We start from the raw sequence: 50187 nt of genomic DNA, 5'->3' as shown, positions 1-50187 counted from the left end.
CCATTGGACACGTTAATCCAACCGATTGGACACACTTGTCCAATTAATTGGACTAACGTGTCCAACCGACCGGACAAGTGTGTCCAATAAGTTGGACAAACGTGTCCAGTGTAGGCTATTCGGTTATTTGATAGCGGGCGGTCAAGTATATCGATGATAGACGTTCAACGTATAGCCTGCTACACGTTGAACATACAGAAAGATAGAAGAATATTTCTATTGCGAAAGAAGGCTTGTTTATAATAAAACAAACCTTATCGGGTGAGGCTGAGTTTCAGGCTGATACCGAAATCGTGGGTTGTTGTAGGGTAGCTGCTCGAAGAAAGTAACGGCGTATTGATTTGAATGTCGTAATAAATGCTTGCCGTGATAAGGCGACTCAACGTATAATCGCCAACGAAAGAAGCCTTGAAAGCAGTGTTCCCACTCGATGCAGCCGATGTTACGGTTGCAATATCGCGCGTGATAGAGGCTTGTTTGCGATAGCTTAAATCGAGACGAAGGTTCAGGTCGCGGTTGATGCCGCCACTGTTTTTATTGCTTGTGCTCTGCGTATTGCTATTCTGCTGGTCTTGCCGGTTGTCTTTCTTCTTGGTATTCTTTACCAATCGTGAGTTGCGACCGCCAAACAAATTCACGTTATTGATGCGATAGCCAAAACCGATAACCCAGTCTTTCGACATTGCTTCGTTTATCTGAACACTCGTCATGGAGAGCGACAGAACACGCGTCTGGCGATATTCCAAACGAGCCGTAAGGTTGTTTTGCAAGGTAACATCGATTCCGAGCAATGGCGAGAATGCCTCGTTTATGCTCACTTGCGAAATGTTATACATCGAACTTGGTACGGGTGCACCCGATGTAGCGTCTTTCACAAATCCCAAACCATTCATATATTCCTGCCACGTGCTGAAACTTTGGTAAGAGCCAATGGCAAAGATGCTCTTGTAAGAGTGGTTGATGTTCACGCTCTTGAAGATATTCTGGAAGAACGGCAAGCGCGACAGTCCGCTGTAACGAATGGTCCAGTTGGGCAACAAGCTCTTCAGCTTGGGGAATATATTCAGTCCGTTGCCGCTCATACTTGTATAAGCGTTCAGGAAAGCGGGTATCATTACATCGGAACTGTACTTATTTACCGTTCCCACACGTGGGTCGAACTTACCTCCACCCATCGACATCGGATAGTTGGCACCGATGTAGCGAGCCTCGACACGGTTACGATAACCATCGAGCGACTTGGCAAACTTCTCGAAAGTCGCACTGCGATAACCGTTGTTGGCATTGCCCTGACTCTCGAAAGCCGTACCTATTGAGATTGTAGTCATCGTCAGCGTACCGCTTTGCGTAGTAGGATTGCCTGCATACATATATTGCACGCTCTTTGAAACCGTTTCCATGCGGCTTGCATTGAGGTCTATCTTCAGGTCGCGGACAGGCTCAAGCGTTGCCCGAAGCTGCAAATCTTCCGTCTTGTTTGTCGATGCGGGCGTAGCAATACTGTCAGAAACAAGTAGCCAACCTTTTTCTCTTGCCCGTTCGATATAGCTGTCGTCGATGGCACCGAAAGCAAAATTCAGACCCGGCGACATCACTCCGCTTTGGCGAGTCTGCCCAAACGCATCGCCAATCATCGGCATAAAGCCCGGCAACGACATAGAATACTGGTTGCGGTAAGATATGCTGGCAGTGCGCACCATCATTAAAGCACGTGCCACACATTGCGCTGTTTTGTACCAACCCTTGTCGTCGAGCGGTTCCTTCGGTGTAACGGTGAGTTTCAAGCGCATAACAGAATCAGCCTTGTTGTACAACTTCAGTCTGTTTTCGTCCATCTTCTTCCACTTCAATTTCACCGAATGTCCGTCAGCATCTTTCAGCGAAACAACAATACGCTTGGTCTTCTTCGAGTGCGAAACAACAATCGCCGTATCGGCAGGTATCGTTACTTCCTGCTCAAAACTCTTTGCATTCTTAGGCAAAGCCTTCTTCTTGTCTTTGTCGTTATCTTTCTTTGTCTTGGCGTCTCCTCCCAATTCCTTGCTCAGTTGGTCGGCTAAATTACCAGTATCAATGCGCCCTCGGCCTTCAAGCGAACCACCTCTGCTAATGCTCGGACGCGACTTGTTAAACCTTTCATTGGTCTTTTTCAAGAAAGGAATATGGTTGTAGAGTCGCTCTAAATTGAACGTACCGTTTATATTCAATGTGCGGTTGGTCGTAATCGTGTTGCCCAACGATGTACCGTTCTCCAGTTTTGCACCACGTACCCAAGTATAAGCGGAATTGTAATTCGCATCGGCGTTCACCCAATCGAATATAGGCAGCATGTTAAGCGGCAACTGATAAGAAAGCGTGAAGTTCTGTTGGTAGTCCAACGGCGTACCAAAATTCTTCAAACTCGTCCATACAGAATCTTTCCACGCCTGATAACGGTCGGGATAAAGGTCTTTGTTGATTGGCGTGTAAGGCTCTTCTATCTCCGCATGCGTAGCACTTTGGAAGTTTAAGTGCAGGTTGCGTGTCAAATCCCAACGCACGGCAAAGTCGCGGTTCCACAAGAACTGTTCGCTAAACGTCAGCGGCAACATATTCTTCTCTGCCGAATCCATATCTCGTTGTTGCAGTTCGTAGTAGTTACGCGTAATTTCCGTGTTGAAAGCAACATTCTGTGGCAACCAATTCATCTCGAAACGCTTCATTATATCAAACCATTTCGACTTGCTCTTGATAAGTTTCTTGAAAGGACTCAACGGCTTGTAGACAGGTGTCCAATTGTAATTTATCGCACCGCGCCAGTTGTCTTCATTCTCGTACACGGTTGTTTCGCCCGTCGTATGTGCATGCGAATGACTGTAAGAGAACGAGAAGTTGGCTGGGTCGTAAGGCATTGGGTGGCGTTTGTTCTGTATTCCCACACGTGCATTCGACAGCGAGAAGTTGGTGGTTGTACGCTTTGTAACGGCGATAGACTCTATCGAGTCGCGCTCGTGTTCGTTGGCAGCACCGTCGAGCGCAGCATCTAACTGCATATCCGTATCGAGCGGATTGTACTTCGGACGGCTTTCGTTTTTCGTTACACTATAATATAAAGGTGCGGTAACCTTTGCCTTGTCGGGGAAGAACTTACCCAACTCCAGACTTGTAGTAACCGTAACATCGGTATTGGTTTCCTTCTTACGTGCGTTTACACCTTGTTCAAGACCACCAAAGCCGTCGGTGCTGTGGCTGGCATTGATGTCCACCGTACCGAAATCCGACAGTTGAATGTTGAGTTGCCCGCGTGCAGCCCAGCCACCTTCGTTATTGAATTCGAGCAAACGCATTTCGTTCACCCACACTTCACCGCTCTTCTCGCTGTTCGAGAGGTTGCGCACACCGATTATCATTGTCTTTATTTCGCCCAATGTCGGGTTACCCATCACACTGACACGGTTGGCAGGGCGTTTATCGTCGTACACAGAGAACTCCTTATTATAGCTTGCCGTGCCGTTTCCGCGCCCTTCGTTGCGTTTCTTCTTCACATCTGTGAATACCGAAATAGGCACATCGAGCATATTTTCTGCCGGCCAAACCGCCTCACAATCCTGTCGCGAATACTTGTCGTACTGCCTTCGGGCGTCAGTTTCAATGGTATTTCGTATTCATAGTAGTTGTTCTTGTAGTCAGAACCCAAACGAACAAACACTGCCAACTGATTGTCGGTAAGGTTGGTAACGTCCGGTTTAAGTGCATTGGCGTGCACGAACATCTGCAAACGCTTGTATTGGCGAATGTCGAGCGTGGTGTTTTTGTAAACCGCTTTCGACTCTTTGTTGCCCAAATTGTGTACCGTCATAGCCAACGCCTGCTCGTTGCTCTGCACAAGTTGTGGTTGTGAGGGGTCTTGCTCACGCGAAATGCCCGGAGGAAGTACATAGTTTACAGGTGTTTTATCGTTGTTTTCCTCTATGCTCACCGCACCGACAGACATTGTTCCTGATGTTGAAGCAGAGTTGGTAAGGTTTTGCTGATACTGACGCCACTCTCCACGCACGAGGTCGAGCGTTGCAAAGCGCATCACGATAGGCTTTTCAAAGTTTGTAAGGAACATGCGCATAAAGCGAATGCTCGTGAAATCGTTGATGCCGCCTACACGTTTCTGATATTCTCGCACAGGAATGCGGAACTGATACCACGTAACAGGTGCGCTTCCGCCTTTGCGCAACGGTGCAACGGTTTCTCTTTTATCAACGATATAGTTTTGTCCCACCACCAAGTCTTCCGGTCGAATGCTTATCTTATACTGATAGTACTTTTCGTATTCGTTGAGCGTATAGTCTTGATTTATATCTTCAACGTCAGGTCCTGCCTTGTACGACGTGTCGTAACGTTCGTTGCGGCTTTCGCTATCGGGCGAGTTTCCTTGCGGATTGTTAATATACTTGTAGCGTTGAAGTATGGGTGCTTGTATTCTATCCCAGTCCGAACCACGGAAATAATGATAGTTGTCGTTGGCAGGGTCAGCCCAAATAGAGTCGAACACAGCCTGATTGGTATGGCTGCGAGCGTATGTCAGGAACGCTTGATAAGAAGGGAAGTTGCGTTCTTCTTCGTCATTGAGTCCGTTGAAACCGACATCTTGCAAAGCACGGCTGCCGCTTGTGGTGGCAAAAGCGTATGTTACAGTGGTCTGTGTCGGTATCTTACCCCATTGAGTGGTTGTCCACGCCTGACTGCCATCTACCGGCATACCGCTTTCGTAGAATTTCTTGCCGTCGCGCAATATATCTTCCGACACCTCGCCAAGGTTTATATAGAAGTCGCCACCGTAGAGATTGCCATCAGGTTCTTTGCTTGAATAGATGAATGGGTCGAGCAACCAGAACTCAATGTATTCGATATTCGCCATCTCAAAGTCGTTCGTATCGAGCTTGCGCATCATACCTCCCCACTTTTGGCGTGGGTTGGGCAAGCGTCCGTTGATGTCGAGTGTCGGACTGAAGTTGTAAGGACCACGCTCAGTTGGATAGTAAGCAAGGTTAAGAACCGACAAAGTAGACGTTGAACCGTTGTAATTGCTTTGTTCACGGTTAGGAAACAGCTCGCGCGTATAAACCTCTCGAACGTAGAAGTTCGACAATTGTTCAAGGTCGCTCTTGATATGGGCAGGCGTCAGCGAACTGCTGATACGTGTAAACAGCGGGTCGATGTTGTACCACGCCAGCAAACTGCGGTTGAAACCGCTGCCAAGTGTTGTCTTATCGGTAGATTCGGGGAAGTCGGAGGGCACACTCGATATAACCCAAGTAGTAGGTTGGCTTACATCAATTGTATTCTTTGTATTCTCGAAGTCGTCCAGATACGATGCCCTATCTTGTGTTCCGCTGCTCTGACCTGCTATCAACTGTGCAAATTCGGCGGAGAACGAGATATGAGAAGGCTGCGTAAGATGCAGGAAAGGAATCTTGTCGAGCATGTTCGTGAGCCACTGGCTTTCCTTCTTCCAACTCATATTGAGTCCCCAAATGGTGTTGTTGAGCGGTTCGGCACCCATGTTCACCTTTGTTGTAAGTGCCTGTTCGGACAGGTGCATAAACGTACCGCCAATCATAAAGTTCTTTGAGAAGTCGTATTCCCAGTTCAATCCGAACATCGTTTTGCGCTGTTGCCCATAATCGCTTTGGCTTTCCAACGAAACGTTTACCGAGGTACCGGCATCTATAATGCTCTGATTTAATATCGTAACCTCGCCCGCATTGTAATCGACGCTATAATCCGAGCCTTCCGTCAGTCGTACGCCGCCTGCCGTTACTACAACCGAACCTTGCGGAACGTTGTATGCGCCCAACGAAATAACGTTGGCACTTGTTCCTCTATATTGTCCCACAAGCTGGTATTTGTCTTTCTCTGCAATTTGTTTTGCTATGGTTTTGGTCGAATCGTACAGTTCCATGAAAGCATACTTGCTTGCCGTTGCAGCTGCAACACCTTTTGAAACCAAGTAGTTATACATATATTCGCCAAAAGGTTCGGCTGCAGGAAAGAACACACGACCGTTAGAAATCGTGTAGCCTTCTACATAGTCGAAGTATCCGTTCGGGTGTGGATTGTTATTGTTGTCTAAGCGGTCTGCCCCTAATATTCTTATTATCGGTTGGCTTTTCACCTGTGGTTCGGGTATATAAGGAAGGTAGACACCTGCCGTATCGCTCTGAAACTTGACGTCCAAGCGGAACTTATCGCGCTCAACTGTTGAGGCAAGATAATAAACATTCTTCATCATCAAGTCCCAGTTGGCTTGCTTTGGGTTGTTGCTTGTGTTCTTCAGCGACTTTACAATCAACGCTTCCGAAACTTCGGTGCGGTCGCTTGAGAACTCTCCCACTTGGTAAGTTACACCTCCGGAGGTGTATTCGTAGGCGATGGCAAGCACTTGGTCGGTTTGCAATCCTGTGCGCAAAGACACATAACCCAACGCCTGATTGACGGTGTACTCCGAACTATTGAGCAAACGGGCACTCGATAGCTTCTCGTAGTCAGTGCCGCCCACAAGTCCTAAACCGTCGAGCACGGTAGACGTTTGGTCTATGTTGCGAGCCTGTGGGTGCCCCTGTGCAATGGTGCTATATTCGCTGTTGGCATTGTTCGATGGTACATTGCCTGCTCCGCTGCCCCACAAATCGGTACGGCTCACCTTTGCATTCTCTCCCAAATCGCTCAGTGCTATAATGTTTCGGGTATTGCTGGTTACGCCCGTCTTGTTGGTTACCCATATTTCCACACGGTTTATCGTAATGCCTGTGGTTAGGTTGGGCAAGGTTTTCATCGCATCGTCGTAGCGCGAACGGAACGTATGAGACAGGAAGAAGTGTCGGTTTTCTTCGTAGTCGGCAGCTGAAATCTCGAACGGTGTAAGCTGTTTGCCGCCTTTTGAGCTTACGCTCTTGTTGGAAGACTTCTTCTGCGACAACACCGTTTGCAGCTTCAGCTTGCCAAACTGCATATCGGTTCTGATACCAAAGAGCGACGATGCGCCCTGTACCAACGAGTTGTTCGACGGAAACGAAACATTACCGCCTTCCACAAGTTTTATTATTTCGTCTTCCTTGCCTTCGTAGCGCAGCTTGAAGTTTTGTGTATCAAAGTCGAATGTAGCGTCGGTGTTGTAGTTAAGGTTCATATTCACCTTGTCGCCGACCTTTCCGTTCACATTCAGATTTATCTTTTCGTCGAAGTTCATCGTTGTCATCTTACGGTTTCTGATGGGCAACGATGGGTTGTCGATGTTTTTCAGCGTAGCACCAAAGCGCAGTTCGGCTGTTCCCTGTGTCCTTACACGCACACCACCCGGACCGAATATCTTCTCTGCCGGACCGAGTGCGAAGTGCATATCCGTGAAGTCGAACTTCTCTTTTCCTTTCTTTTCTAATATCTCCTTGTTCTTTTGGCGGTAGTAATCGGCAAAGCTACGCTTCTCGCTCCATGCCCTGTACTCTTCGGGCGTCATCATAATAGGTGTGGTAATGTAGGTGTCGCCTATCTTGTTACCTATTATATACATGTTGAGCGTGTCGTTGTATTCCACGCTTTGCTTCAGATTTTCGGGGCGAGCGAGGTCGTAAGAGCCTTGCTGCAAGTCGTCGTGGGTTACGGGTGTGGTGCGTTGCACCTTCCAACGTGGGTGCAGCAGCGAGTCGGGAATGTCTTCGTTCTCCAATTCAACGTCCAATACATTCACTTTCTTCGTTGTGTCGGGTGGCGCAATCAACGTCTGCAATGTGCTTACAAATGGCAACACATTCACAAACGAGCGTCCCAAAGCCAACAAGCTGACGCCTGCAAGCAGCAGAAGAGCGGATAATATGTATTTTCTTTGTTTCATTGATGAAAACTCTGTCCGACGCTTTCCCTTTCCGAAATTCTTTCAACGATGAAAAAACGAACGCACAACGGTTTGTCTATTTTATTTGTTTCAAGGCCAATTTCACTACCTGTTCCACAGGCAAATCGGGCTGTTCGGTCAAGATGGCTACCACAACCTTTGCCGATGGTGCGGGCGAGAAGCCCAACATAGTAAGTGCTCCCACAGCTTCGTCCTTTACGGCGTTGTTCACGTTCGTTGTCGTTGGTTGGCTGCTGACGTGCAATTCGTCGGCTATACCGCTTTGTACTATCTTGTCTTTCAAGTCCACGATGATGCGTTGTGCTGTTTTCAGTCCTATTCCCTTTACGGTTTTCAGCATCTTATCGTCGCCGTTGGCAATCACGTTGCACAGTTCTGCGGGCGTGAGCGACGACAGTATCATGCGTGCGGTGTTTGCCCCCACCCCCGACACGGTGATGAGCAGACGGTAGAGCGAACGTTCCTGCTTTGTGGCAAAGCCGTACAGCGTGTAGTTATCGTCGCGCCCACCCGTCATAATGGCTTCGTGCACAAACAGTTTTGTGCTCTGTTTGCCTTGAACGGCACTGTAAGTATTGAGCGAAATATTCAGTCCGTAGCCCACGCCGTGCGCTTCTACAACTGCCAATGCCGGCGAAAGCTCGATAAGTTCACCTTTTATATATTCTATCATAAAAAACTTTTCTTTGTCTTTGCCCGCTCAAGCAGGGCTTTGTATATACATCTTTATAAACGATGCGCCCTGCCTTTTATTGCATTCGAGCCGTAAAAAGCTGTGCTCCGCTGCAACACGCTTACTTCTTTCCTCTTGTATAGAGCTTTCTGTATCGCGTGCCCACACTGCTGAGCTTGCCATTTGCTTCCAAGCGGGCAGTCAGTTGGTAGGCATACGATTGGGAAAGGCTGAGGCTTTGGCGCAGGTCGGCAACGGTGATGATAGGTTTTTCGGTAAACAACTCGTCGAGTGCGGCATCGACAGCTTCGGTTGTGGGAACCGACGATGTGCCAAGACGGTAGGTCATATTCTCGAATTGGGTGTCGTCGAGCGACTCAAGGAACTCGGTATCGGGGCGGAACTTCACCGTTCTCACTTTCGGATTGCGCAACCGGCGGTGGTGTGTGTGCGGGTCTTCGTAGATGTCGCCTTTCACAGCGAGCGAAAAGTAGCCTAATCCCGGCAGATGAACGTTGTTGCCCATCTTCAATTCCGCTGCCATTTCGTTTTTCAATGCACTCACGGCTGCAACAACGTCGCTTGGCGTAAGCGATGTAGCTTCCTGTATGCGTTGCGCAAGGTGTTTCACTCCTACGGTTTCGTTCTCTACTGCAACAACTCTGTACTCTGTATTCTTGGGCAAAGCACCGTGTGTCTTTATCAACTTATAAAATACTGCCATAGTTTTTCTCCTGATTTTAAGGGGTTTATACTTATATTTTTTATTGTCTGCCAAATTATTTACACGTAGAGAAATATTTACTTACACGTAAAGAAATATTTATTTACGTGTAGAAAAATTATTATTTACGTGTAGAAAAATCATAGTTGTAGTGCAAAGATAATAAATTCTCTTAGCAAATGCAAGAGAAAACAGAAAGAAAAACGCCCTGATACCTGTTGGAATAAGGTTTGGGGGCGTTTGTTGCAATTGCTGTTTCTATAAGGAATAAGCGTTTGTGTAGTTTTTGGGGAAACACGAACAACGGCTATCGGAAGATGGAAAAGTTTACGCTGCCATAGCTGCGGTGTTCTTTAAAGTGCGTGTGAGCCGAGAAATCGTTGTGCTTACCGTGCTCAAAGACGAACACGCCATCGGCTGTGAGCAGGTCGTACTCGAAGATGAGGTCGGGTAGGGTGTCGAGTTCGGGCAATGCGTATGGCGGGTCGGCGAAGATAAAGCCGAACTTTTGGCGACAAGACTTGAGAAATCGGAACACGTCGCCACGTATCAGAATGTTGTTTTCAACATTTATCTTCTTCATGCACTCGACTATGAAGTGTGCGTGGTCGCGGTCTTTCTCTATGCTCACCACTTCTTTGCAACCTCGGGAAATCAATTCCAAGCTGATGCTTCCCGTACCGGCAAAGAGGTCGAGCGCGGTAATACCGTCGAAATCGATATATCCGTTAAGCACATTGAATATGTTTTCCTTTGCGAAATCGGTTGTCGGGCGTGCCTTGAAGGTACGCGGAATATCGAAACGTCTGCCTTTGAACTGTCCTGTTATTATGCGCATAGAGTATTGTTTGTGGTTTCTTTTAATCCAAATACAACGCTTTCAAATCGTATGGAATATCGTTTCGCTTTGCCATTTCAGCATTGTTGAAGTCGGTTTCCGTATTTATAATGTAGTTCCGGCTGATGAATTGCTGCAGCTCGCCACGCAGTTCGTCGCGATTGGGAACATCGCCCACCATATAAAGTTCGTTGTCGCCATGGTCCATTCCCATCAGTTTCCACACGTAAAGCAGAAAATAGAGAATGTCGCTTGTGCCTGTTGCTTCGTACGAATTGCTGAAATCGAACCTGTTACGCTGAAATCTCATCACCTCCATACGCTTGTCGTGGAAGTAGGCAAAGAGCTTTTGGCGGGTGCCTGTAAAGGCACGGCGGTACAGATGCGTCCATACCGCCTGCATCAGGGGCTGCACGCGTATGTCGGCGAAGTGGTCGTCTGCCACCATCTTGAGGTCTTTGTTCACCGCAAATACCGCTACGGCGTTCAGTTCGGGCAGTATGCTCGTTACAATGTCTTCGCTGCGCTGCCATTTATAGGTATGCTTGTAGAGCGTTTCCACGTCTTGCTCCCGATATTCGTCTAACGGAACAAGCATTGCAGGCGTATCTACGACCACCAACGCACGCTTATAGCCGCTCTGCAAAAGCTCCGACTTCTTGAAAGCCTCGCGCAGATTGGCGGCTATGGATATGCTGTTGTTCAGCTCATAAGGCTCAAACACGATGCTGCCGTCGGCTTGCGGGTCGCCAACGGCGAACATCATACTGCCTTCTCCAATACGTATGGTGAGGCGTATGCGTTTATCGGATATGTTGTTGTCTATCTGAACCATTGTTTATAAGTGCTGCAAACTTACGCATTTTTTTTCCGATTATGCTGCCTTTCGCATTATAAATATTGTATATAAAGAGTGGTTCGGGAGTAATTTCCTGCATAAATGGCAAGCTGACGAATAAAAAATGGCTAACTTTGCACGGCGAGAAAGAAACACATTAAGGCATGATACAAGACGAATTGGTTTACCAAATACTGCACGACTTCGGCTTTGAACCCACGCAAGACCAACGGAACGCCTTGCAAACCTTTGCTCGGTTTATGACCGACAGAAGCGAAAACGCAGTGATGATACTGCGCGGAAGTGCCGGCACGGGCAAGACTTCGCTTGCCGGCGCAATTGTAAGAGCCGTGAACCGATTGCGCATTAAGGTGTCGTTGCTTGCACCTACGGGCAGGGCGGCAAAGGTTTTCTCGCTCAATGCCGGCTTGGCAGCTTCGACAATTCACCGCAAAATCTATCGGGAGAAGGCTTTCAACGGTGCCGACGGTCAGTTTCAGCTGAACAACAACATGTTCCGCGACATGCTGTTTATGGTGGACGAGGCATCGATGATTAGTCTTTCGCAAAGCAATACCGTTTTTGGCAGCGGCAGATTGCTCGACGATTTGGTGCAATATGTTTACAGCAGCGGGGCAAATTGCCGTCTGTTGCTCATCGGCGACAAGGCACAGCTGCCCCCGGTGGGCGAACAGGAAAGTCCGGCGTTGCGTGCCGACGTGCTGAAAGCATACGGCTTGCAAGTCTACGAATGCGATTTAAACGAAGTATTGCGCCAAAGTCAGCATTCGGGAATACTGTGGAATGCCACCGCCATTCGCGAGATGATAACCCACAACACGGCAACACAGCTACCACGAATACATTTGAAAGGGTTTGCCGACATATCCATTGTGCAGGGAAACGAACTCATAGAAAGCCTTGCATCGAGCTATTCGGCAGTGGGAATAGACGAAACAATGGTGATAACACGGTCGAACAAGCGGGCAAACATCTTCAATCAAGGCATTCGCAACACCATTCTCGGACGCGAAGAAGAACTTACAACGGGCGATTTGGTAATGGTAGTGAAGAACAAATACTTGGAAAAAGACCGCAGCACCGATATTTCGTTTATTGCCAACGGCGACCATGCCGTGGTGCGGCGTGTGCGCAATGTGCGCGAACTGTATGGTTTCCGCTTTGCCGACGTCGCTTTGGAGTTTCCCGATTACGACAATACCGAGTTAGACACGGTTGTTGTGCTCGACACGCTTGCAACGGAAGCCCCCGCACTGACACGGGAACAGAACGACAAACTTTTTCAGAACGTAATGGACGACTATGCCGACGTACCCCGGAAAGCCGACCGCATGAAGCAGTTGCGCGAAGACCGGTATTTCAATGCCATGCAAATAAAGTTCGGCTATGCCGTTACTTGCCACAAAGCACAGGGCGGACAGTGGGCGCACATCTATCTCGACCAAGGTTATATGACCGACGAAATGCTTACACCCGACTATATTCACTGGCTCTACACAGCCTTTACACGTGCCACCGAACACCTTTATTTGGTGAACTGGAGCCGGAAACAAACCGCAGAATAATGGAAATTACAGTAGCGTCTCTTCAAGAAACCTTCAGAAAATACAACGAAGAGATCTTCGGGAACGCCCTTCCCATGCCTAATTTGAGGGTATCTAATGCCAAACGGAGGTTGGGTTCGATGCACCATCGCATACAAAAAATATGGGGAAAGACACACCGCAGTTTCACCATTGTGGTGTCGAACTACTACGATGTGCCGCTTTCGCTTATCGAAGACACCCTTATTCACGAAATGATACACTACGAAATAGCATACAAAAACCTGAAAGACACATCGGCACACGGCACGTTGTTTCGCCAAAGAATGGAGGAAATAAACCGAAACTACCACCGCGACATTACCGTAAGCAAGCGAATGACGGACTATGCGCCACGCAAGAGCAACCAAACGGAAACCTATTTGGTGCTGGCAATAGAAATGAACGACGGCTCACACCTGCTTAGTTCCGTAGCCCGCACAATGTTGGCAGATTTGGAAAGACAAATAAAAAGAGTGGAGAAGATAAGAAATTTCTGTTGGTATATTACGCAAGACGCCTATTTCCGCAACTTCCCGAAAGTGCGAACCCTCCGTGCCCGCTCGGTTTCTGCAGAGTTTTTTACCAACCTTACTGCAAAAATGACGCTTGTAAAAGATAAAAACGGGTGGGTTAGAACATTATAAATAAAGGGTGTTTCAGCTATTCCGAAACAGTCGATATTTAGCAATAAAATAGGCTGATTACATTATTGATATGGTGTTGCAGCTATTCCGAAACAGTCGATATTTAGCAATAAAATAGGCTGATTACATTATTGATATGGTGTTGCAGCTATTCCGAGTTAGCTTTCTTATATGGCTTTCTTAACATAGCAACGGTACAAAAAGACCAAATGCCCGGAAAATGACATTCAATTACAGTTTGCAAAGCAGAGATAACTACAGACACAATCTTGGTTTTAACCTATTTGAAAACCCATATCTAAGAACCGGGAAAAACTAACAATGTGTTTCTCTTGTCAGAAAAAGCCTTTTTGCAAACAAATACAGCATTCAAAGTAGTAGTTATAAACTTCTCTGAACACTGTATTTGTTTGTTAAGGAACGGTTGTTATCTGTCTTTATCCAGCCATAACCTATTGGCGGAGTGATGGAAGAAAATACTCTTCGTTGGTTTTGATGTCAAGCCAGCCACTTACACCATTCTTTACAATATGGTAAAAGTAGCAAGTGTTCTGTTCTAACTCGTCGTACACAGGTGCCTTGTCGCGCGGATAGAGTCCCACTTTGCCATCCTTGTATAAATAAATAGACCCATCGTTGCGTACAATAATAGAATCGTAGATCATCGGAAGAATAGTTTTACCTTTTAGAATCTGCACAGGATAAGTCTCTAATGGTCTTTTCCAACCACCATAATCCTTCGTACCTTTCTTAGGCTTCACATTGTTTGGCTGTTTATAATCGTAGGCGAGAATGCCGAATTTGCCATTTCTTCCTACTCTTATCCATTCCGGACACACACTGGTATCGCCAAGAATCCAACTGTTTCCATTGCAACTATACTCCTTTTTACCATTAAGAAAGGTAACAGAGTCAGAAGATTGGCAGTCTGAAAGCACGTAACGTTTGTCTTCTTCGCACGTTACACCGGGTCCACCAGTGTAGTATTTCAGCTGGTGTTGCTCACGTTTCTTTAGCAAACTATATGTCCAAACAGGTACAGTACCGCAAACTCCAAGTCGTATTTTCCAAGGATTCTTCATCTTTATCCCCATTTCGTTGTAGTAGAAAGCACCATTTCTGTTCAGCACATTTACGCACCCAATTATACAATTAGGTATTTCATACGCAGCCATAATAGTCCCTAAGTTGAGCTTCTTAAGATAAAGGTTGTACACATCAACCGAATTGCCTGCCTTTGCAATAATAAAACGATCTACATAGACAATATTATCGTAATCTTGTTTCAATACATTTTCGCCGAAAGCGTTTACCAATTGGCATCTGCCTGCTGCTGTTTTCTTAACTCCAAAGAAGCCTTTAATATTAAATCTCCAGAAGTCGTAGGGTGCAGCAGCATCGTATTTATTTCCTGCTACTGTTAGTTCTGCAGGTTGGTGTCTGCGAAAAATTTTCACAAACTGGTCGCTTTTAATAGTTGGAAGCAACATATAATCGAATGATCTATAGGAGAAAAGTAAAACGTTTTTGCCTCCTTTAAGCTCCAAAACAAGCGGAAGCAATGGCTCAGAGTTTTTGGTTCGCCATGTTGTAACCGAGTCTGGAACAAAGATAGAAGTAGTAGAATTGTCGTAGTCATACTTTTTTGTGTCGGTGTAACGCAATTGTTGAACGAAAGCAAGGTCGGATCGTAGGAATTTCAAAACATAGTTCGAGTTTACTGCATTACGCTTCCATTTGCCGTCTTCGTTAATGTCGAACGTCTTGCCAACATAGTCTTCGAGAGATATGGCGCGCAGACTGTCGGCATGAACTAAACGTTGTCCTTCCTTTTCAATACCACTTCTACTTAGCGTATCCTCTACAGAGCTTAAGTTCCAACCTATCATTCCCATTTCAGAAGTTTTGTCTAAGCTTGCTTTTTTTACTTCTTTCCGCAGGTATCTTCGGGTATAACGGTCGTTGCCAACTTTTGTATAGACTTCAATCCAATAGCCGTCTTCGTCGTAACCGATGGCATCTGCATCGGGCAAAGATAGGCGTTGCTGGGCATAAAGACTCGCTGCAGTGCAGTAATAGAGGAATAAAAGAAAAACTATTCTTCGCATAAGTTCATGTATTTTAAAAGCAAAGATAGTAGTTTTGTAAGGAAAATGCAGCCTTTTTAGGAAACTTTAAGACTACCAAACACGATATATCAGTCTTTTAAAACGGCAACAAAATAGAATAATAGAAAAGTAACAACACTAAAAATATTACATCAAAGGTATATGAAAAGCGAACATACTTTCCCCATTATATAAGCAGAAAATAAACAACAAAACCGTAAATACTTTTAAGAGGAATATCTGCTGCTTAACTGACTTTTTATCAGCGCATTACAAAACCTATTGTTTCGTATTCCAAAAGCGGCTGTTTTGCACGGTAAAAGCGTAGGTTTTGCGTTGCAAAACAGCCGCTTTCGCAATGCCCAATCGAAATTATCATTTTGCTTCGGAATTATCTTTACAAGGCAAAAGTTTTTTAAACCCCAATCGTTCATTAGCGTCCTTGACTGCTTTTGTTCGATTGTTGAGCAGATGTGCCGGCATTTCATCGAAGGCGTAGCGGGCTACGTCGAGATGTAATGGCTGCGCAGATGCCGGCAAGCGGACGAAAGCAGTAAGGAAGCATGACGGTAATAACAAATCCAAGCAAATGCGTCCTAATGAACGATTGGGGTTTAACGGCTGCCTCCAGTGAGAAAAAGAAAAACAACTCTTTATCTTATACCTTTCAACTGAACTTTTTACGTGCGTACATTATAATATAAAAACCCTTGCTCGATGGTACGAGCAAGGGCAAATATGATAGAATTTGAAGTAAAAAAGGAAAGTATTTATATGGGCAAACGCCCTACACTCCTTTATGCGGATTGTTTTATTTGTCTTCTTGGAACAAAGGGTCGTCAGGCATTACCATGATAGGCTTTTGCTGTTCTGCCTTCAAGATGTTCTCGGGAACATACTTCTTGTCTACCACAAGGCGGAAGCTGTATTCGTTGAACCAAGGGTTTGTCATAATCAGACAGCCGTTGTGCCCGTTTGTTGGTCCCCAGCTGTTTTCCACCTTCCACTTCTTTGGCTGTCCGTTCTCGTCGAGGTCTACAGCCGAAAGTGTCATGGCGTGGGTAGAACCGCTATCGAATGTAGAGATGCGTTCTGCCTTGTTCATTGGGAAAGATGTACCAAAGAGTGTACCGTAGTCGAAGTTGTCCAAGTCCAAGTAGCCACGCTTGCGGTCTAACTGCTTGCCCACGTCGTAGCTTGAATATATCTTTGTGTCGTCTTTCAAGGAAGCGATAGCCATCTTTGCGATGTCTTCCATCGGAAGGTTGATGTACTTCCAGTTGTGTCCGTCGTAGGTATGGCGGTCGTATTCCACTTCGTAAGTCTTGTAGTACTCACGGCGTGGGTCGTTCATCGCCATGATGAAAGTGCCGTTGAGTTTGCGTCCGACCACTTCGTCGCGGAACGATTGTGGGGTATATGTCTTTGGTTTGCCAACGCTGTTGCCGTTCTTGTCCTTGAAAGCATACTCGAAGGTCTTTACCGGTTCGCCCAATGCGAGAACGAGAATGCGGTAGATGTTGCCCAACATCTCTGTCTTGCGTGCCTTAATGGCTGCTGCCGACTTCTTTTCGGCTACCATTTTGCGCAATTCCAAACCATATTCGCGGAGCTTGGAAGAAATGATTGACGCCATGCGAGAGGTGTTTTCGGCTGAATAGCTCTCCGGCATTACCTCCATCGGCACAAGTCCGTACTTGTCTACAAGGTCGGAAACACCGCAGAAAGTACCGCCATCGCTAATAGGATTCTTAAAGAAGAACTGCACGATAGGGTCGTTTATGGGTTTGTTGGCATTGTCAATAACGCCCTGAAGCATAAGGTTAGACTTTTCCAATTGGTCGTGGAAGCTCAGGTAAACATGCGAAAGTTCTACACGAAGGCTGTCCTTGTGCTTGTGTGCAAAGTTGGAACGCAACACGTTCAGTCCTGTAAAGAGCCAGCAACGTCCCGAACTCTTTTGGTCGTGAATGTTCTGTTTGGTTGTTTCAACGCTGAAATGAGTGTCGAAATCGCCTGCTTTCTTGAAGTTGCGAGCAAGATTGTCGATAGCGTTTGTTGCAATAGCATTCGCAAGCGCACGGTTGGCAGTTGAAGAATGCCCTGCGGTGATTTTCTCCATCATCTGCTTGTCAATTCCGCCGCCTTTTGTCTGTGCCTGCATTGAAAGCGAAAGAGCCATCAAACCACAGACCATTAAAGTCTTTTTGTTCATAGAATTTGTTTGTAACTTTTAGATTTTTCTGTATTAATAGTATTCTGATGGTCGCCGCTGACAGTTTCTATCTGTGCCGAAAATGCAGAGATAACTGCCCGACCGGACGATTTTGCAAAGATAGATAAAAAACTTTAATCCCACAACTTTATAAGGACAATTGTGAAAGTGTGCAATAGAAAAAGCGTGCAGACGTATCTGCACTCCGTATTTGCGCTTTTCTATTATACTGTAATCTCTGCCGAACCGAAGCAGCGATTGTGGTCTTTGTCGTAAATAACGCAGAACTGACCGGGTGCTACACCGTGTATCTTGTCTTCGGAATGTACGATGGCTTCTGCTTTCTCGCTGTCATCATTGGGAGAAAGCAACTCCAAACAGCCCTTATGGAACTCCGGAGTGTGCCTGATTTTAAAGCAAATGGAAATACGTCCGGCTGTTTCAGCATCGCTGTCGCCTGCTTCGGGGCGTGGCGTTTCGGTGAGCCAATGCAAGCCGTGCACCTTAAAGTCTTTCTTGTACGCCGTTTCGGGGTCGTAGCCGTGGCTGACAAACAACACATTGGCAGCCACATCTTTCTTTACAACAAACCAAGGACCGCCGCCAAAGCCCAAGCCCTTGCGTTGTCCGATGGTGTGAAACCACAGCCCTTTGTGCTGTCCTATCTTCTTTCCGGTCTCAAGTTCAACAACATCGCCTGCTTGTTCGCCAAGATAGCGGCGCACATACTCGTTGTAGTCGATATTGCCCAAGAAGCAAATGCCTTGCGAATCTTTACGCTTTGCATTGATAAGATGTTCGCGTTCGGCTATTTCGCGCACCTCGTTTTTTGCATAATGCCCTATTGGAAATATGGCTTTCTTGAGTTGCCAGTCGTATATCTGTGCAAGAAAGTCGGTTTGGTCTTTCACCGGGTCGGGACTTGTGCAGAGCCATTTCTTACCGTCAATCCATTTTGTTTGCGCATAATGCCCTGTAGCAATCAAGTCGTAATCGTGCCCGCACTTCTCGTCGAATGCCCCGAACTTAATGAGACGGTTGCACATAACATCGGGGTTGGGTGTGAAACCCGCACGCACCTTCTCCATCGTGTACTTCGTTACCTGACTCCAGTATTCCTTATGACAGTCTATCACATTGAATCGGCAGCCATAACGCCGCGCCACAGCCGTTGCCATCTCTACGTCTTCTTCCGAATTGCAGTCCCATTCCTCTTTTTCTTCGGGTCCGATGCGGATATAAAAGCAGTCGGGGGTAAGCCCTAACCGTGCAAATTCGTAGACAACAACAGAACTATCGACACCGCCGGAAAGCAGTACCGCAATGCGTTTATCCTTTATTTCATCATAATTCATACGGCAAAGTTACTGATTTTCATTAACTTTTGTGCTATCATCGGCTATCTTTTTGCGTTTTCCCACCTTCATTCTGTCGAACCCAATGCCATAAACACCGTTTACTGCGCTTTGCGAAACAAAGGCTTCGGGGTCTATTTCGTCGATGACACGGAATATATCGCGGGTTTCGGAACGGCGCGCAAGTATGAAAAGCATACCCAATTCCTTGCCCGTATAGAAGCCGCGGGCGTCGATAAGCGTACAGCCGCGCTCCACATCGCTGTTGATGGCATTGCCAATTTCCTTCCATTTGTCGGAAACAACAAAGAATTGAACCGAGCCGCGCATACCATTGACGACATAATCGACTACTGCCGTCATAATGAAAAGTGTGATATAGCCATATATAATATTCTCCCAATTGTGCAGAACCAAGTAGCCGGAGGTAATAATAATAAGGTCGCAACCCAATATAATCTTACCCAACGATACATCGTGGTGCTTGTTTATCATTGATGCAATTACATCTGAACCGCCCGTACTGGCGTTGTATTGCAAGGCTATGCCCGTGCTGAAACCTAAAAGTACGCCGCCAATAACGCTGGCGAGGAAAGGTTCATCGGGGAATAAGGTCTTGTCGGCCATTAAATCTTGAAATATGGTGCTGGCAATGGTAAACACTGTTACGGCAAAAATAGTGCGAATGCAAAACCGCCAGCCCAAGATTTTCAGTGCTACCAATAATAATGATATGTTCAGAACAAAATAAGTGGCTTGCACAGGAATGTCCGTGCCCCAATAAAGTACCGATGAAAGACCGGCAACACCGCCGATTGGAATTTTATGAGGCAATACGAATGCGCACCACCCAAAGCACCCTATGGATATGGCAATGGCAATAATTAATAAACTTTTAATCTCTCTGAAAACCTGCTTTTGTGTAATTTCTCCCATTATTATACTCTCGTTTATTTTTAATTCATGTTGTGTAATAAAACAATGTGTTGGTTCTTTCAAAGTAAAAAAGCACTGCTTGGTGGCAGAAACCTTTTTGTTATTCCTGTCTGTCGGTTGCTTTGCCTTATTCCTCGTATTCCGTTGGGTCTGCCAATCCTGCTTCGCCGAAGGCTTCTTTCCGTTCGATGCAAGTGCCGCACTTACCGCAATGATGTTTGCCCGCTTTATAGCAACTCCACGTTTCGGCATAGTTGATGCCGAGTTTTGTACCGATGCGTACTATATCGGCTTTGGTTATGTTGGTAAAAGCAGCTTCTATGTGCGTGTTGTTGAACGTGCCGGCTTGGGTGGCAGCAGTCATGGCGTCGATAAAATCGGGGCGACAGTCGGGATAGATAGTATGGTCGCCCCCATGATTGGCAATGTAAATGCGGCTGAGATTGTGGCTTTCGGCAATGCCTGCCGCTATGGCAAGCATGATGCCGTTGCGGAATGGAACAACCGTCGATTTCATATTCTCCTCTTCGTAATGCCCTTCGGGAATTTTGTCCGACCCTTCCAAGAGCGAACTCTTAAAGTATTGTTGCATGAACTGCAAAGGAATAACAATGTGGCGTATGCCCAAGCGTTTGCAATGCAACGCCGCAAAAGGCAATTCCTTGCCGGCATGGTTCTGCCCATAATCGAACGAAACGGCTAAGGCTATGGTTTCAGCCTTGTCGTATAAGAGCGTAATGGAGTCGAGTCCGCCGCTAACGATGATGATAGAATCTTTCATTTATGTCAGTTTGTTACTGCAAAATTACAAAAAAGATTGTATTTCGTTTTCCTAATAAGATATTTTTTCGTATTTTTGCCGTAGGAATGTATTCATTATAATAATATAAAAATCAATTCAGATGAAGATTAATGATTTCAACTTCGCCGGACAGAAAGCAATTGTTCGCGTGGATTTTAATGTGCCATTGGACGAGAATGGTAATGTAACAGACGACACACGTATCCGTGGTGCCTTACCAACTTTGAAGAAAGTGCTTGCTGACGGTGGTGCACTCATTATGATGAGCCACATGGGTAAGCCTAAAGGCAAGGTGAAGGCTGAACTATCATTGAGCCGGATAGTGAAAAACGTAAGCGACGCACTCGGCGTGCCCGTTAAATTTGCCAAGGACGCAGGCAACGCTGAAGCCGAAGTTGCAGCATTGAAAAACGGAGAAGCCCTCTTGTTGGAGAACCTTCGTTTCTACGCTGAAGAAGAAGGCAAGCCCGTTGGTGTGGAAAAAGGCACACCGGAATACGACGCTGCCAAGAAAGAAATGAAGGCACGTCAGGCTGATTTCGCAAAGAAGCTGGCTTCATACGCCGACGTATATGTGAACGATGCTTTCGGTACAGCTCACCGCAAGCACGCTTCAACAGCTGTTATAGCCGACTATTTCGATGCCGGACACAAGATGCTGGGTTTCCTTATGGAAAAAGAAGTAACCGCAATCGACAACGTTTTGAAGAACGCGCAACACCCTTTCACTGCCATTATCGGAGGTTCGAAGGTTAGTTCCAAGCTCGGCGTCATTAAAAACCTGCTCGACAAGGTAGACAACCTTATCATTGGCGGCGGCATGGGCTACACTTTCATTAAAGCACAAGGCGGAAAAATAGGTATGTCGCTCCACGAAGACGACCTGATTCCCGAAGCATTGAACGTAATGGCAGCGGCAAAAGAAAAGGGCGTAAACCTTTCGCTCTCTGCTGCAACAATCTGCGCACAACAGTTCTCTAACGATGCAGAACGCAAAGAGTTTCCTATCGACCAAATTCCTGACGGTTGGGAAGGAATGGACGCAGCCCCTGAAAGTCTTGAAGCATGGAAGAAGATTATTCTCGACTCAAAGACTATCCTTTGGAACGGTCCTGTTGGTGTGTTTGAATTCGAGAACTTCGCTCACGGTACAGGCGAAATTGCAAAGTATGTTGCCGAAGCTACACAGAAGAACGGTGCGTTCTCGCTCGTTGGTGGTGGCGACTCGGTAGCTGCCGTAAACAAGTTTGGCTTGGCAGACAAAGTTTCTTACGTTTCAACAGGTGGCGGTGCGATGCTCGAAGCCATCGAAGGTAAGGTATTGCCGGGCGTTGCAGCGATTGAGAAATAGAATTATTGTTCAAGCAGAACAGAATGTTTGAAGAATTGAAGTAATTAGAACTATTAACGAGGAATAGACGATATATATCGTCTATTCCTTTTTTTTTCTCTAATATTTTAATATATAGAATTATATAAAAAAGCCCAAAAGACGTAGAAGATAGTCAATGTGTTCCCCTATTTGCGACACACAGCCAATTTATTTACGTGTAAATAAATATTTTTCTACACGTAAATAATAATTTCCATACACGTAAAGAAATATTTATTTACGTGTAAGTAATTCTACGGAGAAAAGAAATTAAGAGCTAAATCATTATTATCCTTTTGTTTAAATAGTATTCTGTAATTATTGTGATAGTTTTTCTGCTGTACGTTTGCAAAAGAATACTTTTGCTCTTATACCGAAAGAATATTGTTTTTTTAACAGCATTTTAAAATAAATTCATTATCTTTGCATTGTGTTTCTTTGGAAATACTATGTTTTATTTGCTCAATAGCCTAACAATCACCACGCAAGAAAGAGTAAAACAATTGTTATTGCTACTTGTACCATACGGTTGCAGGTTTTTCTATATACAATTGTAGCTTTTGGTAAACCGTGAGGCGTATGACAAAAGCTTATGCCTTGTCTATTGGCAAAGGAAAATCGGAACTATTAAACTTAATTCAGATAAAGATGAAAAAACTATTTTTGTGTGCTGTAATGCTCTTATTGGCAGTCTGTGTAAATGCCCAAATTATGAGGGCGGAAGAGTTAGAAAAGTATGCTAAAAGAAGGTATGGTACAAGATGGACTGATGCAGCGAAGAATCTTGCTGGTCAGTTGCAATTAGACAAGAACAATGCGCTGACCTATACACAAGTTATCGATGCGCCAAACAAAACGAAAACGCAACTCTACGTAATCCTTAACTATTGGTACACCAATACTTTTGGAAGTGGTAAGTCTGTTATTCAGCTAAATGACAAGGACGCAGGTGTGATTATTGCTAAAGGGTATGTAGATGCCATTGCTTCTCATACAGGCGGGCTAAACTCATACATAATACATCTTACATCAATCATCAAGACCGATATAAAAGATGGTAAGGTCAGAGTTACATACACTGTACCATACTACAATGTAGACGTAATGTATGGGGACGGTATTTTGGGCGCACTGGAAAGTACAATTGCACCAATGGTACAAGAAAAGTGGCTCTTGGACAATTGCTATCCGTTTGCAAGAAGAGACAGCCATAAGAAAACCTCTGCGAAAGCCCTTATTATGGCTCATGCATATTCTAACGTTATAATAGATAAGATAGAAGAAGCCGTTAAGAATGGAGTAGTTGGCAATGAAACCGAAGATTGGTAATCATATTGTCAGTCTTGTTTTATAAGATAAGGCAAATGTAATTATAAAAGAAGCATTCAACAGTTGTATTAGGCTTGTTGGCTTTCTTGATATTCAGCATCTATCTGAAAAGATAGGTGCTTTTATTGTGTTCAACCTCTTTTGTTTAATCTTGCCAAATCTCTGCCGATGTGTGTGGAAAGTAAGAATACTTTTTGGTGAAAGTATCTGTTCTCTTATTTGTTGAGGTGATTATTTCCACCTTTTACTGAAAATAACTAAGATTCTACTTGGCAGTCATTGCCAAAATTACTACCTTCGTAACGCATTTATAAAATAGTAAAGTTTATGAAAGTTTTGAGTTTAACAAATATTTGCCTAATGAAGCAGCTTGCCGCAAGGCTGTATAAACAATAGAAATTGAATAAATCAGATATGAGTACAAGGCTTACAAAGAAAACAATGTCCTTATTCGAGAGTATAAAGCATGTTGATAAGAACAATATTGAATACTGGACTTCACGTACTTTATGGAAGGTTTTGGAATACACTGAGTATAGACATTTCCTCCCAGTCATTGATAAAGCTAAACTTGCCTGCGAAAATAGCGGTCAACGCATAGAAGACCATTTCGAGGATATCCTCGAAATGGTTGAGATTGGTTCAGGGGCAGAGCGTTCGGTCGATTCTGTTAAACTTTCCAGATATGCTTGTTATCTGATAGTTCAGAATGCAGATCCAAGCAAAACAATAGTTGCACAAGGGCAGACTTATTTTGCTATACAGACTCGTATAGCTGAGGTTCAACAAATGTCAGAATATCAAACTCTGACAGACGAAGAAGAAAAACGCTTGTTTTTGCGCACAGAGATGCTGAAGCACAATTCGCTTTTGGCAAGTGCAGCAAAAGATGCAGGTGTTATAGACAATCGTGATTATGCTATATTTCAAAATTGGGGCTACAAAGGCTTGTATGGTGGAATGACTGCAAATGATATTCACCTTTGCAAGGGATCAAAGAAAAGCCAAAAGATATTGGATCATATGGGAAGTACGGAGCTTGCAGCAAATCTTTTCCGTGCTACCCAGACAGAAGAAAAACTACGGCGTGAAAATATCAAAGGGAAACAACACGCAAATAAGACGCACTATGAAGTTGGTGCAAAAGTTCGTCAAACCATAAAGGAACTCGGTGGTACCATGCCCGAGGAATTACCGACGGTAGAAAGTATTAAAACTGTAGAAAAGAAGAAACGGAAATTGTTAGACTTCCCCAAAAGTAAAAATGATAAATGATGAAGTATTAGAAGAAAATAGGTTGTACAAATGTAGAGTTAGAGGTTATTTGCCAATTCAATAATAACCAGTGAATTACCGGAAGCACTCTTGCCTTGTATATCAGATAGGGCACTGACCCTCATCGTAACTATGAGCGGAATACAGATGTTACAGTATAAAGCGAGCATCAAGAAAATACGTCCGCAGTTCGTTATAGGAATTAATGAAAATTTGTGTACTTTGCATACAAAAACAGCGGTTATGTGCTGAAAGGCGCATAACCGCTGTACAATTTTATATATGCAAGAAGGTTGGCGAAACTTGCCAGCTTTTATTCTTGTTAGAATTTGGTGGTATGATAGCGGATTATCATATTATCTTTTTCTTGCCATTATGAATATAAATGCCCTTCTTGGGTTTGCCATTAAGCTTTATTCCTTGCAGGTTGAACCAAGCGTTGTTGTCGTTGCTGTTGCTTGCCGATGGGGTGTCGATTTCTGTTGGCTCTTCTCCCTCGAACGAAACGTTTAGCTTTGTTTCAGAATTGTTTCTGTTTAGGTGGAAGAATGCGTGGAAAGGAGTGATTTTTGCAGTTTCGCCGGCTCGCACAAAAGCACCTTTCCCCGTGTTTCCCGCAGAGCTGTAAACGTATATTGTACCTTGAAGTTGTAGGTTTTTTGCTATGTTTTTAATGAAATCAGCCTCGTAGACGCCGTATAGGTTTGTGGCTTCCGATGGTGTTGTTTCGGCTGTTTGCGGATTTATTTCCACGTTGTCACCCGAGATTACCTCTCCGTCAGATACGTAAATATAGGGCTTGTTTGCCTGCATTTGCTCTTCTTTGGAGAAGAGAATGGTTTGTTCTGCACCGTTCTCTCCTTGCATCTTATCGAACGCATAGGCTTTTCCGCTTGGCTTTGCAGTAAAGGGCAGCACGAGCGTTTCTTTCTTTTTGTTTTGGAAAGAAGAGCGATAGAAGGTGGCTTTGTCTGCCATAAACTTATGGGGAAGGTCGTACTTCATGTTTCCTTTCATTGCCAACTCGTTGAAATTGTCGTCAATGTTCATTTTGAAATGGCTTGTGCGGCGTTCTCCGTTGTCTGTTGTCAGAACCGTATTATAGGCACGATGCGCTTCGGTTTGTCCCTTTGGCGCATACACCACGGTGTTTTCGGGCAGATTGCTTAAAAGTTCGTCGCTTTCGTTCTTCGCCAATGGCTTCAGCTTCGATAAGTCGAGAGATACGAGAGCCTTGCATTGCGCAAACGCATTCTTGGCTTGTGCTGCCTCTATGTTTGCCGGCAGGGCAATGTGGTGTAGCTTTTCTATGCCCTCACCCGCAAAGAAGTCCGGCGTTATACCGTTTACACGGAATGTTGGTTTCCACTTGCCTGCGAAAGAATTGTTGAATACGTTCTCTTTCAGTTCGGCGAAAGTGTGGCTCCAAGTTGTTTCGTCGCTTTTCTTGTGAACCGAAGCGGTGAAGATGCCGGGGTATGTTCCTTCTTTCAGCACTTTGTAGGTAATGCCTTCTGCGATAAACTCCTTCTGCGGAAGCATTGCACTGACGGGCAGCAGACCCTTGCAGAAGTTGTCTGCGGTATAGATTTCAGGGTTTGTGGCATACCAATGCCCTTTCAGATTGACGCTCTTTTCGTTTACCGTTGGTGCTGTTTTTCCGTCGAACATATAGAAGTCGCAATCTTCAGAATGTAGGAAAGCATCTTCTTCAATGCTTGTCAGCGAAGGCGGCAATACCACGATTTGCAGTTTGCTGCCTTCAAACGAAGCAAGCGGAATGGTTGTTATCTTGTTGGGAATAACTATTTTGTTGTCGGCGAATTGGTTTTCTGCGAAGGTTTCCTGTCCGATTGTGGCAAGGTTTTCAGGCAGATTGGTGTGCTTAAGGTTTCTGCAGCCTCTGAAAGCACCTCTGCCTATGGTTGTCAGCGAAGCAGGATAGCCGATGGTCAGCAGGGCGTTGCAGCCGAAGAAAGTCTGTTCGCCTATCTCCGTAATTCCTTCTTCAAGTACTACTTCTGTCAGTTTGTCGCAAAGACTGAATGCAAAATCGCCGACTTTCGTAACCTTGTATTGGCGGTTTTCGGTAGCGTTGGTGAACGAAGCAGGAATGATAAGCTTTCCCGCAGCGTACTGACTGATGGCTGCATTCTTGCCGTTTCCAACTTCTGCGGTGCTTTCTCCTGTAATGTTAAACCAAATAGGAATATCTGTTCCGTTCAGTTTGGCTGTACCTTTTACGAGCGTTTCTTTTTCTAAAACAGAGGCAAAGGCAGAAAGCTGTGCGCATACTGCTATTAGAAATATTAATATATGTTGTTTTTTCATTTCTTTCAGTGTTGAAGATTATATATAATTTGATGTTTAATGCTGTTATGGATTAAATTTCTTCCATGCGTCCTCGCCGCCTGCAATGGCTTCTACGCCTTGTTGTTCGTAGCATTTGCCAAAGAGTGCGAAGTAGAAAGTACTTCCACTCTTTACATGTCCGCCTTTTTCTACGTAGGTGTATTTGATAATGTTAGGATTATCGTCGGTTCTCATTTTCTGGTAAGCACTCTCCGCATTGCTCAAAGGCACAACCTCGTCTACTTTGGAATGGAAAAGATAGATAGGGTATTTGGGTTTCCAACCTTCTGTAAGATTATTAACGGTTGAGGCTGTGTACAAGTCGTCAAACTTAGGATTTTTCTCCGTTGCCTCTCCTTTCACCTTCTTAGACATAAAGGCAAATGCTTCGGGAGTGAATATTTCGGATACCTTTATATATTCTCCCTTTGCATCTTTTTTGAAGTCGTATATTTTCTTTAGTTCCTTTTGTATTTCCTCGGTATCTTTTTCTTTCTTCTCAATCCAATCGAGTATTCCTGTATTGAGAAACTTCTCGTTGAAGTAATCTTTTATGTTGTGCCTTCCCATGTAAGGATTGTAGTCGAGCATACCTTTTATAATAAGAGGAAGAGCTACGGGCATGTATATTTTATCTTCGGTGATATAGAATTTCAACGTAGCGATAGGGTCGTACGGACCATCTCCGCATACCGAGCCACCCAACTGAAGGTCTTTATCGAGAAAGTTGGTTTCTATAAACTTATGAGAAGCCATAGCCACCGAGCCTCCTTGAGAGTAGCCTACACAGATGGTTTTCCAGTTGTCTCTTATTTTAGCACGTCCTTTCTTGCTGTTTTTGTATAGTTCGATACCGTAACGGAGAGCATCAACACTCTGTCGGGCTGTTATTTCCTGTGCCAAATAAGGATGAGCGTCGTTTTGTGTTATTCCGTATCCTTGATAGTCCGGCAATATCACCAAGCAGTTGTATGCCAGCTCTGAAGCACTTTTACTTCTTGCGTGCATAATCAGCATACCTACGTCGCTTTTCCAATCTCCGCTCTTTATGTATTCTGAAGGAGTGCTTTTATTATCGGTTATCGTAATATGGCAACCCAAAATAATGTTGCTGATAGGAACTTTATATTCGGTTGGCATTGCTGCTAAGGCTGTCAGCGTTACCGGCTCGCCTTTGGTGTTGATGCTGGGGTAGGTGTATCTGTAATATTCGTAATTTAAGCCCCAACCTGTTGTTGCATGATGGTCCGGATTGTCGTCGTCGAAGCTGTTAGCTCGCCTTGGAAGTGCTTTTTCTATCTCTTTGAAAGATTTAACTCCACTCTCAATAATCTTTGCATCTGCGACATCTACGCCGGTGCGGATAGAAGAAAAGTCTTTCTGCGCAGTAACTGAAACAGAAAGAAGAACGGCTACTGTCAGACACAGATAGCGCGTAAGGTTTTTTGATAAAATCTTATTCATCTTTTAATAGGTTTAATTATTTATATTATCTGTCGGTAAAATTAAAGCTCAAAATATTTAATGTGTAAAAACATAGTAAGCATAGCCATATAATATTTGGCTGCAAAGTTCCGAAAATTTCTCGGAATGAGCAAATTATTCGCACTAAATCAAGCAAGTTAATTTACGCTTATTTTGTAATGATAATTCCCTTAAAAAATGATAACTGCGCTTTGGCATTGCGAAAGCGGCTGTTTTGCATTGCAAAACCTACGCTTTTACCGTGCAAAACCTACGGTTTTGGAACGCAAAACAATAGGTTTTATAATGCGCTGACACATAGATAGTTAAACCGTAGCTACGCTTGCGAAAAATATTTACGTATTTATTGCCTTCTTTTCGTCCATAAACAACATGAGTTCGGTGTAGAAATTTGATGACGAAGATACTTCACCTATTTTGGCAGTCTCTTGCCACTTGGGTTAAAGACAGCCATTTTTATGCTAAAAAGAAACGACAGCAGCCGTCTCTGCCAATCTGTCAGTTCTCTCCCATTGGCATATCGTTTGTAATTAATGAAGCGAATGCAACTGAAAAAACAGAAGCATAACGGAATTGATAATAATAAAAACAAAAAAATATACATTATGGGAAAGATTATTGGAATTGACTTAGGAACAACAAACTCTTGTGTTTCAGTATTTGAAGGCAACGAGCCTGTTGTAATCGCAAATAGCGAAGGTAAGCGCACGACACCTTCTGTCGTAGGTTTCGTTGAAGGTGGCGAACGCAAGATTGGCGACCCTGCAAAGCGTCAGGCTATCACAAATCCCAAGAAAACAGTTTACTCTATTAAGCGTTTCATGGGCGAAACTTACGCACAATGTGCAAAAGAAGCTGCACGTGTGCCATTCTCGGTTGTAGACGAAGGTGGCTATCCACGCGTACAGATTGACGACCGTAAATACACTCCGCAGGAAATATCTGCCATGATACTTCAGAAGATGAAGAAGACCGCAGAAGACTATCTCGGACAGGAAGTAACAGACGCTGTTATCACGGTTCCTGCTTACTTCTCCGACTCACAGCGTCAGGCTACAAAGGAAGCCGGTCAGATTGCAGGCTTGAATGTTCAGCGTATCGTGAACGAGCCTACAGCAGCTGCATTGGCTTACGGTGTAGACAAGGCAAATAAGGATATGAAGATTGCCGTGTTCGACCTTGGTGGCGGTACATTCGATATTTCTATCCTTGAGTTTGGTGGCGGCGTGTTTGAAGTGTTGTCTACAAACGGCGATACCCACTTGGGTGGCGACGACTTCGACCAAGTTATCATAGACTGGTTGGCAAACGACTTCAAAGCTGCCGAAGGTATCGACCTTACCAAAGACCCGATGGCTATGCAGCGTTTGAAAGAAGCTGCCGAAAAGGCTAAGATAGAACTTTCGAGCACTACTTCTACCGAAATCAACCTGCCGTACATCACGGCTGAAGGCGGCGTACCGAAGCACTTGGTAAAGACTTTGACGCGTGCGCAGTTCGAACAGTTGGCACACAACCTCATTCAGGCTTGCCTCGTACCTTGTCAGAACGCAATTCGCGATGCGAAGCTCTCTACGTCAGACATCGACGAAGTAATCCTCGTAGGTGGTTCGAGCCGTATTCCTGCCGTACAGACATTGGTGAAGAACTACTTCGGCAAAGAACCTTCAAAGGGTGTGAACCCCGACGAGTGGTAGCCGTAGGTGCAGCTATTCAAGGTGCTATCCTTAACAAGGAAAGCGGCGTGGGCGACATTGTGTTGCTCGACGTTACTCCGCTGACACTCGGTATCGAAACAATGGGCGGCGTAATGACAAAGCTCATCGATGCCAACTCTACCATTCCTTGTAAGAAGAGCGAAGTATTCTCGACAGCTGCCGACAACCAAACCGAAGTAACAATCCATGTGCTTCAAGGCGAACGTCCGATGGCAGCGCAGAACAAGAGCATCGGTCAGTTCAACCTCACAGGCATAGCCCCTGCTCGTCGTGGAGAACCACAGATTGAAGTAACATTCGACATCGACGCCAACGGTATTCTGAGTGTATCGGCAAAGGATAAGGCTACGGGCAAGGAACAAAGCATACGCATCGAAGCATCGAGCGGTTTGAGCGAAGAAGAAATCAACCGAATGAAGCAGAGGCAGAGCAGAACGCAGCAGCCGACAAGGCAGAGCGCGAGAAGATAGACAAGCTCAACCAAGCCGACTCAACGATTTTCACCACCGAGAACTTCTTGAAGGACAACGGCGACAAGATACCGGCCGACCAAAAGCCCGCTATCGAGTCAGCCCTCCAACAGCTCAAGGACGCCCACAAGGCAGCCGACATTGCTGCAATCGACACGGCTATCAACAACCTCAACACCGTGATGCAGGCAGCCAGCCAACAGATGTATCAAGGTGCAGGTGCACAGCCGGGAGCAGACGCAGGTCAGCAGGCACAGCAAGAGCAACCAAAGCAGGACGACACTATTCAAGATGCAGATTTTGAGGAAGTGAAGTAAATAAGAATTAAAATTAATCGCAGCAATTTGTATGGATTGCTGCGATTATTGTGTAATATAAATCAAATACCTTTATGGAAACTAATCATTTTTTTATTATACTTTTTCTAATACTTTGCTCCACCATAATATTTGTTGTCTCTATTGTATATGACTATAAGAGCAATAAAAAATTTGAGTCTAGTAATGAACAATATTTGATAAAGAGGATGACAAAAATCCATAGGAATTATATTGTTGGATTTCTATTATTTGGAGTAATATCTCTTATAACATCATTATATGGAGGGGACTCTAAAAGTAATATATTTACTTATATCTCGTTTGCCTCTACAATAACTTCATTCGTATTATCTATCTTGGCAATTTTTGTTACTATGCAGTCTAATTCTGGATTAGAAAAGCAGTTGATGAAAATAGATAATGCAACAAATATTATAACGAAACTTTCAGAAGAACTTGATACCACATTAAGTCAAGTGAATAAGGTAACTGGAGAAATTGGTCTATCCACGGGAAGGCTTATAGAAGTTTCTCAGAATATCTTACCACAAGTTAAAGAAACATTAAATAGTAGCTTATCTCATCATGAAGATTTTATAAAACAGAGTCTAAGCAATCACGAAACTACTATGCCTCGTTTCTCGCAAGAGCATAATAATAAAGATAAATTAGATAAATTAAAAGAAGACTTTTTAGTAAGAATGTCCGCTATGGGGCTTGCTGCCATTTATGCTTGCATTCTTTCATGCGAAAAGAATAGGTCGTTCAAAAATGATGAGTTATTTCAATCAGATTCAGAATATATCTATGGTATCCTTATTGCCACTACAAGCGTAAATTTAGTGAGTATTAACATCAAAGATGGAAATGAGACATCATGCTCATCCTCTGAATTTACAAACGAACAAATTTAGAGAAAATCAAGAGACGTATAAATGAAAATAATAAACTGGGGACATCATATATATCTTGCATTAATCGAATACGTAACTATTTTGATTTAGCAGCAATGGAAATTAAAGTAGAAGACTCAGAAGCATAATAAATTTAATTTAATATAATATAATGCTCTGTTGCTACAACAAATAAAGCGTTATGACCCAAGAAGAATACAACCAATTAGACGCCGACTTTGCGCATTGCACAGGCACTCGTTGCGAGAAAGCTGACAAATGCCTGCACCATACAGCTCACACGATGCTGGCAGGGAATGGGTATGAAACCTATACCGTGGTAAACCCTGCGTGATAACAGGCGTGCAGCCCTGCCCGTTCTTCGAGCCTGACTGCAAGGAACGCTTCGCATGGGGCATCTCAACAATATGAATAGACAGAGAATAGCAAACATTATCGACCGACAATCGCATACCGACCGGATATGCACGGCTTACGACTGGTTCATGTTACTTGTCATTCTCGTAAGCCTCCTTCCCCTTATGTTCATGAAGTCGCACAAGGCGTTCTGGTACACGGAACTGGGCTCTGTGCTCGTGTTCATCATCGACTACCTGCTGAGATGGGGTACGGCTGACATAAGAAACAACAATCGCAAGACGGCATTCCTTACCTATCCGTTTTCCGTGATGGCAATCATAGACCTACTGTCCATCTTGCCTGCCGTTACCCTGCTCAACCCTGCGTTCAAGCTGTTCCGCTTCGTGCGGCTGCTGAGGCTGACAAGGGTGCTGAAGATATTTGGAATATCGAGCAAGATGCGCCTGTTCCTCTCCATACTCTACAAGGAACGGCAGGTGCTGTCTTCCGTTTTGCTGTTGGCTCTGCTGTACATTTTTGTAACGGCACTCATACTGTTCAATGTCGAGCCGCACGTAAATCCATATACCCATCAGCCGACATTCCGTTCCTTTTTCGATGCTTTGTATTGGGCAACCGTAACGCTCACCACCGTAGGCTATGGCGATATGTGCCCCGTTACCGACGTCGGCCGCTTCGTAAGCATGCTGTCGTCGCTATTGGGCATAGCCATAATCGCACTACCTTCCGGCGTGATAACCGCCCGTTATCTTGATGAGTTGCGAAGGGGGCGTGGCAGATATTGACAAGACATACAGAAAAAGGAGTTTTTTAATCTCTTATACAAGAAAAATTGCTATATTTGCAAATGACTTATTGTGTTAATCAATACTAAAGACAAGTAACGGTTTCCATTATGGCAACGCATAAAGAGCAACATAAGAAATCTATCTGTTTCTTCAACGACCGTGAAGTGAGGGCGGTGTGGGACGATTACGATAATAAATGGTGGTTCTCTGTACTTGACATCATTGCAGCGATTAACGAGCAGGATGATTATCAGAAGACAAGAAACTATTGGAAGTATCTCAAAACAAAATTGAAGAAGGAGAAGAACGAACTGGTTAGTGGCACTAACCGGTTCAAACTGCAAGCTCCTGACGGGAAGCTACGATTGACAGATATGTTGGATGGTGAGGGCGTAGTCTTATTGGCAAAGGCAATACCCAACATCAAGGCAAGAGCATTTCTCGATTGGTTTACTTACAGCGATAACACCATTGATGGACAGAGTAAGAAGAAAGCCTACCAACTCTTTGAGAGTGGACTATTGAAAACAGCAGAGCCCGGTAGCGTCAAGTGTTTGCAACAGATTCATGCCTATCTCTTTGGAGGATTATATGACTTTGCAGGACAAATCCGTACGAAGAATATATCCAAAGGTGGCTTTACATTTGCTAATTGTATGCACTTCCCTGCCACGCTGCAAACAATAGAGCGAATGCTAGAAACAACCTTTGATGAGATAATAAATACATCGAAATGAATGTTGCCCACCCTTTTATGGAGGGTAATGGTCGCAGCACTCGCATTTGGCTTGACCTCATGCTGAAGCGTTCTCTCAAATGGTGTGTGGATTGGAGCCAGATAGACAAGAACGAGTATCTGTCAGCCATGCGTGAGAGTGTATCTGATAGCAGCCACATCAAAGCTTTGGTAAAACATGCACTCACCACCAAGATTGACGACCGAGAAATGTTCATGAAAGGTATTGATTATTCGTACTATTATGAGCAAAATGATATAAATATAAAATAAAATTGTCCTTTCAAAATGTAAGTAATTGCAAGAAATGTAAAATAAAATCATTAATGTATTGTTATGAGTTACTTTAAAGATAAAGATATAGAAGAAGCAATGTTAAAATCTTGTCTGCTCTTTAATAGCAAAGAGATTAAGAATAAGCGAAATGTCATTTTTCAAAAATTTCTACTTTCACTTATTATAGGGGGTGGAGTTGCTAACCGTAAAGGAATATTGGAAAAGGTTACTACACAATACAAGGGTTATTTAATAGATGAGAATAATATAAATTTTGCAATACAAGAGCTAATTAAGAATAAATTCATCAAAGAGGAAAATGGGGAACTCGCTCTTACAGCAGAATCTCAACAGGATCTGGAGAAGGATATAAAACAGATATCGGAACAGCAAAAGCATCTTATAGATGATATCTCCAAGATGGTGCAAAGAGATTATGGGGAAAAGATTAGTAATGAAAATCAAGTAAAATCTAATATCAAAGATTGTATTGATTATTATTATGTGGTAACTGGTCTCTCTTTCTTTGAACTAGATAAAAGAAAAGAAGCGACAGAACTTCCTCAATTAGGAAAAATCGCATCGAATGGATTAAGTTCTAGAGAGAAAGAAGAATTATCAAATCAAATTATTTATACTATAGGCAGTGTTATAGAAAAACCTACAGAAGAGCAAAAGTGTATCCTTGAACTTCTTGCAAGAACTTATATAACAATGCAAATAATGGACATAGACCCATTATTAAGCGAATTTAAGAGTACTTTAATAAGGGAAAAAGTCTTTATTGTTGACACTGATGTTCTGCTGTACTTGATTACAGAGAAGGCATCAATGAGCAGACAATACAGAAAGATGATTGAATTGCTTCAAAGGTGCGGCTGTAAGATATATATACCGAATGAAATTATTACCGAAGTTTTTAACCATGCAGCAGCTGCCAAAAAAAGATACCCTTATGTTTCTTACTTAATCGACACAAAAGAAGATTTGGTAAGTCAAGACTTTAAGAATGTTTTTATTGAAGACTACTACTATACTAGGCGTTCAAATAATGCATGTTGCCCTACTTGGGAAACTTATATAAAAAATTATTTCTCTTCAAATCACGGTGTTGGTTTTATTGGTGAACAAATCAAAGAAAAACTAGGTGACAAAATTAATTATGGTATCATGCCTGAATCGGTAGAAGTAGATGATAAATCGTTGGCAAAACTCGCAGATGCATCTCTAGATGAGACATACAAAACAGAAAAAGCTCAGCATCGTGATGAAGATAAGAATGAAGCTATTGCGCAAACTGATGCTCTACTATATTTGGAAATTAAGCTTCTTAATGAGATTAACAATGAAAGAATAGGCAGAAAGCTAGCCGATAGACAAGATTTGTTAAAAAACAAATATTATATTTTAACAAATTCAACAAGGGTGCATTATTGTGCTAAGCAACTAGGAGTTAGTGCTAATATCTTATGTAAACCCGCATCATTAATGGCATATTTAGTTGAAACAGGATTAATACAAGATGATCAAATAAAGATACAAAGCTTATTTGAAAATCCATTCCTACAACATACAGCAAAAACAATATGGAAAGATGTAGAAATCCTTTTAAAATCAGGAATAGAAATTACAGGAAAGAATATTATTACAATGCGATTCGCCTTACAAGATGAAATTAATAAGCTCTTAACGAATCCGTCTGAAGAAGAATGCAATGAAATATATAAAAAAACAAAAGAAAAGGGTTACTTTTTCTCTCCCATTATAGAATCTGCAAAAAAAGAAGCGGAATCTAATGAAAAGAAGTCAAAAGAATTAGAAGAGAAAAATCGCATTCTTCAGGACGAACTTTTAAAGGCAAAACAAATTATTGAGAGAAAAGACAAAGTTATTAATCAAAAGAAATATGAGAACCGAAAGATTCTCAAAAAAAGAAAGTCAAAAAGGCAATGAGAAAGATAAATAAATGGGATGAGGGAATCATCAAGATTATATTGAATCAGGTTTCTAAAAAGGTATCTACACTTGGAGAACTTTTAAAGCAATACTTTAATGATAAAGAATTAGCTCTTCTTATCTTAGTGCCAACAAGAAAGGTATATACCCTGTATAGTACAGAACATAAAAGAGATGAGATATATTCATTGCTCGTAAGAATAATTTCATTGATAGAAACAATGGAAAAAGAAGGACTTGTGTATTGTTTAAGTAAAGAGCAGAATCAGATAATATATGCTCCTTCTGATACTAGTGTGGGAATAGGCTCTGACGGGACGATATTAACAATAACTGGGGGACAAATTAAAATTGAAGAAAATACTGCTGTTCTAAAAAATAATCAAGGTGATATTATACTCAGTGGAGAACTTGTCGAGGAGCCTATTCTGAGTAAAATTACTTACTATTTTAATAGCTTAATTTACCCTTCCGACTCATTACGGGTATTAGTTGATAACAATTTTGTGTCATTAGAAATTCTTTCATACCAAAGAGAAGTTAAAGAAGCGAAGATTAGCAGAAATCTAGCTTGGTCTGCTTGCATTATTTCATTGCTTTCGCCTTTTGGAATGACATTTTTCAATAACAGGTTTTCTAAAACAGAAATACAGCAAGAACAATATGAAACCATAATAATGAAAATGAATTATAACCTTCAGAAGATGGATTCCTTGTTAAAAAAATCCTATTTCACTATAGGAAGTAAATCTAAGAACAAATAAATATAATCATGTTCGAATGAAGAAAGCCGATGAGCGACATACTAAAAATAGATACTTAAAAGGGTAATAACATCCAAGATGTTTTCTAATCAATACTACTCAAATTGAGGGGACATTTTTGTACCGCGCAAATATAAATCACTGATAATCAATGACGGATATATTCGAGGAAGAAAACCGGAACTATAATGCAAAGCCCTGATTGCAATGATGGCTTGTCGGGGCTTGAGGGAATGTGGAGGATTTTCTCTTCAATGGTATGGGTATGCTGGCTAATGATGAAGAACGAACGGTACTATCCTATAAAAATGTGTAAGCTCATTATTTTATTATCTTTGTATTTGAAACATAATAACAAGATAAACAATGGGCTTACACATTTTTATAGGATAGTACCGAACGATTTTCTTTTCGTTGTTAAGGCGGGTGTTAAAGATGAATGGGAAGGGCTAAAAGAAAAGCGGACTCCGCAGAGTCCGCCTAAATTTAATCAGTAACAATTAGTTTTGTCTTAGCCTAAGCTAATAGCTTCGCTCGGACAAACACTTGCGCATGTGCCGCATTCTGTGCAAGCATCAGCGTCAATTTTGTAGATGTCGCCTTCAGAGATAGCTCCTACCGGACATTCGTCAATACATGTACCGCAAGCGATGCAGTCATTGCTAATTACATAAGCCATAATTATAAATCTTTTATTATATTAATAATGTTTTTGTATAGGATTGTCTTCAATACCTACTTTTGTATGGTGCAAAGGTAAACAATATTTTCCTAATACCTACAAATGATGATAAGAAAATGAAATATTTAGACAATATACAAATAAAATCTATGGTCTCGTTGGCTTTGAAAGCAAAGATGAAAGCCTTGTGTTACAATAAATAAATAGAGAAAACGTTATAAGAACAGATATGAAAAGACTTCTATACATAATATTATTGTTAGCAACATCAATGGTTGGCTTTGCGCAAGAACGTACTGTGCAGAACCGTCCCTACACAGACTTGCGTCCTTTCCATTTCGGTGTTATGGTCGGTACACACTTGCAAGACCTTGAAATTGTTAATACAGGACCGCAAATGGTAGACCTTGACGATGGTAACGGACCCGTGCAGAAGGTTATTTCGGTAGACCAAGACCGCTGGGACGCCGGTTTTACGGTGGGAGTGTTGGGCGAACTGCGTCTGAACACAACATTTCAGCTGCGTATAGCACCTACCATGTATTTTGGTACGCGCCACCTTACCTTCAGAAACCTGACGGATTTGAACACCAAAGGGCAACCTATTGAGAGGACACAGGACTTGAAAACCGTTTATATCTCGTGCGCTTTCAACCTTATTGCAGCTGCTCCGCGTTTCAACAATCATCGTCCCTACCTAATGTTAGGTATTAATCCGATGGCTAATCTGTCGGGAAAGAGCGACGATTACTTAAAGTTGAAAGGCGGCGATGCTTATTTGGAGGTGGGATTAGGTTGCGACTTCTATCTTCCTTTCTTCAAATTGCGCCCTGAATTGAAGTTTATGTATGGTTTGTCGAACAGCTTAGATGCCAATCACGCAAAGGAATTGCGCGATAAAAACATGCAGATGTATGCCAATTTTGCGAAAGAAGCCCATTCTAAGATGATAGCTCTGACATTCTATTTCGAATGATTTTATTAATGAATATAAAGCAAAAGGAGTTAAGATGTTGTACCGTCTTAACTCCTTTTGCTTTTCTATTTCTTCTTTTCCAAGTCTAAAACCATCTTTCCTACAAAGATAGCCGACTTTCCGTTTTGGTCGATACCTATTTTCTTGCCGTCCAAGTTCTTCACATAGGCGAGTTCATTTAGGAAGGTATGCGAGTGTCCGCCTAATATCAAGTCGATGCCACGCGTGCCTGCAACCAGTTCTTCGTCGCTAACGCCTTCGATGTCCAAGCCTAAATGCGATATACAGATAATAAGGTCGCATTTCTTTTCCTTTAGTTCATTGACACATTTCTGCGCACATGCTATCGGATCCATATACTTCAGCGGACCATAGTTATCCTTTACTACCAAGCCATCGAGCTGTGGCGACAAGCCGAATACGCCTATCTTCAGTCCCTTGCGCTTTAATATAATGTAGGGCTTTACTATCTTTGCCAATTCCGTACCTGCAAAATCGTAGTTCGCACATACGATGGGAAAGTTCAATCCCTTAAACATTCGTATCATATTATCAAGCCCGAAGTCGAACTCGTGGTTGCCTATTGTGCCTGCATCGTAGTGCATCAGGTTCATCAATCCTACCTCCACATCGCCCTTGAACATGGTGAAGTAGGGCGAACCTTGACAGAAATCGCCGCTATCGAACAGCAACAAGTCGGGGTCTTTGGCTCTTTCTTCCTTCAACATTGCTATGCGACGCTCGAAACCTGCCCGTCCTGCTCGCAGCGTATCGGCAAGCGTAGTGTTGAAAGGCATTATCTGGCTGTGCGTATCGTTTGTATGCAGAATGGTGAGTTGCTTTTTCTGTGCAAAGACAACTACGCTGAACATACACAAGGCTATCAGTAAAATATTCTTTTTCATTGTTTCTTATCCTTTTTTATTGTCCCACTTATCCACCTTACATCGCCATCACGGCAGGTCGGTTCTCTTCATTGCCAGAATAAGCAATGCGCCCCTCCGTCTTGCTGTTAATGGCTTTTCCCTCCGCCGTCATCGCTTTGAAGTAGTTCAGAATGATGTATCGCGAGTTGTTCGATGCGTCTTGCGGTGCATTGAAATCGGTTTTAGCCTTGAAAGCCTCTAATTTGTCGTTGCCCTCTGCCAAGTAGTCGATTGTAGCAATGCGGTATTTCGCTTTTGGGTCAATCTGTTTCCCGTGCAGACTCGCATATTGGAGCGTGTTGTGCTTCGTCAAACCCAGTAGCACTCCTTTGCTGACGCCTTCTCCACCCGTATGGGCAATCTGCCGGAACAGCTCCAGCACTTTCTCACCGCTAAGCGTAAGGAAGCATATTTTGTTTTCAAACGGTGCAATATCGTTTACGTCGCCCACTGTAACATTGCCCTTGGGCAATGCTGCACGGATACCGCCCATATTGTAAACGGCAAAATCTACTTTCTCGTTGTATCCTTTTGCTGCCCATACCAATATATCGGCAAGCAGATTAGATAGGTCGCTCTCCGGTCGATGCGCCACCATGTAGTGGTCGGACTGTGCCACAACCGGACTCATAATGCTGTCCACAACATGCTTATAAGGTGCTAAAAACTCCACAGCCTTTGGGTCTTTAGCCTTGTCGTAGCGTGCGTCAATCAGTATTCTGCTGCGCTGCACACCTGTAAGTTGGTATTTTCCCTGCTGTGCTGCACATGGCGTACAGGTCAGTACAGCTGCCATACCACCTATTAGAAACATCTTTTTATTCATAATCTGCGTTTTTACTTTCTGCAAAGGTACTGAAAACTTGTCAGCCAATGGTGTTATAGGCATCTTGTTTTTGCGCTGTATAAGTGAAATATAGTTAAAGAAAGTTTGCAAAGAAGAAAGTTTCAGCCGTTAATCGAATAATTTGTCGTAACTTTGCACCGCTTTTCGGTATAACCGCTGGTCGTGGAAGAGTCATGTGCTATGTTGTATTGGAACGACAAACAATATTTAATTAATATAAAAAATGGATTTAATTAAAATTGCTGAAGAAGCATTTGCAACCGGCAAACAGCATCCGGAGTTCAGAGCCGGAGACACTGTAACTGTCGCTTACAAAATCGTCGAGGGTAATAAGCAACGTGTTCAGCTTTACCGTGGTGTAGTTATCAAGATTAACGGTGAGGGCGAAAAGAAGCGTTTCACTGTTCGTAAGATGTCGGGCACCGTCGGTGTTGAGCGTATTTTCCCAATGGAATCACCTAATATCGAGTATATCGAGGTGAACAAGTATGGTAAGGTACGTCGTGCTAAGCTTTACTACTTGCGCAAACTTACAGGTAAGGCTGCTCGTATTAAGGAAAGAAGAGTGGTGTCTGCTAAGAAAGATAAGTAATTCTATCTTGAGAAATCCAAAGATAAAAAAAGTTCGGAACTTTATAGTTCTGAACTTTTTTTATGTTTTAACCCCAATCGGTCGTTAGCGTCCTTTACCGGTTTTGTTCGATTGTCGAGCAGATGTGCCGACATTTCATCGAAGTCGTAGCGGGCTACGTCGAGATGTAATGGCTGCGCAGATGCCGGCAAGCGGACGAAACCGGTAAGGAAGCATAAATGCGTCCTAATGGCCGATTGGGGTTTAAATCGTAGCTTTTCTTTTCAGTTCAATCCTTTTTGTCTTCCTCTTCGTAATTCAACTGTCCGTCGCCACCGCCGTGAATAGCAGTCTGTAAGTCTTTCCAGTTCTGAAAACCTGCAAACAATGCCAATCGGTCTAACGTTTTTTTCGATGGCTTTTCCTTCATCAGCACATAGCCTCTGAGTTTCTGCAACGACTTCGACTCCAAGTTTATATGATGCTGTTTCAACCTTGCCGAAACCTTTTCGTAGTCGGCTGCCGGATTGATATGCTGCGGAATTTTATGCTGAAACTCCGCAATAAAATGCTTCAATGCCTTTCCCATTTCTGTTATTTCAACATTTATTTATGTGCAAAGTTACGAAAAGACAGGAATATAAAGCGTTTTCCTCTTTATTATTTCTATTTTGTGCGTAATAATTAGAGTTTCTATACCAACGTGCTGATAATCTCCTCGCGCGTTGCGGGCAAATAATCAATCACCGGAATTTCGGGCATTGTATAGCAACCTGCTGCCAAACGCATTGTGGCACGAGCGCAGTTTACGAGTATCTGACTTGTCAGTGCAGGGTTGTTGATGCTCATATTGAACTCGAAATGCTGGTTTTGTGTCTTGCCACTCACACCTTTGCGAACGAGGTGGACACCGTGTCCCATATCGCGCACGTCGTCTACGCTTGCCACTGCAAACACGTGGGTTTCGTCGTTGGCGAAATATGGGTCAGCCTTGACAGCCTTTGTAACCTCTTCGAGCTTTGCGCCGTCTTCCAATTCCACATAAACCATACGGCGGTGAATGCCTTCGCCCAATGGGATAGTTACAGAAAGCGCATTCTTCACGCCCTCCTTACTGCGCACGCAAACGGAGTGTCCCATTGACATACCGGGTCCGAAGTTGGTGTACGACAAGCCTTTTGGTGCCAAGCTCTCCAGCAAGATGCGCACAACAGAGTCGGAACCGGGGTCCCAACCCGCTGCAATGACACTCACTTTGCCCGCTTTTTTGCAGTTCTCCATTTGCTTTGTGCGGTAGTCCGATATGCTTGTATGTATATCGAACGAGTCTACCGTGTTGATTCCCATGGCTACAATGCGTTCTGCATATTCAGGACAGCTACGTGTTGGTGCAGCAAGAATGGCTACATCAACGTTCTTCAGCTTTGCAATGTCGTCTACAACGTCGTATGGTGTAAGTTCCAATGGTTTGTCCTTGTCGCCCTGACGGCGTACAATGCCTGCTATCTCAAAGTCTTTGGCAGCTTCGAGTGCTTCAATAGCGTAGTGTCCGATGTTGCCGTAGCCCACTACCGCTGCTCTAATTTTCTTCATAATCTTTCCCTTAAAACATTATTTTTACCTATTCTTTATAGAGTGCAAAAGTACTGCAAAAATGTGATTAACGAGAAATTAGTTGTGTTTTTTTCTTGAAAATATTCTCCATTCCCATTTTACGACTTTGTCCGCACGCTGTTGTTTTTCTTCATACGGTTTTCCGCAATGCCACCCTTGCTTTTCGTTTTCTGCCGTCTCTCTTTCCATGCGCTAAAAAGATGGCTTGTTTCTGCTGTTTACGAGCGCAGTAAAATATATCTTTCAACCTTCTCATTATTAGTTGCTTATGTTGTTTTTGCAAAACTTTGTCAAATTCTTTACGTGTAAATAAATATTTTTCTACGTGTAAGTAAATATTTCTCTACACGTAAATAAATATTTCTTTACGTGTAAAGAATATATCGAACTGCATATATCGGGAGGTATTCGATAAAGGAAGAACGATTGAAATATAGCCGGAGGTAGGAACAAATCGTAACTGTTATTTGCTGCATTCTCTCATTCTATTCTTTTGATACTTATTGCAGCGAGTTGGATAGTGCAGAGCAAACGGCATAACTATTTGCTTTTGTTTTCCTGATAGGCACGAGGCGTCATACCCGTTTCGCGTTTGAAAAATTTAGAGAAAGCCGAAGCACTTGGAAAATTCATACGGTTTGCTATCTCGTAAGCCATCAGTTTGCCGGTTTTCAACAGCAACTTTGCCTCTTGAATAGTGGCACGGTTAATCCAGTACATTACACTTCGACCGCTGGCTTTCTTAATAATGGCAGAGAGATGGTGTGGTGTAATATGAAGCAAATCAGCATAGAATGGTATGGAACGCTCCTGCATGCAGTGCTGATGCACCAAGCGTTTGAATTGCAGAAACAACTCTTTTGTACGTGTCGAACCCTCGTTTTTTATGGTTTTCTCCTCTGCTTCTTTCATCTCCTGAATATCGGAAACAATGGCTTTCAGTAGGTTCTGTACGGTTTTTCTGCGATAAGGGGTAAGTTGTATCATGTCCCATACAATATAAAACATACGCAGCAGTCTGTCGTTTTCTGTGGGGGAAGCCTTAAATACAATCTCTTCGGGTATTTCCATATTGTCGCGTAGCACGATGGCAGTGAGTCGGGCATCGGAAGAAATCTTATTGATTTCAAGGATATTGTCGGCACCAATCAGCATAATCCAACCTTTTTCTACATGGTAATCTTGCAGATTGATGCAGACATCGCCACTACCTTCCATCGCAAGAACAATACGAGGCTCTGCTACTTGGTATATTTCTTCTTTATGAAATACAGGGCTTCGTTGTATGCTCCCATTGAAAATGATAACAGCATCATCGTTTACGAAGAACTTATCTTGTTGTCTGAGGACTTCTTCTAAGTCGATGTTGTCTAACGAAAAGTGATTTACCGCCTTTACTTTGTCCATGAACTTGCCTTTTTGTATGAATTAATTGCAAAATTAAGATTATTCTATCGAATGAGAAAAGAATTTTAATAGTAATCGTACAAAAGGGCAATAATATCGGTGTGTTGGTTAATGAAGTAACAGAACAAAATGTTATCTTTGTCCCATGAAGTAGAAAGAGCAATATAATTTCAACGATATGAAAAAGAAAATAATAACCCTTAGCTTGATAATGCTGGCATCTGTTGCCCAAGCACAGACGTTGGAAGAATGCCGGCAGGCTGCTGAGAAGAACTATCCCATTATCAAACAGTATGGCTTAATTGCTCAGACAACCGAGCTGACAGTCAGAAATATTCAGAAAGGGTGGTTACCGCAGATTACTGCTTCGGCGCAAGCAACTTATCAAAGCGACGTCGTGTCGTGGCCGGAAAGCCTGAAAAGTATGTACCAACAGATGGGACTCAACATGAAAGGGCTGACCAAAGACCAATATAAAATAGGTGTAGACCTTCAGCAAACCATCTATGACGGTGGTGCCATAAGCAGTCAGCGCACCGTAGCACGTCAGGAAGGAAAGGTTCAGGAGGCACAAACCGAAGTAAACCTGTATCAGGTGCGCAAGCGTGTCAATGAAATGTACTTCTCGCTTTTGCTTCTCGACGAACAAATCAGACTGAACGACGACGTAAAGGCTTTGTTGCTGTCGAGCGAAAAGAAACTTGCCGCTATGGTAAAAGGCGGTACGGCAGCCACAAGCGACTTTGATAACGTGAAGGCGGAGCGGTTGAGCGTAGTGCAACAGAACGAGAGTCTGAAATCGCAACGACAGATGTTGCAGCGTATGCTGAGTGTTTTTTGCGGCATAGAGATAAGCAATCCCGAAAAGCCGGCGGCTGTTGAACCCGGTGCATCGGCAAGCAATCGTCCGGAAATCCGGCTGTTCGACAATCAGCTGAAGCTTTCCGAAGTGCAGGAGAAAGCCTTAGACACAAGGCTGCGACCCAAGTTGGGGCTTTATGCTCAAGGCTATTACGGCTATCCGGGACTTAATATGTTCGAGGATATGATGAGTCGCAAGTGGAGTTTCAACGGCATGGTGGGCATAAAACTGTCTTGGAACGTGGGCGCACTCTATACGCACAAGAACGATAAAGCCAAGTTGAGGGTGCAACGCGAACTGATTGAGAATACACGGGAGGTGTTCCTGTTCAACAACAATATGGAACAGATACAGCAAACAGAGAATGCAAACCGATACCGCACAATGATGCAAGCCGACGACGAGATAATTGCTTTGCGCACAAACGTACGCAAAGCAGCCGAATCGAAGCTTGTCCACGGCATCATTGACGTCAATAGCTTGCTGCGAGAGATAAACAATGAGAATGCAGCCAAGACTCAACAGGTTATCCACGAGATAGATATGCTCAAGGAAATGTATAATCTGAAATACACCAACAACGAATAAAAAACAACCAACAGATATGAAAAAGACATTTTTATTAGCCGGTCTTGCCTTTATAATGGCATCTTGCGGAGAGGATAAAAAGGAATATGATGCAACGGGAACATTCGAAGCTACGGAAGTTACCGTATCTGCCGAGTCTTCAGGACAGCTGATGAGCTTTCACGTAGAGGAAGGACAGTTGCTCGACGGCGGAATTACGGTAGGGCAGATAGACTCCCGACAACTCACGTTGCAGCGTGCCCGGCTGGCAACAAATAACGACCAACTGGTTGCTACGCACGGTCAGCTCGATGCAAATAAGCGACAGCTGGCTGCCAACCGACAGGCAACGGCAAGCAAACAATTGGATTTGAAGAAGCAAGTGGCGTCCATTCGTCAGCAGATAGCCAATCAACAGCGGGAGCGTCAGCGTTTTTCGGAACTCTTGCGCGACGGTGCTGTACCACAAAAGCAGGTCGATGACATAGATTATCAGATACAAGTGTTGCAGAAACAGCTTGCAGCAACCGAAGAACAGATAGCCGGTCAGAATGCTGCATTAGCCGAACAGAACAAGGGAATTGCTGCGCAAATCGATGGAATCAATTCACAACAGGCAGGCGTAAGCGCTCAACAAGCCGGCGTGCGTGCCCAACAAGCACAGCTCGACGACCAGATTGCCCACACCTTCGTGAAGACTCCGCTTACCGGAACTGTCTTGGAAAAGTATGCAGAGCAGGGTGAATTTGTTTCCATAGGTAAACCACTGTTCAAGATTGCCGATACCAAGAGAATGTTCATACGGGCATATATCACTTCAGAACAATTGAAAAATGTCCGCCTTGGGCAAAAGGTTAAGGTGATGGCAGACTATGGAAACGGGCAGAAAAAGCAGTATAACGGCATCGTTACTTGGATTTCAAGTCGCTCGGAGTTCACGCCTAAGACCATCGTTACCGACGATGAGCGTGCCGATTTGGTCTATGCTGTCAAGATACAGTTCCAAAACGACGGCTATGTAAAGATAGGAATGTACGGCGAAGTAAAGTTTTAAGCCATATTGAAAGCGATGAATGCAATCGAAGTAAATAATGTATCCAAACACTATGGCAAAGTGCAGGCACTGCGCGATGTCAGCTTTTCCGTGGGCAAAGGTGAGGTGTTCGGACTCATTGGTCCCGATGGAGCGGGCAAGACGTCTATGTATCGCATTCTCTGCTCGCTGCTTCTTCCCGATGCCGGCACTGCTACGGTAGATGGTTACGACGTGGTGAGCCAAATGAAAGAGATACGCAAGCGGGTCGGATATATGCCCGGCAAGTTCTCGCTCTATCAGGATTTGACGGTAGAAGAGAACCTGAAGTTCTTTGCAACGCTCTTTAATACAACGATAGAAGAAAACTACGATTCCATCAAAGCCATCTATTCGCAGATTGAACGATTTAAGAATAGAAAGGCAGGAGCACTCTCCGGTGGTATGAAACAGAAGCTGGCACTCTGCTGTGCCCTTGTCCATCAGCCGAGCGTACTGTTCCTTGACGAGCCTACAACGGGCGTTGATCCGGTCAGCCGTAAGGAGTTTTGGGAGATATTGGCACAACTGAAAGCGCGCGATATAGCCATTATTGCTTCCACACCTTACCTCGATGAGGTGAGAAGTTGTGAGCGTGTAGCCTTTCTTTCAGAAGGTATTATAAAAGGTATAGGGGCTCCCGAAGACATTCTTACGGAGTTTAGAGATGTATTTAACCCACCCGGTATCGAGCACGAAGGAAGCAATAAGGTTGGCAATGAGGCTGAAAATGTCATCGAAGTAGAACATCTTGTAAAGGCTTTTGGTAGTTTCCGTGCGGTGGACGACATTTCCTTTACCGTTAAGAAAGGCGAAATCTTCGGTTTTCTCGGTGCCAACGGAGCCGGCAAAACTACTGCCATGCACATGCTGACGGGGCTTAACCAACCCACAAGCGGTACAGGCAGAGTGGTGAACTTCGACATACGCACCGAGTATGAGGAGATAAAGAAACACATTGGCTATATGAGTCAGAAGTTCTCGCTCTACGAAGACCTTACCGTTGCAGAGAATATAAGTCTTTTTGCAGGTATCTACGGCATGCAAGACGATGAGATACGCCATAAGACCGATGCTCTGTTGCAGCGTTTGAACTTCGCGGAGCATCGTAACGACTTGGTGTCCGGTCTGCCATTGGGGTGGAAACAGAAGTTGGCTTTCTCTGTCAGCATCTTCCACGAACCCGGGATTGTGTTCCTCGATGAGCCTACGGGAGGAGTCGATCCTGCCACGCGCCGCCAGTTCTGGGAACTGATTTACGATGCTGCAGAACGGGGAATAACGGTCTTTGTAACCACTCACTATATGGACGAGGCTGAATATTGCGACCGTATTTCCATTATGGTGGACGGTAAAATCAAGGCTTTAGGCACGCCCGACGAACTGAAACGAGAGCTGAACCAGCCCGATATGGACCACGTGTTTACCTATCTGGCACGACAGGCAACGCGAAGTTCGGATTAAGAATATATCTCAATATAAATGTTCAATATACATGAAGCAGTTTATTTCATTTGTTGTCAAGGAAACCAAGCACATTGTTCGCGACAAGCGCACCATGCTGTTGCTGTTCGGTATGCCCATAGTCTTGATGCTTCTGTTTGGCTTTGCCATTACCACCGATGTGAAAAACGTGCGGACAATCGTTGTTATGAGCAATGCCGACCACGCCACCCGGCAAGCTGTAGACCGCTTATCGGCATCGGAATACTTCATCATAACCAAGGTGGTTGATACTCCTGCCGAGGCTGAACAGACTATCCGCAACCAAAAAGCAGACATGGCAGTGGTATTTGCGAAGGATTTTGCAAGCAAGAAAGCGGGATTTCAGCTCATTGCAGACGGTGCCGACCCTAACATGGCACAGCTGTGGACGACCTATGCCGGTGCGGTTATCACGAATGCGGAAAGCAGTATAGTGAACTCAAAGTTGCTGTATAATCCGCAGATGAAGTCAGCCTACAACTTCGTTCCTGCCATCATAGGAACATTGCTGATGCTGGTTTGCGCCATAATGACTTCCATTTCCATTGTTCGCGAAAAGGAAAAAGGCACTATGGAAGTGCTTCTTGTTTCGCCCATACGTCCGCTGATGATTATCGTTGCCAAAGTTGTGCCCTACTTGGTGCTTGCTTTCGTTATCCTGATAGTGATACTCCTTATGGCTATTTTCGTGTTAGACGTGCCGCTGCAAGGTTCTTTGTTCTGGATATTTCTTATTTCCACGATATATATTCTCTTGGCTCTTTCGTTGGGTTTGCTTGTTTCCAACGTTGCAAAAACGCAGCTTGTGGCATTGCTATTGTCGGCAATGGTGCTGCTGTTGCCCATTGTAATGCTTTCCGGTATGATATTCCCCATTGAGTCAATGCCCCGAATATTGCAGTATGTATCAGCCATTATACCCACACGCTATTATACAAGTGCCATGCGTAAACTAATGATTATGGGGGTTGGCGCAGAGCAAGTGTACCGTGAAACAACAATTCTTGTAGGTATGCTTGTGGTGCTTTTGTCCCTCTCGCTCGCCAAGTTCAACAAACGATTAGAATAGAAGTCTATGACACTGAAATATCTTTTACGGAAAGAGTTTACTCAAATTCGCCGGAACTCGTTCCTTCCACGGCTCATCATAGTTTATCCAATTCTGATGATGTGCGTTATGCCGTGGATAATGAACATGGAGATAAAGAACATCGTAGTAGATGTTGTGGACAACGACCGCTCTACGCAGTCGCAACAATTGGTACACGAAATTGAAGCAAACAAGTACTTTATCTTTCACGGTCAGCAACCAAACTACGCCGCAGCACTCAACAATATAGAGCGTTCCGAGGCAGATATAGCAGTGGTTATACCGCAGAATTACAGTCGCGACCTTACTTTGGGGCGTATGCCACAGGTTCTTGTTGCTGCCAATACCGTCAATGGAACAAAAGGTTCCATAGGGTCGGTTTATCTTTCGCAAGTTGTTTCTGCCAATGCGTTGCCCTCCGCTGCAGCCATTCAGACGAAGGTGGCTACGCTGTACCTTTACAACAAGCACCTTAACTTTAAGCTATTTATGATTCCTGCACTCTTTGCCATCGTGATGATGCTGATGACCGGCTTCCTGCCAACGCTGAATATAGTGAACGAAAAAGAAACGGGGACGATAGAACAGATAAACGTAACCCCCGTAAGCAAGTGGACATTCATTCTTGCAAAGCTCATTCCTTACTGGCTTATAGCTTCTTCATCATCACCGTCTGTCTTGTATTGGCTTGGGCTGTATATGGTATCACTCCGGTAGGGAATATCGCTCTCATCTATTTACTGGCGATGTTGCTGGCACTATTCTTCTCGTCTTTCGGACTGATTATATCCAATTACTCCGACACCATGCAGCAAGCCATCTTCGTAATGTGGTTCTTCGTGGTCATACTCCTGTTGCTTTCCGGTCTGTTCACCCCCACACGTTCCATGCCGTCCGTGCCTTATCTCACCACATACGTTAATCCTGTAAGCTATTTCATAGAGGCTATGCGCACTGTATTTATTCGTGGAGGCAGCTTCAGCAGCATTGCTCATCAGGTATTTGCCCTTTCAGGCATCGCTCTTTTTATGGGAGGTTGGGCTGTAATAAGCTATAAGAAGAACAATTAATGCAGGTTTGCCAAATTATTTACACGTAAATAAATATTTTTCTACACGTAAGTAATTATTTACATACACGTAAATAAATATTTCTTTACGTGTAAATAATTTGTGTGATAACCATTTTAGTGCTATATAAGTACTTTAAAGATAGGAAGATGGGGCGGAGAAGAGCTGCATGAATCGATGAGGCTGCACGATTTTTGGTGCAGGAATACGCCAGTTCGGGTTAAGAAATTCCTTGTAAAAGTTGGTAATCTCGCTTGTTTTTTTTGTAACTTTATAGT

The 50187-nt window shown here is 43.8% G+C and carries 34 protein-coding genes and 5 pseudogenes; 19 read left to right on the top strand and 20 right to left on the bottom strand.

Annotated features, from left to right (window positions below):
- Positions 1-254: 254 nt before the first annotated feature.
- From sov to JCM15124_RS08430, 5 genes and pseudogenes are all read right to left on the bottom strand, one after another.
- Positions 255-7864 (bottom strand): annotated as a pseudogene (gene sov / locus JCM15124_RS17220) (T9SS outer membrane translocon Sov/SprA).
- A gap of 76 nt (positions 7865-7940) precedes the next feature.
- Complete coding sequence (gene ruvA, locus JCM15124_RS08445) at positions 7941-8558, bottom strand: Holliday junction branch migration protein RuvA (protein ID WP_024999078.1); 618 nt, start codon at positions 8556-8558, stop codon at positions 7941-7943.
- 121 nt (positions 8559-8679) lie between these two features.
- Positions 8680-9282 (bottom strand): HU family DNA-binding protein, encoded by a 603-nt coding sequence (locus JCM15124_RS08440; RefSeq protein WP_024999077.1) that lies wholly within the window; start codon positions 9280-9282, stop codon positions 8680-8682.
- A gap of 307 nt (positions 9283-9589) precedes the next feature.
- On the bottom strand, positions 9590-10120 hold the full coding sequence (locus JCM15124_RS08435) for an RsmD family RNA methyltransferase (protein WP_024999076.1): 531 nt from the start codon (positions 10118-10120) through the stop codon (positions 9590-9592).
- 22 nt (positions 10121-10142) lie between these two features.
- The gene (locus JCM15124_RS08430) at positions 10143-10955 is read right to left on the bottom strand and encodes a DUF3822 family protein (RefSeq protein ID WP_024999075.1); all 813 of its coding nucleotides are present in this window, start codon (positions 10953-10955) and stop codon (positions 10143-10145) included.
- A 167-nt stretch (positions 10956-11122) separates the two neighbouring features.
- Between JCM15124_RS08430 and JCM15124_RS08425 the strand changes: the two genes are divergently transcribed.
- Both JCM15124_RS08425 and JCM15124_RS08420 read left to right on the top strand, forming a co-directional pair.
- Positions 11123-12544, top strand: coding sequence for an ATP-dependent DNA helicase (locus tag JCM15124_RS08425; RefSeq protein WP_024999074.1), 1422 nt, complete (start codon positions 11123-11125; stop codon positions 12542-12544).
- Complete coding sequence (locus JCM15124_RS08420) at positions 12544-13209, top strand: SprT-like domain-containing protein (RefSeq protein ID WP_024999073.1); 666 nt, start codon at positions 12544-12546, stop codon at positions 13207-13209. The genes JCM15124_RS08425 and JCM15124_RS08420 overlap by 1 nt, the downstream gene beginning before the upstream one ends.
- Positions 13210-13661: 452 nt before the next feature.
- Here the strand turns inward: JCM15124_RS08420 and JCM15124_RS08415 are convergent, their stop codons facing one another.
- The 6 genes from JCM15124_RS08415 to queC all read right to left on the bottom strand — a co-directional run bounded on the left by JCM15124_RS08415 (position 13662) and on the right by queC (position 20604).
- Positions 13662-15317 (bottom strand): hypothetical protein, encoded by a 1656-nt coding sequence (locus JCM15124_RS08415; protein WP_024999072.1) that lies wholly within the window; start codon positions 15315-15317, stop codon positions 13662-13664.
- A gap of 375 nt (positions 15318-15692) precedes the next feature.
- Positions 15693-15896, bottom strand: coding sequence for a hypothetical protein (locus JCM15124_RS13845; RefSeq protein ID WP_198019131.1), 204 nt, complete (start codon positions 15894-15896; stop codon positions 15693-15695).
- A gap of 232 nt (positions 15897-16128) precedes the next feature.
- Entirely contained in the window at positions 16129-17532 is a 1404-nt protein-coding gene (locus tag JCM15124_RS08405) for a C1 family peptidase (protein ID WP_024999071.1), read from the bottom strand.
- A gap of 224 nt (positions 17533-17756) precedes the next feature.
- The gene (mnmA, locus tag JCM15124_RS08400; protein WP_024999070.1) at positions 17757-18887 is read right to left on the bottom strand and encodes a tRNA 2-thiouridine(34) synthase MnmA; all 1131 of its coding nucleotides are present in this window, start codon (positions 18885-18887) and stop codon (positions 17757-17759) included.
- A gap of 9 nt (positions 18888-18896) precedes the next feature.
- Positions 18897-19823 (bottom strand): YitT family protein, encoded by a 927-nt coding sequence (locus JCM15124_RS08395; RefSeq protein ID WP_024999069.1) that lies wholly within the window; start codon positions 19821-19823, stop codon positions 18897-18899.
- 127 nt (positions 19824-19950) lie between these two features.
- Positions 19951-20604: a 7-cyano-7-deazaguanine synthase QueC gene (gene queC / locus JCM15124_RS08390; RefSeq protein ID WP_024999068.1), complete on the bottom strand. Its 654-nt coding sequence runs from the start codon at positions 20602-20604 to the stop codon at positions 19951-19953.
- Between the two features lie 121 nt (positions 20605-20725).
- Between queC and JCM15124_RS08385 the strand changes: the two genes are divergently transcribed.
- The 3 genes from JCM15124_RS08385 to dinD all read left to right on the top strand — a co-directional run bounded on the left by JCM15124_RS08385 (position 20726) and on the right by dinD (position 24601).
- Positions 20726-21976, top strand: a complete 1251-nt coding sequence (locus JCM15124_RS08385; RefSeq protein ID WP_024999067.1) for a phosphoglycerate kinase — start codon at positions 20726-20728, stop codon at positions 21974-21976.
- Between the two features lie 669 nt (positions 21977-22645).
- On the top strand, positions 22646-23326 hold the full coding sequence (locus tag JCM15124_RS08380) for a DUF4468 domain-containing protein (RefSeq protein WP_024999066.1): 681 nt from the start codon (positions 22646-22648) through the stop codon (positions 23324-23326).
- 399 nt (positions 23327-23725) lie between these two features.
- A complete protein-coding gene (dinD, locus tag JCM15124_RS08375) occupies positions 23726-24601 on the top strand; it encodes a DNA damage-inducible protein D (protein ID WP_232220140.1) in 876 nt (291 codons plus the stop codon).
- Positions 24602-24952: 351 nt separating this feature from the next.
- Here dinD and JCM15124_RS08370 read toward each other — a convergent pair whose 3' ends face one another.
- Positions 24953-26932 carry a leucine-rich repeat domain-containing protein gene (locus JCM15124_RS08370; protein ID WP_024999064.1) on the bottom strand — a complete coding sequence of 660 codons (1980 nt, stop codon included), beginning with the start codon at positions 26930-26932 and terminating at the stop codon, positions 24953-24955.
- Between the two features lie 45 nt (positions 26933-26977).
- On the bottom strand, positions 26978-28417 hold the full coding sequence (locus tag JCM15124_RS08365) for an alpha/beta hydrolase (RefSeq protein WP_024999063.1): 1440 nt from the start codon (positions 28415-28417) through the stop codon (positions 26978-26980).
- A 554-nt stretch (positions 28418-28971) separates the two neighbouring features.
- Between JCM15124_RS08365 and dnaK the strand changes: the two are divergent.
- From dnaK to JCM15124_RS08330, 7 genes and pseudogenes are all read left to right on the top strand, one after another.
- Positions 28972-30943, top strand: a pseudogene (gene dnaK / locus JCM15124_RS13840) (molecular chaperone DnaK).
- Between the two features lie 407 nt (positions 30944-31350).
- A complete protein-coding gene (locus tag JCM15124_RS16185; protein ID WP_198019130.1) occupies positions 31351-31860 on the top strand; it encodes a hypothetical protein in 510 nt (169 codons plus the stop codon).
- 181 nt (positions 31861-32041) lie between these two features.
- Positions 32042-32268 (top strand): annotated as a pseudogene (locus tag JCM15124_RS13835) (DUF6078 family protein); the annotation flags it as partial.
- Positions 32268-33005 (top strand): ion transporter, encoded by a 738-nt coding sequence (locus JCM15124_RS08345; protein ID WP_024999061.1) that lies wholly within the window; start codon positions 32268-32270, stop codon positions 33003-33005. The pseudogene JCM15124_RS13835 and the gene JCM15124_RS08345, both read left to right, overlap by 1 nt.
- A gap of 110 nt (positions 33006-33115) precedes the next feature.
- Positions 33116-34017 (top strand): annotated as a pseudogene (gene fic, locus JCM15124_RS13830) (protein adenylyltransferase Fic).
- Between the two features lie 63 nt (positions 34018-34080).
- Complete coding sequence (locus tag JCM15124_RS08335) at positions 34081-35973, top strand: hypothetical protein (protein ID WP_024999060.1); 1893 nt, start codon at positions 34081-34083, stop codon at positions 35971-35973.
- On the top strand, positions 35970-36740 hold the full coding sequence (locus JCM15124_RS08330) for a hypothetical protein (protein WP_024999059.1): 771 nt from the start codon (positions 35970-35972) through the stop codon (positions 36738-36740). Before JCM15124_RS08335 ends, JCM15124_RS08330 begins: the two co-directional genes overlap by 4 nt.
- A gap of 511 nt (positions 36741-37251) precedes the next feature.
- Here the strand turns inward: JCM15124_RS08330 and fdxA are convergent.
- Complete coding sequence (fdxA, locus tag JCM15124_RS15290; protein ID WP_014709582.1) at positions 37252-37419, bottom strand: 4Fe-4S ferredoxin; 168 nt, start codon at positions 37417-37419, stop codon at positions 37252-37254.
- A gap of 232 nt (positions 37420-37651) precedes the next feature.
- Between fdxA and porT the strand changes: the two genes are divergently transcribed.
- Positions 37652-38398 carry a type IX secretion/gliding motility protein PorT/SprT gene (porT, locus tag JCM15124_RS08310; RefSeq protein ID WP_024999057.1) on the top strand — a complete coding sequence of 249 codons (747 nt, stop codon included), beginning with the start codon at positions 37652-37654 and terminating at the stop codon, positions 38396-38398.
- Positions 38399-38463: 65 nt separating this feature from the next.
- Here porT and JCM15124_RS08305 read toward each other — a convergent pair whose 3' ends face one another.
- Entirely contained in the window at positions 38464-39303 is an 840-nt protein-coding gene (locus JCM15124_RS08305; protein WP_024999056.1) for a bifunctional metallophosphatase/5'-nucleotidase, read from the bottom strand.
- A 37-nt stretch (positions 39304-39340) separates the two neighbouring features.
- Complete coding sequence (locus JCM15124_RS08300; RefSeq protein ID WP_024999055.1) at positions 39341-40150, bottom strand: 5'-nucleotidase C-terminal domain-containing protein; 810 nt, start codon at positions 40148-40150, stop codon at positions 39341-39343.
- Between the two features lie 244 nt (positions 40151-40394).
- Here JCM15124_RS08300 and rplS point away from each other — a divergent pair, with 244 nt between their 5' ends.
- Complete coding sequence (gene rplS, locus JCM15124_RS08295) at positions 40395-40763, top strand: 50S ribosomal protein L19 (protein ID WP_024999054.1); 369 nt, start codon at positions 40395-40397, stop codon at positions 40761-40763.
- A 41-nt stretch (positions 40764-40804) separates the two neighbouring features.
- On the opposite strand, the gene JCM15124_RS15935 is transcribed toward rplS, so the two are convergent.
- The 4 genes from JCM15124_RS15935 to JCM15124_RS08275 form a co-directional block, all read right to left on the bottom strand.
- Positions 40805-40954: a hypothetical protein gene (locus tag JCM15124_RS15935; RefSeq protein WP_156930694.1), complete on the bottom strand. Its 150-nt coding sequence runs from the start codon at positions 40952-40954 to the stop codon at positions 40805-40807.
- Between the two features lie 77 nt (positions 40955-41031).
- The gene (locus tag JCM15124_RS08290) at positions 41032-41331 is read right to left on the bottom strand and encodes a hypothetical protein (protein ID WP_024999053.1); all 300 of its coding nucleotides are present in this window, start codon (positions 41329-41331) and stop codon (positions 41032-41034) included.
- A gap of 104 nt (positions 41332-41435) precedes the next feature.
- Complete coding sequence (locus JCM15124_RS08285; RefSeq protein WP_024999052.1) at positions 41436-42335, bottom strand: diaminopimelate dehydrogenase; 900 nt, start codon at positions 42333-42335, stop codon at positions 41436-41438.
- A 561-nt stretch (positions 42336-42896) separates the two neighbouring features.
- Positions 42897-43763, bottom strand: coding sequence for a helix-turn-helix domain-containing protein (locus tag JCM15124_RS08275; protein ID WP_024999051.1), 867 nt, complete (start codon positions 43761-43763; stop codon positions 42897-42899).
- Positions 43764-43941: 178 nt separating this feature from the next.
- Here JCM15124_RS08275 and JCM15124_RS08270 point away from each other — a divergent pair, with 178 nt between their 5' ends.
- From JCM15124_RS08270 to JCM15124_RS13825, 5 genes and pseudogenes are all read left to right on the top strand, one after another.
- Positions 43942-45213 (top strand): TolC family protein, encoded by a 1272-nt coding sequence (locus JCM15124_RS08270; RefSeq protein WP_024999050.1) that lies wholly within the window; start codon positions 43942-43944, stop codon positions 45211-45213.
- A gap of 16 nt (positions 45214-45229) precedes the next feature.
- Positions 45230-46246, top strand: coding sequence for an HlyD family secretion protein (locus tag JCM15124_RS08265; protein ID WP_024999049.1), 1017 nt, complete (start codon positions 45230-45232; stop codon positions 46244-46246).
- Between the two features lie 15 nt (positions 46247-46261).
- The gene (locus tag JCM15124_RS08260; RefSeq protein WP_024999048.1) at positions 46262-47728 is read left to right on the top strand and encodes an ATP-binding cassette domain-containing protein; all 1467 of its coding nucleotides are present in this window, start codon (positions 46262-46264) and stop codon (positions 47726-47728) included.
- A 31-nt stretch (positions 47729-47759) separates the two neighbouring features.
- On the top strand, positions 47760-48818 hold the full coding sequence (locus JCM15124_RS08255; RefSeq protein ID WP_024999047.1) for an ABC transporter permease: 1059 nt from the start codon (positions 47760-47762) through the stop codon (positions 48816-48818).
- Between the two features lie 75 nt (positions 48819-48893).
- Positions 48894-49909 (top strand): annotated as a pseudogene (locus tag JCM15124_RS13825) (ABC transporter permease).
- Positions 49910-50187 lie beyond the last annotated feature (278 nt).

The sequence above is a fragment of the Prevotella falsenii DSM 22864 = JCM 15124 genome (assembly GCF_000613945.1).
Taxonomy (GTDB): Bacteria; Bacteroidota; Bacteroidia; order Bacteroidales; family Bacteroidaceae; genus Prevotella; species Prevotella falsenii.
This window is presented reverse-complemented; position numbering and strand designations above follow the sequence as displayed.

Bases quoted from the DNA above. Each gene is read 5' to 3' on its own strand.
- JCM15124_RS08365 (WP_024999063.1), bottom strand. From the start codon at position 28,417: ATGAATAAGATTTTATCAAAAAACCTTACGCGCTATCTGTGTCTGACA.
- JCM15124_RS08405 (WP_024999071.1), bottom strand. From the start codon at position 17,532: ATGAACAAAAAGACTTTAATGGTCTGTGGTTTGATGGCTCTTTCGCTT.
- JCM15124_RS08435 (WP_024999076.1), bottom strand. From the start codon at position 10,120: ATGCGCATAATAACAGGACAGTTCAAAGGCAGACGTTTCGATATTCCG.
- JCM15124_RS08330 (WP_024999059.1), top strand. From the start codon at position 35,970: ATGAGAAAGATAAATAAATGGGATGAGGGAATCATCAAGATTATATTG.
- JCM15124_RS08430 (WP_024999075.1), bottom strand. From the start codon at position 10,955: ATGGTTCAGATAGACAACAACATATCCGATAAACGCATACGCCTCACC.
- JCM15124_RS08425 (WP_024999074.1), top strand. From the start codon at position 11,123: ATGATACAAGACGAATTGGTTTACCAAATACTGCACGACTTCGGCTTT.
- porT (WP_024999057.1), top strand. From the start codon at position 37,652: ATGAAAAGACTTCTATACATAATATTATTGTTAGCAACATCAATGGTT.
- JCM15124_RS08265 (WP_024999049.1), top strand. From the start codon at position 45,230: ATGAAAAAGACATTTTTATTAGCCGGTCTTGCCTTTATAATGGCATCT.
- JCM15124_RS08380 (WP_024999066.1), top strand. From the start codon at position 22,646: ATGAAAAAACTATTTTTGTGTGCTGTAATGCTCTTATTGGCAGTCTGT.
- queC (WP_024999068.1), bottom strand. From the start codon at position 20,604: ATGAAAGATTCTATCATCATCGTTAGCGGCGGACTCGACTCCATTACG.
- JCM15124_RS08260 (WP_024999048.1), top strand. From the start codon at position 46,262: ATGAATGCAATCGAAGTAAATAATGTATCCAAACACTATGGCAAAGTG.
- JCM15124_RS08370 (WP_024999064.1), bottom strand. From the start codon at position 26,932: ATGAAAAAACAACATATATTAATATTTCTAATAGCAGTATGCGCACAG.
- JCM15124_RS08345 (WP_024999061.1), top strand. From the start codon at position 32,268: ATGAATAGACAGAGAATAGCAAACATTATCGACCGACAATCGCATACC.
- JCM15124_RS08290 (WP_024999053.1), bottom strand. From the start codon at position 41,331: ATGGGAAAGGCATTGAAGCATTTTATTGCGGAGTTTCAGCATAAAATT.
- JCM15124_RS08275 (WP_024999051.1), bottom strand. From the start codon at position 43,763: ATGGACAAAGTAAAGGCGGTAAATCACTTTTCGTTAGACAACATCGAC.
- rplS (WP_024999054.1), top strand. From the start codon at position 40,395: ATGGATTTAATTAAAATTGCTGAAGAAGCATTTGCAACCGGCAAACAG.
- JCM15124_RS08440 (WP_024999077.1), bottom strand. From the start codon at position 9,282: ATGGCAGTATTTTATAAGTTGATAAAGACACACGGTGCTTTGCCCAAG.
- fdxA (WP_014709582.1), bottom strand. From the start codon at position 37,419: ATGGCTTATGTAATTAGCAATGACTGCATCGCTTGCGGTACATGTATT.
- JCM15124_RS08415 (WP_024999072.1), bottom strand. From the start codon at position 15,317: ATGCGAAGAATAGTTTTTCTTTTATTCCTCTATTACTGCACTGCAGCG.
- JCM15124_RS08300 (WP_024999055.1), bottom strand. From the start codon at position 40,150: ATGAATAAAAAGATGTTTCTAATAGGTGGTATGGCAGCTGTACTGACC.
- JCM15124_RS08395 (WP_024999069.1), bottom strand. From the start codon at position 19,823: ATGGGAGAAATTACACAAAAGCAGGTTTTCAGAGAGATTAAAAGTTTA.
- mnmA (WP_024999070.1), bottom strand. From the start codon at position 18,887: ATGAATTATGATGAAATAAAGGATAAACGCATTGCGGTACTGCTTTCC.
- JCM15124_RS08335 (WP_024999060.1), top strand. From the start codon at position 34,081: ATGAGTTACTTTAAAGATAAAGATATAGAAGAAGCAATGTTAAAATCT.
- ruvA (WP_024999078.1), bottom strand. From the start codon at position 8,558: ATGATAGAATATATAAAAGGTGAACTTATCGAGCTTTCGCCGGCATTG.
- JCM15124_RS08420 (WP_024999073.1), top strand. From the start codon at position 12,544: ATGGAAATTACAGTAGCGTCTCTTCAAGAAACCTTCAGAAAATACAAC.
- JCM15124_RS08285 (WP_024999052.1), bottom strand. From the start codon at position 42,335: ATGAAGAAAATTAGAGCAGCGGTAGTGGGCTACGGCAACATCGGACAC.
- JCM15124_RS08255 (WP_024999047.1), top strand. From the start codon at position 47,760: ATGAAGCAGTTTATTTCATTTGTTGTCAAGGAAACCAAGCACATTGTT.
- JCM15124_RS08385 (WP_024999067.1), top strand. From the start codon at position 20,726: ATGAAGATTAATGATTTCAACTTCGCCGGACAGAAAGCAATTGTTCGC.
- JCM15124_RS08305 (WP_024999056.1), bottom strand. From the start codon at position 39,303: ATGAAAAAGAATATTTTACTGATAGCCTTGTGTATGTTCAGCGTAGTT.
- JCM15124_RS08270 (WP_024999050.1), top strand. From the start codon at position 43,942: ATGAAAAAGAAAATAATAACCCTTAGCTTGATAATGCTGGCATCTGTT.